This is a genomic window from Bacillus sp. K2I17 (assembly GCF_002209985.1).
Taxonomy (GTDB): domain Bacteria; phylum Bacillota; class Bacilli; order Bacillales; family Bacillaceae_G; genus Bacillus_A; species Bacillus_A wiedmannii.
The window spans coordinates 115,343-166,987 of record NZ_NJGF01000011.1 but is presented as its reverse complement, the minus strand read 5'-3'; the positions used below and the strand labels follow the sequence as shown (position 1 = coordinate 166,987).

General features: G+C 34.6%; 56 protein-coding genes and 1 pseudogene (1 of these 57 running past the window's edge). 23 read left to right on the top strand and 34 right to left on the bottom strand.

Annotated elements, in window-relative coordinates; genetic code table 11:
* On the top strand, positions 1-574 hold a 574-nt coding region (locus tag CER22_RS15485), incomplete at its 5' end, for a BclA C-terminal domain-containing protein (RefSeq protein WP_441296825.1).
* A gap of 403 nt (positions 575-977) precedes the next feature.
* Here the strand turns inward: CER22_RS15485 and CER22_RS15480 are convergent.
* From CER22_RS15480 to CER22_RS15435, 10 genes are all read right to left on the bottom strand, one after another.
* Positions 978-1,376 carry a hypothetical protein gene (locus CER22_RS15480; protein ID WP_088609058.1) on the bottom strand — a complete coding sequence of 133 codons (399 nt, stop codon included), beginning with the start codon at positions 1,374-1,376 and terminating at the stop codon, positions 978-980.
* Positions 1,377-1,405: 29 nt separating this feature from the next.
* Positions 1,406-1,816, bottom strand: a complete 411-nt coding sequence (locus tag CER22_RS15475; protein ID WP_142293487.1) for a hypothetical protein — start codon at positions 1,814-1,816, stop codon at positions 1,406-1,408.
* 534 nt (positions 1,817-2,350) lie between these two features.
* Positions 2,351-2,542, bottom strand: coding sequence for a DUF3954 domain-containing protein (locus tag CER22_RS15470; RefSeq protein WP_000511363.1), 192 nt, complete (start codon positions 2,540-2,542; stop codon positions 2,351-2,353).
* A 71-nt stretch (positions 2,543-2,613) separates the two neighbouring features.
* Positions 2,614-2,976 carry a cell division protein SepF gene (locus tag CER22_RS15465; protein ID WP_088609056.1) on the bottom strand — a complete coding sequence of 121 codons (363 nt, stop codon included), beginning with the start codon at positions 2,974-2,976 and terminating at the stop codon, positions 2,614-2,616.
* Positions 2,977-2,986: 10 nt separating this feature from the next.
* Positions 2,987-3,964: a DnaD domain-containing protein gene (locus CER22_RS15460; RefSeq protein ID WP_088609055.1), complete on the bottom strand. Its 978-nt coding sequence runs from the start codon at positions 3,962-3,964 to the stop codon at positions 2,987-2,989.
* Positions 3,965-4,080: 116 nt separating this feature from the next.
* Positions 4,081-4,365, bottom strand: a complete 285-nt coding sequence (locus CER22_RS15455) for a hypothetical protein (protein ID WP_088609054.1) — start codon at positions 4,363-4,365, stop codon at positions 4,081-4,083.
* Positions 4,366-4,540: 175 nt separating this feature from the next.
* Positions 4,541-4,762: an RNA polymerase subunit sigma gene (locus tag CER22_RS15450; protein WP_088609053.1), complete on the bottom strand. Its 222-nt coding sequence runs from the start codon at positions 4,760-4,762 to the stop codon at positions 4,541-4,543.
* A gap of 30 nt (positions 4,763-4,792) precedes the next feature.
* The gene (locus tag CER22_RS15445; protein WP_000022026.1) at positions 4,793-5,308 is read right to left on the bottom strand and encodes a helix-turn-helix domain-containing protein; all 516 of its coding nucleotides are present in this window, start codon (positions 5,306-5,308) and stop codon (positions 4,793-4,795) included.
* Positions 5,309-5,375: 67 nt separating this feature from the next.
* Positions 5,376-5,675: a DNA-binding protein gene (locus CER22_RS15440; RefSeq protein WP_088609052.1), complete on the bottom strand. Its 300-nt coding sequence runs from the start codon at positions 5,673-5,675 to the stop codon at positions 5,376-5,378.
* Positions 5,676-5,688: 13 nt separating this feature from the next.
* Entirely contained in the window at positions 5,689-5,907 is a 219-nt protein-coding gene (locus CER22_RS15435) for a helix-turn-helix transcriptional regulator (RefSeq protein WP_088609051.1), read from the bottom strand.
* Positions 5,908-6,078: 171 nt separating this feature from the next.
* Here CER22_RS15435 and CER22_RS15430 point away from each other — a divergent pair, with 171 nt between their 5' ends.
* Positions 6,079-6,465, top strand: coding sequence for a helix-turn-helix domain-containing protein (locus CER22_RS15430; RefSeq protein ID WP_063263965.1), 387 nt, complete (start codon positions 6,079-6,081; stop codon positions 6,463-6,465).
* 250 nt (positions 6,466-6,715) lie between these two features.
* On the opposite strand, the gene CER22_RS15425 is transcribed toward CER22_RS15430, so the two are convergent.
* From CER22_RS15425 to CER22_RS15405, 5 genes are read right to left on the bottom strand one after another with little or no spacing between them, the layout of a single operon-like run.
* The gene (locus CER22_RS15425; protein WP_088609050.1) at positions 6,716-7,132 is read right to left on the bottom strand and encodes a hypothetical protein; all 417 of its coding nucleotides are present in this window, start codon (positions 7,130-7,132) and stop codon (positions 6,716-6,718) included.
* 35 nt (positions 7,133-7,167) lie between these two features.
* On the bottom strand, positions 7,168-8,004 hold the full coding sequence (locus CER22_RS15420) for a hypothetical protein (RefSeq protein ID WP_088609049.1): 837 nt from the start codon (positions 8,002-8,004) through the stop codon (positions 7,168-7,170).
* A complete protein-coding gene (locus CER22_RS15415; RefSeq protein ID WP_088609048.1) occupies positions 7,988-9,859 on the bottom strand; it encodes a DUF2326 domain-containing protein in 1,872 nt (623 codons plus the stop codon). The genes CER22_RS15420 and CER22_RS15415 overlap by 17 nt, the downstream gene beginning before the upstream one ends.
* Positions 9,859-10,347, bottom strand: coding sequence for a hypothetical protein (locus tag CER22_RS15410; RefSeq protein ID WP_088609047.1), 489 nt, complete (start codon positions 10,345-10,347; stop codon positions 9,859-9,861). The genes CER22_RS15415 and CER22_RS15410 overlap by 1 nt, the downstream gene beginning before the upstream one ends.
* An 8-nt stretch (positions 10,348-10,355) precedes the next feature.
* A complete protein-coding gene (locus CER22_RS15405) occupies positions 10,356-11,111 on the bottom strand; it encodes a hypothetical protein (RefSeq protein ID WP_088609046.1) in 756 nt (251 codons plus the stop codon).
* Positions 11,112-11,471: 360 nt separating this feature from the next.
* Here CER22_RS15405 and CER22_RS15400 point away from each other — a divergent pair, with 360 nt between their 5' ends.
* Both CER22_RS15400 and CER22_RS15395 read left to right on the top strand, forming a co-directional pair.
* Entirely contained in the window at positions 11,472-11,984 is a 513-nt protein-coding gene (locus CER22_RS15400; RefSeq protein ID WP_088609045.1) for an ImmA/IrrE family metallo-endopeptidase, read from the top strand.
* A gap of 26 nt (positions 11,985-12,010) precedes the next feature.
* The gene (locus tag CER22_RS15395) at positions 12,011-13,147 is read left to right on the top strand and encodes a site-specific integrase (protein WP_088609044.1); all 1,137 of its coding nucleotides are present in this window, start codon (positions 12,011-12,013) and stop codon (positions 13,145-13,147) included.
* A gap of 240 nt (positions 13,148-13,387) precedes the next feature.
* Here CER22_RS15395 and spoVS read toward each other — a convergent pair whose 3' ends face one another.
* Positions 13,388-13,660, bottom strand: a complete 273-nt coding sequence (spoVS, locus tag CER22_RS15390) for a stage V sporulation protein SpoVS (protein ID WP_000427790.1) — start codon at positions 13,658-13,660, stop codon at positions 13,388-13,390.
* A 474-nt stretch (positions 13,661-14,134) separates the two neighbouring features.
* On the opposite strand from spoVS, the gene CER22_RS15385 reads away from it, so the two are divergent.
* Positions 14,135-14,719, top strand: a complete 585-nt coding sequence (locus CER22_RS15385) for a preprotein translocase (protein ID WP_088063174.1) — start codon at positions 14,135-14,137, stop codon at positions 14,717-14,719.
* A gap of 185 nt (positions 14,720-14,904) precedes the next feature.
* Here the strand turns inward: CER22_RS15385 and CER22_RS15380 are convergent, their stop codons facing one another.
* Complete coding sequence (locus tag CER22_RS15380) at positions 14,905-16,506, bottom strand: esterase/lipase family protein (RefSeq protein WP_088609043.1); 1,602 nt, start codon at positions 16,504-16,506, stop codon at positions 14,905-14,907.
* Positions 16,507-17,056: 550 nt separating this feature from the next.
* On the opposite strand from CER22_RS15380, the gene CER22_RS15375 reads away from it, so the two are divergent.
* Entirely contained in the window at positions 17,057-17,896 is an 840-nt protein-coding gene (locus CER22_RS15375; RefSeq protein ID WP_088063172.1) for an arylamine N-acetyltransferase family protein, read from the top strand.
* Between the two features lie 93 nt (positions 17,897-17,989).
* Here the strand turns inward: CER22_RS15375 and CER22_RS15370 are convergent, their stop codons facing one another.
* Positions 17,990-18,199 carry a hypothetical protein gene (locus CER22_RS15370; RefSeq protein ID WP_088609042.1) on the bottom strand — a complete coding sequence of 70 codons (210 nt, stop codon included), beginning with the start codon at positions 18,197-18,199 and terminating at the stop codon, positions 17,990-17,992.
* A 216-nt stretch (positions 18,200-18,415) separates the two neighbouring features.
* Complete coding sequence (gene exsG, locus CER22_RS15365; RefSeq protein WP_000395678.1) at positions 18,416-18,568, bottom strand: exosporium protein ExsG; 153 nt, start codon at positions 18,566-18,568, stop codon at positions 18,416-18,418.
* Between the two features lie 208 nt (positions 18,569-18,776).
* On the opposite strand from exsG, the gene CER22_RS15360 reads away from it, so the two are divergent.
* The 7 genes from CER22_RS15360 (at position 18,777) to CER22_RS15330 (ending at position 26,242) form a co-directional block, all read left to right on the top strand.
* Complete coding sequence (locus CER22_RS15360) at positions 18,777-19,733, top strand: excalibur calcium-binding domain-containing protein (RefSeq protein WP_088609041.1); 957 nt, start codon at positions 18,777-18,779, stop codon at positions 19,731-19,733.
* A gap of 201 nt (positions 19,734-19,934) precedes the next feature.
* Positions 19,935-20,642 (top strand): iron-sulfur cluster repair di-iron protein, encoded by a 708-nt coding sequence (gene ric, locus CER22_RS15355; RefSeq protein WP_088609040.1) that lies wholly within the window; start codon positions 19,935-19,937, stop codon positions 20,640-20,642.
* Positions 20,643-20,850: 208 nt separating this feature from the next.
* Positions 20,851-23,256 (top strand): NADPH-nitrite reductase large subunit, encoded by a 2,406-nt coding sequence (nirB, locus tag CER22_RS15350; RefSeq protein WP_088609039.1) that lies wholly within the window; start codon positions 20,851-20,853, stop codon positions 23,254-23,256.
* 15 nt (positions 23,257-23,271) lie between these two features.
* A complete protein-coding gene (gene nirD, locus CER22_RS15345) occupies positions 23,272-23,589 on the top strand; it encodes a nitrite reductase small subunit NirD (RefSeq protein WP_088063167.1) in 318 nt (105 codons plus the stop codon).
* A 58-nt stretch (positions 23,590-23,647) separates the two neighbouring features.
* Positions 23,648-25,072, top strand: coding sequence for a uroporphyrin-III C-methyltransferase (locus CER22_RS15340; RefSeq protein ID WP_088063166.1), 1,425 nt, complete (start codon positions 23,648-23,650; stop codon positions 25,070-25,072).
* The gene (locus tag CER22_RS15335; RefSeq protein WP_088609038.1) at positions 25,069-25,779 is read left to right on the top strand and encodes a sirohydrochlorin chelatase; all 711 of its coding nucleotides are present in this window, start codon (positions 25,069-25,071) and stop codon (positions 25,777-25,779) included. The genes CER22_RS15340 and CER22_RS15335 overlap by 4 nt, the downstream gene beginning before the upstream one ends.
* Positions 25,772-26,242 (top strand): precorrin-2 dehydrogenase, encoded by a 471-nt coding sequence (locus tag CER22_RS15330; protein WP_088063164.1) that lies wholly within the window; start codon positions 25,772-25,774, stop codon positions 26,240-26,242. Before CER22_RS15335 ends, CER22_RS15330 begins: the two co-directional genes overlap by 8 nt.
* 223 nt (positions 26,243-26,465) lie before the next feature.
* On the opposite strand, the gene CER22_RS15325 is transcribed toward CER22_RS15330, so the two are convergent.
* The 9 genes from CER22_RS15325 to moaA all read right to left on the bottom strand — a co-directional run bounded on the left by CER22_RS15325 (position 26,466) and on the right by moaA (position 34,543).
* Positions 26,466-27,383: an AEC family transporter gene (locus tag CER22_RS15325; RefSeq protein WP_088609037.1), complete on the bottom strand. Its 918-nt coding sequence runs from the start codon at positions 27,381-27,383 to the stop codon at positions 26,466-26,468.
* Positions 27,384-27,468: 85 nt separating this feature from the next.
* Complete coding sequence (locus CER22_RS15320; RefSeq protein ID WP_088609036.1) at positions 27,469-28,212, bottom strand: amidohydrolase family protein; 744 nt, start codon at positions 28,210-28,212, stop codon at positions 27,469-27,471.
* Between the two features lie 488 nt (positions 28,213-28,700).
* The gene (locus CER22_RS15315) at positions 28,701-28,898 is read right to left on the bottom strand and encodes a PspC domain-containing protein (protein ID WP_000737851.1); all 198 of its coding nucleotides are present in this window, start codon (positions 28,896-28,898) and stop codon (positions 28,701-28,703) included.
* A 271-nt stretch (positions 28,899-29,169) separates the two neighbouring features.
* Complete coding sequence (gene narK / locus CER22_RS15310; protein WP_000841864.1) at positions 29,170-30,339, bottom strand: nitrate transporter NarK; 1,170 nt, start codon at positions 30,337-30,339, stop codon at positions 29,170-29,172.
* A gap of 80 nt (positions 30,340-30,419) precedes the next feature.
* Positions 30,420-30,653 (bottom strand): molybdopterin converting factor subunit 1, encoded by a 234-nt coding sequence (gene moaD, locus CER22_RS15305; RefSeq protein WP_046953625.1) that lies wholly within the window; start codon positions 30,651-30,653, stop codon positions 30,420-30,422.
* Positions 30,650-31,120 (bottom strand): molybdenum cofactor biosynthesis protein MoaE, encoded by a 471-nt coding sequence (locus CER22_RS15300; protein WP_046953626.1) that lies wholly within the window; start codon positions 31,118-31,120, stop codon positions 30,650-30,652. Before CER22_RS15300 ends, moaD begins: the two co-directional genes overlap by 4 nt.
* Before the next feature lie 44 nt (positions 31,121-31,164).
* Complete coding sequence (locus CER22_RS15295; RefSeq protein ID WP_088609035.1) at positions 31,165-32,454, bottom strand: molybdopterin molybdotransferase MoeA; 1,290 nt, start codon at positions 32,452-32,454, stop codon at positions 31,165-31,167.
* Positions 32,455-32,498: 44 nt separating this feature from the next.
* Positions 32,499-33,512, bottom strand: a complete 1,014-nt coding sequence (locus CER22_RS15290) for a molybdopterin-synthase adenylyltransferase MoeB (RefSeq protein ID WP_088609034.1) — start codon at positions 33,510-33,512, stop codon at positions 32,499-32,501.
* A gap of 17 nt (positions 33,513-33,529) precedes the next feature.
* On the bottom strand, positions 33,530-34,543 hold the full coding sequence (gene moaA / locus CER22_RS15285) for a GTP 3',8-cyclase MoaA (RefSeq protein WP_088609033.1): 1,014 nt from the start codon (positions 34,541-34,543) through the stop codon (positions 33,530-33,532).
* Between the two features lie 279 nt (positions 34,544-34,822).
* Between moaA and CER22_RS15280 the strand changes: the two genes are divergently transcribed.
* Positions 34,823-35,515 (top strand): Crp/Fnr family transcriptional regulator, encoded by a 693-nt coding sequence (locus CER22_RS15280; RefSeq protein WP_000185186.1) that lies wholly within the window; start codon positions 34,823-34,825, stop codon positions 35,513-35,515.
* Positions 35,516-35,608: 93 nt separating this feature from the next.
* Here the strand turns inward: CER22_RS15280 and narI are convergent, their stop codons facing one another.
* From narI to CER22_RS15260, 4 genes are read right to left on the bottom strand one after another with little or no spacing between them, the layout of a single operon-like run.
* Positions 35,609-36,298 (bottom strand): respiratory nitrate reductase subunit gamma, encoded by a 690-nt coding sequence (gene narI / locus CER22_RS15275; RefSeq protein WP_000969212.1) that lies wholly within the window; start codon positions 36,296-36,298, stop codon positions 35,609-35,611.
* Positions 36,299-36,315: 17 nt separating this feature from the next.
* On the bottom strand, positions 36,316-36,846 hold the full coding sequence (gene narJ, locus CER22_RS15270) for a nitrate reductase molybdenum cofactor assembly chaperone (protein ID WP_000814221.1): 531 nt from the start codon (positions 36,844-36,846) through the stop codon (positions 36,316-36,318).
* A gap of 19 nt (positions 36,847-36,865) precedes the next feature.
* Positions 36,866-38,341, bottom strand: coding sequence for a nitrate reductase subunit beta (gene narH, locus CER22_RS15265; RefSeq protein WP_088063156.1), 1,476 nt, complete (start codon positions 38,339-38,341; stop codon positions 36,866-36,868).
* The gene (locus CER22_RS15260; protein ID WP_088609032.1) at positions 38,331-42,014 is read right to left on the bottom strand and encodes a nitrate reductase subunit alpha; all 3,684 of its coding nucleotides are present in this window, start codon (positions 42,012-42,014) and stop codon (positions 38,331-38,333) included. Before CER22_RS15260 ends, narH begins: the two co-directional genes overlap by 11 nt.
* A 476-nt stretch (positions 42,015-42,490) precedes the next feature.
* On the opposite strand from CER22_RS15260, the gene CER22_RS15255 reads away from it, so the two are divergent.
* The 5 genes and pseudogenes from CER22_RS15255 (at position 42,491) to CER22_RS15235 (ending at position 48,238) form a co-directional block, all read left to right on the top strand.
* The gene (locus tag CER22_RS15255; protein ID WP_088609031.1) at positions 42,491-42,991 is read left to right on the top strand and encodes a hypothetical protein; all 501 of its coding nucleotides are present in this window, start codon (positions 42,491-42,493) and stop codon (positions 42,989-42,991) included.
* A gap of 99 nt (positions 42,992-43,090) precedes the next feature.
* Positions 43,091-43,431, top strand: a pseudogene (locus CER22_RS15250) (hypothetical protein).
* 405 nt (positions 43,432-43,836) lie between these two features.
* Positions 43,837-44,799, top strand: a complete 963-nt coding sequence (locus CER22_RS15245) for an AAA family ATPase (protein ID WP_046953636.1) — start codon at positions 43,837-43,839, stop codon at positions 44,797-44,799.
* Positions 44,799-46,013, top strand: coding sequence for a DUF58 domain-containing protein (locus tag CER22_RS15240; protein WP_088609030.1), 1,215 nt, complete (start codon positions 44,799-44,801; stop codon positions 46,011-46,013). Before CER22_RS15245 ends, CER22_RS15240 begins: the two co-directional genes overlap by 1 nt.
* On the top strand, positions 46,010-48,238 hold the full coding sequence (locus tag CER22_RS15235; protein ID WP_088609029.1) for a transglutaminase TgpA family protein: 2,229 nt from the start codon (positions 46,010-46,012) through the stop codon (positions 48,236-48,238). Before CER22_RS15240 ends, CER22_RS15235 begins: the two co-directional genes overlap by 4 nt.
* 82 nt (positions 48,239-48,320) lie before the next feature.
* Here the strand turns inward: CER22_RS15235 and bsaA are convergent, their stop codons facing one another.
* Complete coding sequence (gene bsaA, locus CER22_RS15230; protein WP_088609028.1) at positions 48,321-48,803, bottom strand: glutathione peroxidase; 483 nt, start codon at positions 48,801-48,803, stop codon at positions 48,321-48,323.
* Between the two features lie 224 nt (positions 48,804-49,027).
* Here bsaA and CER22_RS15225 point away from each other — a divergent pair, with 224 nt between their 5' ends.
* The 4 genes from CER22_RS15225 (at position 49,028) to CER22_RS15210 (ending at position 51,221) form a co-directional block, all read left to right on the top strand.
* The gene (locus tag CER22_RS15225) at positions 49,028-49,237 is read left to right on the top strand and encodes a DUF3925 family protein (RefSeq protein ID WP_088609027.1); all 210 of its coding nucleotides are present in this window, start codon (positions 49,028-49,030) and stop codon (positions 49,235-49,237) included.
* A 96-nt stretch (positions 49,238-49,333) separates the two neighbouring features.
* Positions 49,334-50,305, top strand: coding sequence for an MBL fold metallo-hydrolase (locus CER22_RS15220; RefSeq protein WP_088609026.1), 972 nt, complete (start codon positions 49,334-49,336; stop codon positions 50,303-50,305).
* Positions 50,306-50,390: 85 nt separating this feature from the next.
* Positions 50,391-50,825: a hypothetical protein gene (locus tag CER22_RS15215; RefSeq protein WP_087982676.1), complete on the top strand. Its 435-nt coding sequence runs from the start codon at positions 50,391-50,393 to the stop codon at positions 50,823-50,825.
* Positions 50,826-50,975: 150 nt separating this feature from the next.
* Complete coding sequence (locus CER22_RS15210) at positions 50,976-51,221, top strand: hypothetical protein (RefSeq protein ID WP_088609025.1); 246 nt, start codon at positions 50,976-50,978, stop codon at positions 51,219-51,221.
* A 52-nt stretch (positions 51,222-51,273) separates the two neighbouring features.
* Here the strand turns inward: CER22_RS15210 and CER22_RS15205 are convergent, their stop codons facing one another.
* Positions 51,274-51,645: the 3' portion of a DUF3600 domain-containing protein gene (locus tag CER22_RS15205; RefSeq protein ID WP_088609024.1), read on the bottom strand. It continues 309 nt past the right edge of the window; the window shows 372 of its 681 coding nt (coding positions 310-681); the start codon falls outside the window, past its right edge — the gene reads right to left on this strand; the stop codon is at positions 51,274-51,276.

Below are 51,645 nucleotides of genomic sequence, written 5' to 3'. Positions count from 1 at the left end.
TACCGGACCTTCAGGTGGACCTCCGGGGCCTACTGGGCCTACCGGTGCTACCGGACCTTCAGGTGGTGGACCTCCGGGACCTACCGGGCCTACTGGTGCTACCGGACCTACTGGATTACCAGGAACTGCTGGAGCTACTGGGCCTACCGGTCTTACAGTATCTGGATTATCTCAATACGCTTATATTTTCAATACAGCAGCTCAAGTTGTTGCCTTAGAAGCACCTATTCTTTTTAATTCAAATGGTTTAATGACACCTGGTTTTACTCATACTCCTGGAACTTCTCAGATTATGGTTATTAATGCAGGAGATTATAAGATTTCTTTTTCTGTATCAGGAGTTGAACCGAATCAATTTACGCTCTTTTTAAATGGTGCTCCAGTTACCAACGCAGTTTATGGATCAGGTGCAGGAACTCAGCCAAACAAAGGGCAAACACTCCTCACTTTAGCCGCAGGTGATGTTCTTACCCTTCACAATCATACTTCCGCTGCTGCGGTTACTTTGCAGACTTTGGCAGGTGGAACACAAACAAATGTAAATGCTTCAATTGTAATTGAAAAGTTAAATTAATTTAATCATTTGTTTCTTGAAACTCTGCCAGTAAATAACCTGGGGTGGATTCTTTTTTCAACAAGCAGTTAGCTTTTGCTAGCTGCTCTTTTAATTAAAATAACGATTTTTTTTAAAAGTTGCACAGCCATAAAAAACATACATACAGTATCATGTTCACCTTTTTTCTATTTGAATCTTGGTCATAGAGCGCCTTACAAAGCGCTCTTTTTTATTTAAATAAGGATTTTTGTTTGAAATTCATTAACCTTATTGGTTCCTTTGCATACAGTATTATCACAAGGAATTCCACAGGTTACTCTGGTCAAGTTACCTTGAATTTCTTGCAGACCTTGAGAGAAGAATCCGTTTATAAAAGACGGGTTCTTTTATTTTTTCTCATACAATAAGAATTTTGTATTACTTAATGAGTCACATCACTGATCTCAGCTGTTATCCAATCCGTATCAACATCTTCAATCGGCGGCATTTCCCCTAAACGCTCGAATGCTACCTTTTTCTGTTTTGTAAGTAATTCATTGAAATTGCTTTGTTTCTCAATAATTCGCTTTAAACCTTCACCGGCTTTTTCTAAAAACTTCATTGTATCTTCCTTAGTGCTTGTTGCCATCCAAATCCCCAAATCAATCGGAATGGTTATGGCATGTACACCGGATGTTACTTCCGAAATATTAATAGATTTACTTAATGGAATTGCACAAAAGCGATATTTCCCTATCTTAATTTCATGACCAACTACCGCTTCCCATTTTTCAAACGCTAGATAAAAGCGTTGAGTTTGCTCATTCACTTTGATTTCCATTCCGTTCCCCTCCAAAATAACTATTTTGTTTAGTTTCCTTGGTATTCAAGTTTGCTAGCATCTATCGTTTCAATATTTTCAATTGACCCAAAGCTTGGATACTCATTTATTCCTTTTAGCCATTCTGCAACTACATTATTAACTTGCTCTTGAAGTTTTTCGCCTTCATCTATCGGTACACCTGAAAGCCAGGATTCTGCAATCACTCCACATTCATCGGTTGCTCGTTCATACAATTTATCCAACAATACATCCGCATTAATCCATGGCGCATACTGTTTGAATTGTCCAATTTGGAATTCATTATCAACTGACGCTCTATCTGCGACCATTCTATCTGTCCAATCCTTTAAAGCTGCTTGAGTAGCTTCTTCTTTTGTTTCATATTTATCACTTGTCCAAATCTCGCTATTGCTATTAAGGTTATACATCCATTTCATATCTCTCATATTCCCCTTTACGAATAATCTTTTTTTGTATTACACATACTACATCTGAGCCGCCCTCTCCCCGGCTTTACTCTTTCAAATCGGAGATCGCTCCTCCGTATTGTCTAAGAACACGGCGGGTAACCTAGTCAATTACCTGCCGTTTTTACGTATAATTGTAAAAATTCTTGTCCAAACTGTTTAGAGAAAACATCTTAAGCCATGTGATGAGACCTCCAGCACAGGTTACTTGTACGGCCGTTCCCATAAAAGGAACGGTCTTATTTATCTCCGCATTACTTTTCTACTAAATAACGCTTTTGTTTATCTAAAATAAATTAACTATTATTTGAAAAATCGGAAACAATTATCTGATGTTTTTTCTGAATACTCGTGATATTATTTTGTTACTGGTGTTCATCAACCCGAGCATTCAGTAACACCATCCACAGACTCTACTCTCATCCTTCCCTTTTGAGAGTAGAGCTTCTATTTATAGAGCTATCCTTAATACTCTCTGTATATTTGTACAAAATTCAAATTTGATTAAAGTAACTGTGTTTTTCGTTCTTCCATACGAATTACTTTTCCACTTTGATATACAAATGATTGTTCACCAAATCCACCTTGGGGTGGTTCTATTAGTTGGACCTGACCATTTTTAACAACATATATTCCGTTTATTTTCAAATCTATTTCAGCTTTCATTTCTACAAGATTTTCTTTAATAATTCCCATTAAGACCACTCCCGTATGTTATGATTATTTTGTCGAAGCGAGTCGGGAGCAATCTCGACTTTTTTATTTTGTTATAGATATTCCACAACATTATCGGGAATAAATGATTGTTCTAATGATAAATAAAGTCGTATTGAAATCGGTTCTTTATTATCTCTCGCAGACTTGCAAAGCTCCTCCGCTTCTTCCCAATCAAACTGCTTCTCTTCTACTCGCTTAAATCTCCAAATTCCAATCGTATATTCCTCAAATAATTCATACTGATCATCTGGCGCTGTTGTTGGTTTTAATTCATCAGTAGCTCTTACTTGCTTTGGTACTTGAACAACTACATCCGTAAAACGAACTTTAGAATTTAATCGATGAATGTGTGCTTTCTCAGTATCGAATGCTACTACAGGCTCAACATCAAATATTGTTAACTGCTTTGGCATTACAATCCTCCTAAGCCTCTTTTTTATATTTAGCTAATACTTGTTCTAAACGTTTACGTTCACCCTCTAAATCCGTTTCATCGTGCTTTACAGCCTGAGATTGCACTTCTGTATCTTGTGTATGTAACCAATCAGGAACAATTTCTTTTCGAGCATTACTTCTGCCACCACGAGACTGGTATTTCTTACGGAATTGAGTTTGTGCAGCTTCAACATCAGTAATACTCTTATACCCCTTAGCATGCCAATCTCTTAAAATACCTTGTACATAAGACATATTAGGCGCATTCTTTTCTAAAGCTATTTTCATTGCTTTAATAACAAGCTGTGCATTCAAATCTTCAATCCATGCATTAATACCTTCAGCCACAAATGGTTTAAGAACTCCAAAGTTTTGCTCATAAAATGCTATTGGATTTTCTTCTGCAACTTTTTTATCTCTCGAGCAGCTTGCTGCTTCTTCTTTTGTTTTTGTTTCTTCTTTTTCTTTTGTTTCTGTTTTTGTTTCTTCTTTTTCCTTCATAGGGTCTTCGAAGCCCCTTATAAGCCACTCAAAACGAGCTTGGAAGTATTCCTTAATACGAGGAATTTTAAAATCTTGCTGCTGTTCTAAATCTAAACATGTCTCATAAAAATCAATTAAAAAATCTTCACACTTAATATTCTGGATTTCTTTTAACACACATTTTTCAATATTCATATTTGTAATAGCATTGAATTTAAGCCAATTAATCAACATAATTTCTTTCGTCTTTTTGTTGTAATGAATTTTCCCGTAATCAGCAAACCGCTCTAGCAGCTTTTCAACCGTTTCACGGTTATACCCTGTATCCATTTCTATCACTCGTAGTGGAAGCTCATAGATACCACTCTGAGAAGTTTTGCTATTAGTCATCAAATACAAGTAGAAGTATTTCTCCTCCGGTGTAAGATCTAAAACGAAAGCATCTTGCCAATATGAAACTTGAACAGGTCTATAAACTGCCATATTATTCATCCTCCATTGTTTTACTTGATTTGCTTTGATATACTTAATCCAATTCTATTTTTAGAAAGACTCTCTATAAGAGTCTAAAATCTATCACTCTGCCAAGTGATAGATTTTTATTTTTTACGACTAACTAATGATGCGTTAATCCCCTTTTCTTGAAACCTTTTAATAACTACACGATAACTCTTAGATATTTCATGTTCCTCTCTTGTATCACGAAGGCTCTTGAATTCTTTTGCGCATCTATTTAATTCCTTCTCCCAATGATTTGCTTCATCTAATGAACCAGCATTGAACATGTTATGAATACATGTCACCATGCAGTTATGTAATTCATTCGCAAAAGCAAAATCACCTGGTAGAACTAAGTCGAACAGACGATTACATTCTGCTTTCATAATTTGCTCCCCATTTTTAATAATTTGATACTGTACGCATCATTATGACCAGAAAGTAATGTATAAAAGATTTTGGGTAACAAATCTTTCTGGTCATAACGACAAGCACAATTGCTTGTCGTTATAAATTGTAATATGCTATAATTTATCTACTGTCATGATTGGCTATCGCAGGCTACGCGGTGGCCTTTCCTTTTTTCTTTTTGTTTTTCAAAACAAATGCTGCTTCTATAATTCGAATTCTTATCTCCATTAATTTCTTCTCTTGTTTTAAACCCCTAGCTTTCATATAGTCCCCACAAACTGATGCAATTCGAATATCACCATATAAATTTGCTTCCTTACGAATTAGAGCTTTATATTGATTTAAAGTTGGACTTGCATAATCAATCGTCATAACTTAAACCTCCCCAATAAAATAATTAAATTAAGCTTTTATATACTTCCTAGCTCGTAATGATACTTTCCAGTACTTAAAGACTTCTTTCATTGAAATACCATATTGATCACATAGGACCGCTACGAGGCTCATCATTGAACCTGTAGCATCCAAGATTTCATGCATTACCTTTTTCAAATCCTCTTTCTCACTTTCGGACCAAGCTTGTGAAGGTTTAAACCAACATACTGTATCGAGTTGTTCCAAAGCTTCATTTGTCTCTTGATAAACCATATATCTCATACTTGTAGGATGAAGATCTATTTGCTCTCCATTAAAGAACGGGATACTTACATATCCTGCTGCTTCACTCCACATTTTAAAAAACAACTGTGGATCATCAATTCCTTCAGTAATGCATTTTCGCAAATCTTCTGGTAAGCGTCGTTGTTCAGTTTCATATTTTGCTAGTGACTCACGACTCACGGGGATTTCTAAGGAGAGTTGTTCTTGGGTGATTCCCTTTCGTTTTCGTGCCATAGCAACTTCTTTTCCTATGGACATCGTTTACTTCCCCCATTCGTACCTAAAGCAATATTTATTTGTGACAACTTACTATGGTAATTTACTATTAGACGGATTCTTTAAATGGATTGTAATACTCTGTATTGTTTTCTACCCAGTCAGTATGATTTTCCATCCACTTAAAAAGAAGGTGTGTAGGAATAAGAACTCCCGCTTCACGACATACTGGAAAATCAGAACGGTTTAATAACTCAGATGCTTTAGTGCGTTTAATATGTAATAGTGCCATTAATTCCGTAATAGTTAAAAATGGTGGTAATTCTTTCATTGGTTGAAGATGTTCAGTTGCTCTTTGTACTTCTTCTCTGATTATTTTGCGAAATGATTCGATGTCGAAGTTAATCATAAATATCACCTCTTCAAATAATTTTTTGTTCCTTTAAGGAACATTGACTTCCAAAAAAAATTGTCCAATCAAAATTCAGACTCCCCCCTATTTTTTTAGCGATTTCAACGGAAGGTGTTTTTGTTCCATTTTCAATGTGGGTATAATAACTTCTAGATATTTTGCATTTATTCGCAATATTTTCATGGGTATAGCCTTTTACACATCTAAATTCTTTTAACCATTCTCTCAATATTATGACCTCCTTGCTTCTTAAAATTTCATCTTAACAAGATTATATGTTACTTTCAGGAACAAATCAACAAAATGTTTCTAATAGGAGCATTTATTAGAGTTACTATTAGTAACACAGAAATTCGTTTATAATTAAAAATAAGATTTAAATATAATGGTGGTGACTAATTTGAATACCTTTGGTAGAAAACTGAAGTGTTTACGAGAAGAAAAAAAGAAGGAAAACTCTGAATGGACGCAAACATATGTAGCTAATCAACTAGGTGTTGCTCGTACTACATACACTGCATATGAAAATGACACTAAACAACCACCTATGGAGACTGTCTTAAAGATAGCTAACCTCTTTTCTGTTTCTACTGATTTTTTATTGGGTAGAATATCTGATTGTAAGCAAACTAAATCATCTGACATAGATATCATTATAAATGACCCAGAACTAGGTCTCTGGTTCAAAAATATTAAAGATGCTTCTCCTGAGAAACGCGAGGAATTAAAACGCTTTTGGGAATTTATAATGCAAAATGAAAAGAATAGCATGAGAGAAGATAATTAAGAACAAAACATCTGCTAACAACAAATATTCATTCAAATATGTGTATGTATCTTATTATTAAGTTCAAAAATTCTATCTATCCTGCTCCCCTTGCATGTCTACTCTAATATTATTAAAAAGGAAACCACTTGCTTTAATAAAAACAAGTGGTTTTAAATAAAATTCATATTATTTAATCCTAACCGCTCCAACTATAATTAGGTCGGTTGCTAAATCAAAGTATTTTAAGCGTTCTTTATACCCTTTACACCTAATTTATATAAACTAAGTAAACTGCTATTAATAATCCTATTAAAGCATAGAAATAGATAAGGGTTGATGAAAACATAATTTGTATTCTTGTAGGAACTTCCATTCTAAATCTATCAGTATCCATACTAAGTAAAAATAGGTCTGTTTCTACCCTTTCTTTAATAACCCATTCATATAATTTTCGATATAATCTTTCTTGGCGCAAAAAGTATGCATCTAAAAACCAAAACATTATTAATGGTATAAAAGATATGAAAAATTGAATCTTCTCTCCTTTAAACAACAATGAACCTACAACTAAGGTTATTGTCCACCCCTTAATAATAAAAGAATTCGAAGACATTCTTTTTATTATATCTTGTATTATTTTCACTTCTTCTATCATAATTTTTTCAAGATAGTCCTGATTTTTCATTGCTTAAACATCCTTTACACATCTAAAATATAAATTTATCTCCAGGGATATAGATCGTTTAATGATTCTGATTTTTCTTTTATAAACTGCTCTACCCATTTAACCGCCTCTTCTAATTTCCCTTTTACATTTTTGTCTTTATATTTAAATAATTGGATACTCCTTTGGTCTATATGATAATCGCCCTGCATCCATGTGTCCCCCATCCCTTCCTTTTGAAGCCAAATTGTAGGGAACCTATTTATTGCACATATCTTCGCCTCATCGATTTGACCTGCTGGATACGATTTTTCAATTATAACAAACCTTGAGATGCTCGCATATGCCAACATTTTTTCTTCATTAGTTATGGTTTCAATTTCATCCTGCTTTTTTATTAGAATTGGAGTATATCCCATTTTTTCAACACACTCACAAATATCCTCTAGTTCCTTCATATACTCCTGTGGACTATCCTTTCCCAATACTAATACCATTTTTTCTTTACATGCCTTTACCCACTGCATAGAATTTTGAGAGGAATCCGAAGTTTCGTTGTTTATTGTATAAACTTTTTCAACTAATCTTCTTAACTCTTCGAATTCTATAGGTGATTGCAAATCTAGGTCAGGAAAAGTCTCTATTAGTCTTCTTCTATAAAACTTCTCAGATTGTAAAAGTTGGAAAAGTTCACTCATTAAATCTTTTTGTTGAATAGTTTCAACAAGATTTTCACAATTTTGTTTCTTAGGCAAATACTTTGAAAAAACATCATTCTTATCTATCTCTAGTTGTCTGCATAAACTATATAACTCTGGGTCAGAATATGACTGCTTTAAATAATCGACTAGATCATCTTCCTTTACACTTGTTAACCTAAAATGAGAATCCAAATAACTTACCTTCCTCTCCATTATTATTCAATTTTAATTTTATATACTCAGAGTTCTCCTTAATATCTTCTGGAAGAAGTAAAGTTGTAATTATATATTGAAAATCTATATCAACTATCTCTCTCTCTAATTCTAATATATAACTCATAATTCTCTTATAAACTTCTGGATCAACATCCCTAACATTAGGCGAATCATGTATTAAAAATTTAGGATGCATAACCTCACTAGATTCCGCAAGTTTTAATAGCGCTAAGTCAAAAGCAACTACTTTCATTATTTTGGTTGCATCTCCAGTGTCTTCTTCACCTACACCGTCATTATTAATTATCTTTACCTGTATATTTTTTGCCCGTGGACTTAAATCTAATATCCCTTTTTTAGTCTCATTATAAAGAAATTGCACAATTTCATCATAATATGTACTCAGAGATTGTAATCTTACTTGCATTCCTTCTTGATAGCTTTTTAATTCCTTTCTTAAAATCTCAAGTGTATCTTTTTCATCACTCCATTCTTTTTGATATCTATTTACATCATTCAATGAATTCATTTGAATATTTATACTCATTAAGTCTTTTTGCAATTCTTCTTTTTTACCCTCTAGATTTGTAATATTTTCAATAACTGTATCAATTTCTTTAGCCATACGCCCATTTATTTCATTCACTAATTTTTGGACATCTGATTTTTCTTTCATTAATTGTTTTATCTGATTTTCATAAAATGATATAGATTCTTGTAGTTCTTTTTTTTCATTTTCCAATACTTGCTTAATGGTTTCTATAGCCATATCGGAAGCCCCTACCTCATGCAATAAGCATTTCTCATTATCATCATATTTTAAAGGCCTTAAACATGTAGGGCATTTTTTATGAGGATACCTTTTAAACCATTCCATAGATCTTATTGTAAAATCTATTGATTCAGATTCATTTTCAATTTCATTACAGGTAGTGGTATAATTTAGAGTCCTTAATTTATAAGCACTTATCTTTTCTTGAATTTCATTTATAATTTTTATATTCTTTTGTTTCTCCTTTTTCAATTCATCTTGTCTTTCATAGATTTTTACTAATTCGTACCTCTCATCTTCTAAATTTTGTTCTATATTTCCTATCTGAAACTCTAACTGACTTAACTCTTCTTTTAATTCAAACTCATATTTGATTGTTTTGTGTCTGATGTACTCCTCGATTATTTGATATTGTTTTTTTAGATCTTTTTCTCTCTCTTCGGCCTGCTCTATCTCATGATTTAGATGTTTTTCTTCTTCAGATAATAAACCCGTCAAAAATTCTAATCTTTGTCTTCGTATATTAGCAGACTCATTTATTCCAAGCGGTTTATCAATTGCTTCAAATCCACTTCCTTGCACACGAATTAACTGGGATAAAATTTGCCTAACACTTAATATCTTTTTATCTTTATAATAATTTTTATTAGCAAACAGAAGAGATTCAATCCTTGATTTATAATCTCCATTATCCATTTTTTCCCCTGTATAACTAGGATTCGATAAAAGTTTATCTATTACCCATCCATCATAAACTTCACAGACGGTTCCTTTTATTAAATTCCTCTTGATTGTAGTCTTCGTATCATTTACACTAAATTCCATTAGCAAATAAGTATTCTTTAATTGTTTTTTCGCACTTTCACTCTTCAAAAAAGAGTTTGATCCTAAACCATAATCAATTAACTTTACAAATGTAGATTTCCCTACACTATTAACTGCACCTTTTCCCCCTACATCTTGTGCAAAGATGATATTCAACCCTTTTGTTAACTGAACGTCGAATTTATTAATTTTCGGTTCTGTAGTTACCCTATTGATAAAAAGAGTATTTTTCATTATCTATCACCTACAATTTTTTCTATTCTAATGTTAATTATATCAATGGTATTTTCATTTATAATTCTTTCTATGTATCTTACTTTTTTTTGGATATTACTAACATTCTTGTCATTCAGAACTACCATTCCAGCATCCACATTCTCTGTTAATCTAATCACTTGTTCATCAATTTTAATCATATCCCTTGATATTATTTCTTTTAATCCCCTAATAAACCTCGTGCTATATTTTCCAATTAAAAAAGAAGTTAAAAAAACATTATCCAGATTATTCATCTCTGTATCAGAATAAAGATTCAAGTATCCATTTTTATCATTTTCACTTAAGAAATATTTTGTTATGTTAGGAAATCGGCAAAGATATAAAGTCATTGCTAATTCCTCAACAGTACATTCACCTAATTCATGAATAATAATAACTAAATACATGCCATTTAAAATACTATTTTCTTCAATGTTATAAGCTTCCTCAATATCTATATTCATATATTCTCCTATTCGTTAAAAATTTTACATTGAAATGTTGTATCAAAAATTATCCCATTTAGATAATCTATTGCGTCGTCATCTTGAAAATTAGCAGGTAAAAATTCAAACAACTCATCAATCATAATTTCTAGTCTTTTATCTGCATTATATAAATTTGGAGGATATCTCGATAAAATTCTCTTATTATAATAGTTTCTCATTTTTTTAATTAGCTCTTCATACTTGTCAAAACCTAACTTTTTGGCTTTTCGTTTTAGTACAGTGTTTTCATTTTTACTATCTATTGCTTGTATACAATTACTCGGAGAAAACTCAGCCACATCTCTCAATTTCCTCTTAAATTCAATAATTTTATTACCATCATCTACATTATCATTTGCTCCTGAAAACTCCTCTTCCTCATACTCTTCTTCAGCCTCATTTAATTTTACTAGTAATTCTTGATATAATTCACCTAATTTTATAGCTAATTGTGTATCTAGCTTACTAAATGTTGTTCTATTGCTATTTGACTGTTCATCAACAATAACAGCAGCACAGCTTAGGTCCTTCGCTATATTAATTAAATTCTCTTCCTTATCAAATTGCATAGCTCTTTCTACTAAGGCATCTGCTTTCTGGGGATTATTGTAATTCTCACCAAACACCTCTAATGGATTTATACCACTTCGTCTTGCAAGGGCCTTCCATTGTTCCGCATTTAATGCTAGTGTTAATAATTCTTCTATTATTTCTTGACTACGTATTATCCTGTGATCCAAGTACAACACTCCATTCGTAGAAAAAACTACAAATTTATTTAAATCTATTCTTTTTTAACTCAACATGATTATTTTTTCATAGCAACCAAAGTATTTCTAGATAAATTGAAATGTTCCAGGATGTGTTTTTGTGTTACCATTCTTTTTCATTTCCAACTACTCTCAACCCTCTTTGCCATATATTTCTTTCATTTATTACCGTATCTTAACATTTAATTCCTGGCAAGATATAAATTATTAATTTCATATAATTTATATATATATATTTTAATATACAAAAATAAAACTTCAAACTCTTTCTCTTTTATTATAAAATTAGAACAAATGTTCTTATTTTATAAATTAAATGGAGTGAAAATCATGTTTAAATCGCAACCCTACTACACTACACAACTTGAAGACTATATCCAGCACTTGTACCAATCCTTATCTATTCTTGTTCCCGAGCAAATTGATATGATGGAGATTGCGAAAAAGCTAAACATTTGGCTGTACTTTGCTCCTTTTGAAAGTCATGCAATGGAAAGAAATCAAAAAGCTAACCTAGTTATTGATAATCGTATCTCTCAGCAAGAACAATGGGAGGATTTTGGCCATGAGACTTGTCACATCCTATTTCATTCTGGTAATCAATTATTAATGCATCAAATGTTTCTAGATTACCAAGAAGCAAAGGCTAAAAACTTCGCACAACAATTTTGTGTACCTACTTTTATGTTACGAAGGCTACCTCCCCTACAGTTAAAAGCATATATAATCTCAGAAAAATTCAATGTAACAACAAAATTTGCTGAAAAAAGGCTTTTACATTTCGAAAATCAATTATTAGCAAGTAAATTACAGAATCGAATATCACAATACTGTAATTTTTAAAACTAACGATACAGGAGGTGTTGAATATGAAAGGAAGTTTTCGTAAACGTGGAAATGCGTGGTCTTTTACAATAGATATCGGTATAGATCCGACCACAGGAAAACGACAGCAAAAAAGTAAGAGTGGATTTAGAACAAAAAAAGAAGCCCAAAATGCTGCTGCAATGATGATTACAGAGATAGAGAAAGGAATATATTTTGATGACAAACAATTAACTGTTTTAGATGTATGGGAAAAGTTAAAGCCTCTTCGTAAAGCTGAATTAAAAATTACATCTTATGAAAAAGACATGAGCTTAGTTAAGCTCTATATCCTTCCCCCATTTAGTTATAAAAAAATTAAAAGTATTAAGTCCGTAATGATTCAAAGCTACTATGCTGAACTTAAAGAAAAAGGCCTATCAAATGGTACAATCAGCAATATCCATCGCTGCTTCAGATGCATATTCAAACATGCAGTAGAATGGGAAATCATACATGATAATATAATGAATAAAGTAAAAAAACCACGTGAAGAGCAAGGTGAGATGAAAACATGGTCTAACGAAGAATGTAATCGATTCCTCCAGTATTTAAAAGAAAAAAATACCAAGTACCATATGTTCTTCTTACTCGCAATCTATACAGGTATGAGGCGCGGAGAATTACTTGCACTAACGTGGAAAGACATTGACTTTGATAATAAACGTATCCTGGTTAATAAATCACTTGTAAAAACAGAAAAAGGACTATTTAAAGCTGCCACAAAAACTAAGTCTTCAAATAGAAGCATTAGCATTTCTTCTTTTGTTATAGGGAATTTGCAATCCTACTATTTCTATAAAAAGAAAGAATTTTTCCGCTGGGGTATACACTTGAATGATGAGGCGTTTATTTTCACCGGCAATACGATACATTCGCCCTTACATATAGATGCTCCCCATCGCTTTTTGAATGATCACTATAAAAAAGCTGGTGTTCCTCGAATTCGTATACACGACTTACGACATACTCACGCTACACTTATGCTTCAGGCTGGAGAACACCCTAAAATCGTACAAGATCGCTTAGGGCATTCCTCTATTCAAATGACTTTAGACAAATATAGTCATATCACACAGAACATGCAGCAACAAGCAGCGGAAAACTTCGAGAACATAATCAAATCTAATGAAAACACCTGATAAAAAATGAAAAGATTTAATGTGAGCAAAATGTGAGCATCGAGGGAAAACACCACTTAAAAACCTTGATATAATAAGGTTTTCCATACTATATCGTTGAATCTTGGGAGAAGAATGAGCAGTTTTAGAGGTTTTTATTCTCACAAAACTATAAAAGTGTCACAAATGCCTATTTCATAAGCATTTGTGACACTTTTTGTTTGTTATGTTAAATGTCATTTCAATACTGAATTACTGCAGTTACCTTTTCCTTCTAGGACCTACAATTAATTTAATCGCCGTTCTTTCTTGATCATTAATAGTAACCTCTTGAAATGCTGGAACAAAGGCCAAATCAATACCACTTGGAGCAACAAATCCTCTTGCAATTGCAATTGCTTTAATCGCTTGATTTATAGAACCTGCCCCAATCGCTTGAATTTCCACATTGCCACTTGTTCTTAGTACACCAGCTATTGCACCTGCTACTGAATTTGGTTTTGATTTTGAAGATACCTTTAATATATTTTCCATGTAAGTTGCTCCCTCTATTATTTAATCGCTCTTTTGTTACGGTTTAAAATATTTCAACGTATCTTTTATTACTATTCACACCAAAAGCAAACAATGCTACATATGTACATTCATTCGATACTTTTCGTCTTCTTCCTGCCCCACTACGTAAATAAAAGATAATAACCATAAACTCTAATATACAAACACGACAAAATAGACATTCACTTAAACGATCACATCATTACAACTGAGGATAATGGTTTTACTTTCACATGTAAAATATGCGTGCCCGCTTTACTTCAATCTTTCAAGATATTCCACTGATATTTCCACCAAAACATCAACCTTTTCTTCTTCAAAATCGTTACAGCTACTATTCTATTACTATATTTCATCGTATTAGCACTTTATACTCCAAATCTATCACCTTTTATATAAGACAAGCATAAAATACTATGAGTATACACTTCATTCATAATAGGAGGTAATATATTGGGTTCATACTATCATTCTTCAAATTCAAATAAAAAATGTTCATGTAACTCTTCTTCCAGTTCATATAAAAAATGTTCATGCAACTCCTCTTCTAGTTCCTATAAAAAATGTTCATACGACCATTCACATAAAAAAAGCTGTCCAGCATACGGCACTTTTTGGCAAACTGAGTTTATAACTGTTCCTTTTGGAAATCCTTTTCCATTTAATCACGTTGGCCCTATAGCAGGAGGAGTTTCCTTACTAAATCCTACTACTATACAATTTAGTCAAGCTGGTGATTATAGAGTTTCTTTCATTTCAACGATTAACACTACTTCAAATCCTGTATTTCCACATATTCCAGTCATGACTATATTTTTAAATAATAATCCACTTGCTAATAGTCAAGGTGATTTCGCTTTCCAAATGAATACTTCATCAAATAACGAATGTCTTCAACTAGCTGGCGAAACGATTGTTACAGTGACAGCTAATTCCACTCTTCAACTGAAAAATAATAGTGGTTTTAATCGTCAAAGTATTGCAACTTGTGATAATGGTATTAATTCAGTTGAATTAACAGTTATAAAACTAAGTTAATAATCCTCTTCACATTCAGATGCTATTTCAGCATCTTTTTTTATTAAATAATGCTCTTTTGATTCCTATAATCAAACATAAATTCCATTGTACGTTTCTGTTAATCTAATAAACATGAAAAAAGTACCGAACTCTTCTACTACAAAAGTTCGGTACTTTTTATATTAAAAACTTCTCATTCTTTCTTACTTCTCCACATAAACCGACTTAACAATTGTACGATTATACGGTTGTCCTTCTTTATTCGTCCCTTTTATATCCATCGTAACGTTATATACTCCTGGTTGCTTTATGTCCTTCAAAGCACCAGTAAACGTATTGTTATTACCCTTTTGTAATTCATTGTATTCAGAGACTAGTTTCCCTTCTTTATTAACTACTCTTACTGTTATAGAAAGATCCCCTTTCATTTCAGGTGCCACAGGTGATTTTTTCAGTTTATACTCAGATTTATTCACTTTAACTTTTGTAGGCATTTGGAGAACAAATGGTGCACCACTATTGTAATCGCTTACAATTAAAAATGCATCTTTCGACTGCTTCGCCATCATTTTAACTTTCCATTCTCCTACATCCATTTTATCAAATTTAAATGTTCTAATTGTCGCACCACCAAAGAAAGATTCACCTTCACCAGTAGTAATAACGCTATCCTTATTTGTATACATTTTTCCTTTTGGAGACATCATTTGTACTTCTACATCAGAAGACGCTGTTAAGATAGAAACTATTCCTTCAGCTTTTTTATCAACCATAACAGTTTGCTCTATCCATTGATTTTGTGGCAATTCTCCTCCTAAAATGTTTTGATTTGAAGTTGTATTTAGTTGTTCTATATTTTCATTTGAACTAGTGCTGGATGCTACTAAAGCTGGTACAGCTACATTTGATGTACATAAATATGGTTCAATTCGAGAGAAAACAGCAGATCCTTTTCGTATATTATCATGATCAAATCTGGAATCTGTAAATAAATGCGTTCCATACGGTAACTTAGCACTCCACTCATTTACTAGTCCATCATTTGAACCGTATGATGACAAATAGAACCCGCCCATAGATAGCGCAGAAAATACTGGTCCCCAGCTAGTCCCAGTAGCCGTATAGTAACGGTTTAATTTAGCTGCTGGATTATTATCAATCGTTGAACGAAATTTTGCCATTTCGCCCATTTGTAATGAGTACGTACCATCATCTTTTTGACCTAAAATAGAAGCAAGCCATCCTGCCCACCAACTATATGATAAGTCCGCTAAATTTGAGCCATGATGTGGCGTCGCAAGCGTAATAACATTTCCTACAAATCGATTTGCACCATATCCTACTAATGCAGCCTGTGTATCGATACCGCCTTTACTATGTGCTACAATATTAACTTTTTTACCGAAATGATTATATATTTCTTCTAACTTTTGTGCTAACAATTTTCCGTTGTCCCACTGACTAGCTGACCCTTTCCCAGCAGCATCATATAATTGTATAAATACTGTTTGATAGCCTGCTTTCAAAGCATAGTCATACATATCATTTATATCGTGATACACTGTCTTTCCATACCAACTATCAGCATTCCCATTCCTTCCTTGTACAAAAAGAATTGGAGGCTTATTCTCATCATAATTAGCAGGTTTTTGACCTAAAAACCATTCTCCAGGTGTAAATACTTCTGTATCAGGAAATCCCTTTCCAAGCTCTTTTACAACTTCTGCCCGTACATTTGTGCTAATCATTGGAGCCATAATTAAAAAGACAATCAGTAAGGCAACACATCTTCTCATCAATCGCATGTTACTCCCCCCACTTTTTTTGAAAGAAGGTGCTCTTTGTAATATTTTTTTATCTTCTCTCTTAATACTAGATAATCTTTTTACTTAAACAAAATCTTGTCCCTATTTGCAAGAGATTACTAGTACACCTTCTTTCTTAACTCACGTTATTCTCTTTGTTTCTATCTCTTCCTTTTGAGAGAACACTATAAAAAAGTTTCTCAATAATTGTTAACCGTACTAAATCCAAATATCTCTAAATCATTATTGTCTATATAAAGTATACAAATCTTGAAAAAACTTTAGGAAAAAAACACTTTATTACCACCTAGTTATAAAAAAGATTAATGAAGATATGTACTTTTATTTAATTTTATACAAAACAAACGAATAGAGGCTTATACTGTAAGACTTTCCTACCATTAAATTTTAAACTGAAATTTCCGAATAGAAAATAATATTTCGAGAAACATATATTATGATAATTTTCGCAGACTTGAATTAAACTTTTATAAGTACTAACCTATCGGTGAGCAGAAGAAAATTCTGTAAAAAGAAAGGAGAATGCTTTATGATGACCAATTTACAAAAGGAGTTTTTTAAACGACTAAAAATTCCTGCAAAAGAAATAACATTTAATGATTTAGATGAAATTCTCTTGAAAATGGGCTTGATTCTCCCCTATGAAAATCTCGATATTATGGCTGGTACTATTAAAAACATCTCAAAAAATAACTTAGTAGAAAAGTTACTAATTCAAAAACGAGGCGGTCTTTGTTATGAATTAAACTCCTTATTGTATTACTTTTTAATGGATTGTGGGTTTCAAGTATATAAAGTAGCTGGTACTGTTTATGATCTTTACGATAATAAATGGAAACCCGATGATGGTCATGTCATTATCATATTAAATCATAATTTTAAAGATTATGTTATAGACGCAGGTTTTGCATCTCATCTACCTCTACATCCCGTCCCTTTTAACGGAGAAGTGATTTCTTCTCAAACGGGAGAATATCGAATTCGCAAACAAACTACCCGAAAAGGTACACACATTTTAGAAATGAGAAAAGGAGCTAACGGGGAATCTACAAATTTCTTGCAATCTGAACCTTCACACGAATGGAAAATAGGCTATGCTTTCACTTTACATCCAATAGATGAGAAAAAAGTGAATAACATTCAAAAAGTGATTGTAGAGCATAAAGAATCGCCTTTTAATAAAGGGGCTATTACTTGTAAATTAACTGATTATGGTCACGTATCATTAACAAATAAAAATTATACAGAAACCTTTAAAGGCACAAAAAATAAACGACCAATAGAATCAAAAGATTATGCTCGCATTCTTCGTGAATCTTTTGGAATAACACAAGAAAAATATGTAGGAAAAACACTAGAAAGAGGATAGTTGACTAGAAGTATTTCATAATAAAGCAGATTCCATATTTAGAATCTGCTTTATTTTATATTTTGTTATAAAGAATTTTTTTGCTGGTATCCTTTAATTTTCAATGATATACTCATCATCATATTTATCATATTGGAGGCCTGATCCTATTTTTGATTCCGTAACTTGATCTCTTAAAAACGGTGCAGCTTCCATTTTGCTAGTTGCAATTTCAATTCCATATTTTTTCGTTAAATGGGCTAATTCTATTAAAAACCACTCTCTTCGCAATATAACTGGAATATCCAATGTTCTTCTTTTCATATATAATAGCACCTCTTTGATTTCATAACTTAATGAACATCACTACATGCACGTGTGAAAACTACCTTTCATCACTAACATCCAATGAAACATTATAGTATATGCATGTCCATTTTAAACGTGCTATTACAAAACAATATTTCAGTTTACATAATCATATTATGTAAGAGTAGAAGAGAAAGGTATATCCCTTCCCTTTTACTCTAGAAACTTAAATTAAGAACATCTTGGTACACCTAAAGCTAAGAATAAACCTGCTACTCCCGCAGTAATCGGTACTTTTAACGTAATAACATCGTCTACTTTCGTTACTAAAAAGAAAGCATTACCTTCTTGTAATATACAAGTTACCAATAATTGGAATTCCATTTAAACCCCCTCCTTTCAATCGTCATATTACACTTTATGAATTCTCTCCGAAAATGTAATAGGGAATGTATCCGTTTTTCCTTATATACGAAATAAATGTTTATAAGTCTATTAAAAATACTAATTTTCTAAATTTATATAAATCGTGTAATATCCAATAAGTTCCTATATAATCAATAGTGAAAATCTTACAAATGGAGGTATAAAAATGGCAATTTTGAGTAATATTGGTGCAGCTTTATTTTTTATTGCTTTTATTCTTTTAATACTATGTATCATTTCATTCTTTAAGAAAAATGGAAAAGCAAAACAATATGGTCGTCCTACTGTTATTCTTTTTATGATTTCAATTCTCTTAACAGGAATGGGCACTACAAAATCTGAACACCCAGTCATCGATTTTTTTGCTACTTTAAGTTTAATTTTATTTATTTTTTTCCTTGTTCTAGCAATCTTATCCGTAATTAAAAAGACAGGTGTAGCAAAAAAACAATTTATAATCACTGCTATTTTATTTGTCATTTTTGGTGCGTTATCAAGTATTTCAAACCCTTCTTCTGAAAAGACGGCAGCTACTAGTAAAAAAGTTGCATCTAACAATGCAGAACAAAAAGATAGCGACAAAAAAGATGAAGCAGCAAAGAAAGAAGCAGATGAAAAAACTCAAAAGCAAGAAGATGAGAAGCGTCAAGCGGAAGAACAAGCTCGTAAGCAAGAGGATGAAAAACGCCAAGCCGAAGAGCAAGCTCGCAAGCAACAAGAAGAGCAAAAACGTCTCGCTGATGAACAAGCTCGTAAACAACAAGAAGAGCAAAAACGCCAGGCTGATGAGCAAGCTCGTAAACAACAAGAGGAACAAAAACGCCAGGCTGATGAGCAAGCTCGTAAACAACAAGAAGAGCAAAAACGTCTCGCTGATGAACAAGCTCGTAAGCAACAAGAAGAGCAAAAACGCATAGCTGATGAGCAAGCTCGTAAACAACAAGAGGAACAGAAAAAAGCACAGCAAGCTCAAACACAACCTGCTGCAAGTAACAATAGTAATGTAACTTACGCAAATTGTGCCGCAGTTAGAAGTGCTGGGAAAGCTCCTTTATATAGAGACCAACCAGGTTATAGCTCTAAACTTGATCGTGATGGTGATGGAGTTGCATGTGAAAAATAGTATAAAAAAAGAAGCTTCTAGTAAGCTTCTTTTTTTATCAAATAGTATTGCGATTAATTACCTTCTCTCTCTCTTCCATTTATAACACTCCTATTATTCTCAAATCAGACACATAATAAGTGATTTCAATCACCACATTGTTTTTCATTTATCGCTATTCTTAATTTAGATATTACATTTAAACTTTATGGAGGCATTCATATGGAACATACATTTACTGAAACTTCAATTGTTGGTGAGATTGTTACGCAATTTCCGAAAGCTAGTAATCTTTTTAAATCGTATAGAATAGATTTTTGTTGTGGTGGTAATAAGCCGCTTATTGATGCAATTCATGAAAGAAATTTACCGGCTTCTGAAGTAATTACAAAGTTAAATACACTTTATCATAATACGAAACGATTAAATGAATCTGAAATTGATTGGAAAAATGCTTCTTATCGTGAATTGATTGATTATGTAATTAATAAGCATCATCGTTATTTAAATGAAGAATTACCGCAGTTAAGTCCATATGTGACGAAAGTATTACGTGTTCATGGAGTAAATCAGCCTCATTTAGCTCAAATTCATAAGCTATTTCATGAACTTAAAATGGAATTAGAACAGCATTTAATTAAAGAAGAAACGGAAGATTTTCCCTTAATTTTAGAATTTGAACAAAATCCAACTGATGAAAACTATGAAAAGTTAAGCAAGGTAGTAGATGAGTTGGAAAATGAACATAGCCACGCCGGAAATATTATAAAAGAACTTCGTAAAGTGACAAATGACTTTACTCCTCCAGAAGGAGCTTGCGGCACTTATCGACTTGTTTATCAACGCCTTGAAGCGCTAGAGTCTGATTTATTTGAGCATATTCATTTAGAAAATAATATTTTATTTCCGCGTGCCATTACAAGAGCATAAATCAAGTGCAGGACATGAGTGTAAATACTTATGTCCTGCTTTTTCATTTTGCGAAAAATATCCACGCCCCCCTCAAACAAATCCGAATTTTAACAATTTGTGAATCATTATATAAGTGTGATAAATATCACATCTCCCCCTTTTTTAATTTTCTATAATAAAAATATAATCCTTTGTTCAATATTTCACATAAAAAGGGGAAACAAAAATGAAAAAACGTTTAGTTATGATCGGAAATGGTATGGCTGGCATACGCTGTATGGAAGAAATATTAAAACATGATAGTGATTCCTATGAGATTACTATTTTTGGAGATGAACCGCATCCAAACTACAACCGTATTATGCTCTCTCATGTTTTACAAGGCAAAACAAATATGCAAGATATCATTATGAATGAATATAGTTGGTACGATGAAAACGAAATAACTTTGTATACAAACGAAAGAGTTCAAAGTATTAACCGAGAAGAAAAAATTATTATTACAGAAAAGAATCGTACTCTTACATATGACAAGCTCATTATTGCAACAGGTTCTAGTGCTTTTATTTTACCTGTTGAAGGTTCCACACTTCCCGGTGTAACAGGATTTCGAACTATTGAAGATACACAATTTATGATAGATACCGCTAAAGAAAAGAAAAAGGCCGTTGTCATTGGTGGCGGGTTACTCGGTTTAGAAGCCGCAAGAGGTCTAATTGACTTAGGAATGGACGTACATGTTGTTCATTTAATGCCTAACTTAATGGAGCAACAACTAGATACGAAAGCAGCTTCTCTTCTGCGTGAAGATTTAGAAGCACAAGGCATGAAGTTTTTAATGGAAAAGAAAACTGTAAAAATTCTTGGTACAGACTATGTTGAGGGCATTCAATTTGAAGATGGTGAAGTTGTAGATTGTGATTTAATCGTAATGGCTGTCGGAATACGACCAAATACGAAAATAGCAAGAGATGCTGGTCTCATTGTCAATCGCGGCATTGTAGTCAATGACTATATGCTAACAAATGATGAATCCATTTATGCAGTTGGCGAATGTGCAGAGCATGACGGTATCGCTTATGGACTTGTTGCTCCTCTTTATGAACAAGGGGCAATATTAGCGAAACATATAACGAATTTACAAACGAATGGATATACGGGCAGTATCGTCGGTACACAATTAAAAGTTGCTGGTTGTGATTTATTCTCTGCTGGTCAAATATATGAAGATGATCAGACGAAAGCAATATCGATCTTTGATGAATGTAAACGTTCCTATAAAAAAGTATTAATTCGCGACAATAAAGTCGTTGGTATCGTTTTATATGGTGACACAGCTGATGGTACACGCCTCTTTAGCATGTTAAAGAAAGAAGAAGATATACAAGAATATACACCAGCTTCCATTCTTCACAAAGCTGGTGAAGAAAGTGAACTTGACATTGCTACAATGAGTGCGGATGACACGATTTGTGGATGTAATGGTGTTACGAAAGGTACAATCGTTCATGCCATTTTAGAACAAGAGTTAACTACTTTTGAAGAAGTAAAAGGCTGCACGAAAGCAGCAGGATCTTGTGGTAAATGTCGTCCGCTTGTGGAACAAGTTTTATCTCATACACTCGGAGATGCTTTTGATGCTTCTGCGCAGTCTGCTGGTATGTGCGGATGTACAACTTTATCACGTGATGAAGTCGTAGCAGCCATTCACGAGAAAGGTTTAAAATCTCCAAAAGAAGTACGAAATGTTCTTGGTTTTGTACATGAAGATGGCTGTTCGAAATGTCGTCCTGCTTTGAACTACTATTTACGTATGGCGATTCCAGAAGAATATGAAGATGATAAAGCGTCCCGCTTCGTTAATGAAAGAATGAACGGTAACATTCAGCACGATGGTACATTCTCTGTTATTCCACGTATGTACGGAGGCGTTACAACAGCAGATGATTTAATGAAAATTGCTGAAGTTGCGAAAAAATATGATGTTCCTCTTGTGAAAATTACAGGTGCGAGCCGAATTGGCTTATACGGTGTTAAGAAACAAGATTTACCTAACGTATGGGCTGACTTACATATGACTTCGGGGTATGCGTATTCAAAATCGCTTCGTAATGTAAAATCATGTGTTGGTTCTCGCTTCTGCCGTTTCGGTACGAAAGATTCATTAGGACTTGGTATGCTCCTTGAACAATCATTAGAAATGGTAGATACACCCCATAAAATGAAGATGGGTGTAACGGGTTGTCCGCGTAACTGTGCGGAATTACTGACGAAAGATTTTGGAGTTGTTTGTGTCGAAAATGGATACCAACTTTATATTGGCGGAAATGGTGGTACAGAAGTACGTGAAGCTGATTTTGTAATGATTGTCTCTACTGAAGATGATGTCCTTCGCATCGCTACAGCTTACATGCAATATTATCGTGAAACTGGTATTTACGGAGAGCGTACTGCCTACTGGACAGAACGATTAGGCTTCGATCACATAAAAGAAATACTGCAAGATGTAAATATGGTCACTAAGTTAAATGAACGTTTCCAAACAGCTCGTGGCACATATAAAGAAGCTTGGGGACAAGCACTGGAAACGAAATCATTAAAAGCGATGTATGAAGTAGAAACTGTGAAATAAGGAGCTGTGATCTATATGATACAAACGAAAGAAAAAATAAAAGTTATGCGTGCAGAAGATCTTCCTATTCAAATCGGTAAAGAGGTACAAATGAAAGGTATGTCTATCGCCCTATTCCGCCTTTCAAATGGCGATATTCAAGCTGTAGAAAATCATTGTCCTCATAAAAACGGACCATTAGCCGAAGGAATTGTATCTGGTGAATTCGTTTTTTGTCCACTGCATGATTGGAAAATTTCATTACTAACAGGTGAAGTTCAAAAACCTGATGACGGCTGTATTCAAACATACGAAGTAGAAGTTATTGATGGTGACATTTATTTATACATGTAATTTTCGAAAGGAAGCCTCCTCTGGCTTCCTTTTAAATAAAAATTGATGAGGTGCGATGATGAACGGATATGTATATTTAGTTGGTGCAGGACCAGGTGATGAAGGGCTTATTACAAAGAAAGCAATAGATTGTTTAAAGCGTGCAGATATCGTTTTATATGACCGTTTATTAAACCCTTTCTTTCTTAGTTATACAAAAGAAACATGTGAACTTATTTATTGCGGAAAAATACCAAAGAATCATACTATGCGACAAGAAATGATTAACGCCCACCTCCTTCAATTTGCGAAAGAAGGAAAAATCGTTGTCCGCTTAAAGGGCGGAGATCCATCTATTTTCGGCCGTGTTGGTGAAGAAGCAGAAACTTTAGCAGCAGCGAACGTTCCATATGAAATCGTACCAGGTATTACATCTAGCATCGCCGCTAGTAGCTATGCAGGTATCCCCCTCACCCACCGTAACTACAGTAATAGCGTCACTTTACTAACTGGGCATGCGAAAGGCCCTTTAACCGATCATGGAAAATATAATTCATCCCACAATAGCGACACAATTGCCTACTACATGGGTATAAAAAACTTACCTACAATTTGTGAAAACTTACTACAAGCAGGAAAGAAAAAAGATACGCCAGTAGCCGTCATTGAATGGGGTACAACCGGAAAGCAGCGCGTTGTCACAGGAACACTTTCAACCATTGTTCCTATCGTCAAAAACGAGAATATTTCAAATCCATCCATGACAATTGTTGGTGATGTCGTTTCCTTACGTAATCAAATCGCTTGGAAAGAACGTAAACCATTACATGGTAAAAAAGTTTTATTTGCATCCGCAACGAATAAAACAAGTTCAATGAAGCAAAAGTTACAAGAAGCCGGTGCAGAAATATATCAAATTCCTACTTTCAAAAAAGCAGAATACACATTAAAACTTGAACAAATCAATGAAATTTTTAACGTTGATCGCCTTGTATTTTGTTCAGCTGAAAGTGTAGAAATATTGATGCGATCATGTAGTAAACACCAAAAAGATATTCGTTCTTTACAGGCGCAACTACAACATATGAACGTTGCCACTCAAGAAAAACTTATACAATATGGACTACTAAGTAAACAAGCAGAGTTCTCTTCCGATACAACTGTTTATTTAGGACGAAATATTAACCGAATTGCTTTTATTCAAGAGACAATTGGTGCTGGGTCATATATGATGACTCATGAATATACAATTGATCATCGCTTCGATGAAGTCCATTCTCGTATGCTTTCTGAATTCTCATGGGATAGTATTGTATTTGAAGGGCGTGCCTCAATTGATACATTTCTATCAGAAATAAAACGCCTTGGCTTTAGCGATATTCTTACTCTTCCCTTCTCATATACCGACGTTCCAACTTTACACTATGCGAATAAAGTCGGACTTCATCATGTAGATGAGCAATTACAAGACATGGTTATGAAGAAAGATTTGGTGGTACGATGAAAGGAATTGTATATGTTGGACACGGGAGTCGCCTGCAAGAAGGTAATGAGCAATTCATTCACTTTATTCAATCTGTTATGAAAGAACGTAACGAAAGAATTCAAAAAATGGCTTTTCTAGAACTAACAACACCTACCATTTCGGATGCAGTTACAGAAACGATACTAGAGGGCGCAACTGAAATAATGATTGTACCTGTTTTATTATTTGCAGCAGCTCACTATAAACTTGATATTCCTTTTGAAATAGAGCAACTACAAAAGAAATATCCACAAATAACATTTTCAGTTGTACCACCCTTTAGTACGCATCCACATATGGTGGAACTTGTAGTGAAAAGAATACGTGAAACTATGCCAATGCAAGATAGTAGTATTTTACTCGTAGGAAGAGGTAGCAGTAATCCACAGCCGATACATGAGTTACAACAAATCGGAGCAGCTGTCGAACGAAAACTCGGTATGCCAGTATCGTGCTCCTTTTTAACGAAAGGAGCACCCTCTTTTACTGCTGAGCTCAAGGCTATAACATCGACTGCCTCCCATGTATATGTCATGCCCTATCTTCTCTTTACCGGACTGTTGCTTCAAAAAATTAAGTTGCATACAAAAAAACATGCTCACATCACGACTTGTAACTGTCTTCAGTTTGATACATATATGAAATTGACATTATTAGAACGAATGGAGGAATGTGTGTATGTATAACATGTACCCTCTTATGCTTAATCTAAATAAAAAAGTAGTTGTTATAGTTGGTGGAGGTAAAATTGCATATCGAAAAGCGTCTGGATTAAAAGATACAGGCGCTTTTGTCACCATTATCAGCCCAGAAATTTGCGAGGAAATGAAGGAACTACCTTATATTACTTGGAAGCAAAAAACTTTTAGTAATGATGATATTAAAGATGCTCATCTTATTTATGCAGCTACAAATCAACATGCTGTAAATATGATGGTCAAACAGGCCGCCCATGATTTCCAGTGGGTTAATGTTGTAAGTGATGGTACAAAATCATCGTTTCACACACCTGGTGTCATCCGACATGATGAATATGTTGTCACTATTTCAACTTCAGGTAAAAATCCATCATATACAAAGCGTTTGAAGCAGGCACTAACATCTATATTTCCTAAACTTATAAAAAAGCTTTCTCGTACTCACAAATAATAATCTATTTCTTAGCTAAAATAGTAATTACCTTTGGACAAACGTTTTTTAGAAGCGTTTGTTCTTTTTGTTTTGGTTCCTTTTTTGAATTAAGCCGCTTGATTATTAGGCATGGTACAATTGTAAACGACACCTAATATATCAAAGACTGTTTTCTTCTCATATTGATGGGATTTCTGTCCATCATTTACCGCCTCAAATCTAATCGTTTTTGCATGTATATTCAAAACAAAATATATGACAAATAAATAACGACAGTTACTGTAATAATGCTGAAAAGTGTTGAAAATAGAACGATTTGTGCATGTAATTCAGGCTCTATTTGATACTCCATAGCAATCGTTGATGTATTTCTTGAAGTAGGAAAAGAACTTGCAATAAATAATGATTGTGCAACAATACCATCAATGTTTAGTAGGTAGATCATGGCAAGTGCTAATAATGGTCCCATCAATAATCTTCCAATTAAAGCCCATGTTATGACTCGATGGAAAAAATTAAGCTTAATGTTGGATAATTGCGCTCCTAGCAATATGAGTGCTATTGCAACAAAACTATTCGCAAGCTGATTAAGAGGTAGAAAGATAGAATTAGGTATTTGAATTGTAAAAGATTGAAAGAGAACCCCTAATATGAGTGCATGAAATACAGGCAATCTTAGAAATGATTGAATAATACTTCCGATTGTTTTTGTTGCTGATAGTAAGTTATATATCCCATATGAATAAGTTAAAATATTCTGAAAAATAACAATGAAAATCTGAATGGAAACCCCCACTGGATTGTGACTGAAAATCAATTGACTTACTGGTAATCCATAATTACCGGAATTCATTAACGAAATGCTATTTTTTAGAGCTGCACTTTCTCCTTTTTCTAACTTTAATGTTTTTGAAATGAAATGACTTACTATCATCACACTCAGACTGTAAAGCATTAAATAGTATATTATCTGGAGCAACAAACCTGTTTCTATACTAATATCATATATATTCACAAATACAGCCGCTGGCATCAAGCAATAATTAATAAGTGTTGATAGCTGCTTTAAGTTAAATTGGAACTTCCTTTGTAAGGTTGCACCAATTAGCATCAATATTAATATTGGTAATATTACGTCTAATATAATAAAAACAAACATTTAAAACCTCATTCTACATATATTTTAGTTTGATTAAACGCTTTACTAAATTTGGACACATTTAATTCAAATGTAGACCATGACGCTACCCAAAATACCATTTAAAAGCATTCGTATACAGGATGTTACCGGTAGCTTGTTCATCAAATAGCTGTTGAATCAATTTGATATCTCCATACTCAAAAGGTCTTTTTGCTCTTGTAGATGGTAAATCTGTTCCAAACATAAGTGCATATGGGTTAACTTCATAAATCGACTTTAAGGCATTCTCAACATCTAATTCGACACGACCAAAACCAGTAGCTTTCACATGTACCCCTTTATCAACTAGTTTTAATAAATGTGGTAAACCTTCTTCTGATAACCCTAAATGGTCAATTGATATAGCTGGTAATTTTTCTATAGTGGATGCAATTTCGGGCAACTCTTTTGCATCCATATAAAGCTCACTATGCCATCCTACTAAATCATGAACTCTTCTAGCAAAGTAATCCAGCTTCGATAAATCTTCTGAACCACCTCTTTTAATATTAAAGCGTAATGCTTTTACCCCATTTTCATTTAAATTTAGTATTTCTTCATCCGTCACTGTAAAAGGTAATTGTGTTACGCCACAAAATGTTGAACCCAACTGTTTTAGTGCCTTTAATAAATATTCTTGATCAAACCCTTGGAAAGAACCAGATACGATCGCTCCACCAATTACATTCAAATTAGGAGATTCATTCTGATAATCTTCTACAACAAAGTTGGGTGGAAAATACCCTTGGTTCTCAATAATCGGAAAATTAAAATCAATAATATGAAAATGTGCATCAAAAATTCTCATTTCATTTCCCTCCCCTCTCTTTTCTTTAACATATCAAATATGACTCATAAAGAAAATTATGGATTATTTATACAAATTCATAATTTTATCTTATCGACCTAAACTTTATTTTAAGTGTACTTTTTCATAATATCCATTAGCCTTACCAAAAAATCTGGCCCTAAAAAATATGAAGTTTTTTCTTGTTATAAATACCGTCATATATTTTTAAATTTTCGGGATATTCCTATACATTTATATTAATTTTTATATATTAATATATAGTTTTTAGAAAGGAGCGACTATTTATCGATTCGTTAGCGATCAATAGTCATCGTTTCATTCAAAAGTTATTATTTTCGTTCTCGATATATTCCGAATGTTTTATGAGGATTTTTCGTTTGTTCATTTCAGTCTTATAACAATCGTACTGTAGCTTTTACTTTGGAAACTTTCAATAGACAAAAAACAGCGTTCTCGATTGTAGAATTAGATTTAAGTTCATACATTTATCTCTTAATATCTTTATCTGTAGGCAAAACAATTGCAGCTATTATATAAAGTAACACTGTAAATCCGCTAGAAAAAAAAGCGGATAATGCAGTTACTATGCGAAGGATACTTACATCAATTCCATACTTATCACTTAAGCCACCTAGTACACCTGAAACTTGTTTATCTTGAGTAGACTTATATAATTTTTTCATCTAAACACCCCGATCCGATTAAATATTTGTATTCTAAAAATTAGCTCAATCTTTGGAATAGATTTAACATCCCTTTAACTAACTTGCCCTTTAATTGAATAACATCTGATATCTATATTTTAACATAAAATTCCATAAAACTTCTGTTTTTCATTTTTAAACCACATTATTTTAGAATACAAGTGTTTGTTAAGCTAGCAATAAAAAACATATCGAAGCCTATTACTAAAAGAACCATCCTAGATTACTTTAGGATGGTTCTTTTTCTTTATTAATGATTTTTTAACATCACTAACAGCTTTTCTTGACTATACATCCACACTGTAATGATTAAACAAGCAAGTGCGACTTCTGATAATGCCATAAATCCAATTGCATAATGGCCTGTTAGTTGGAATAGTAAAGTTAAAATTAGGGGCGGGAAGAACCCTCCTAGTCCGCCTAAAGCTGAAACGAGTCCATTTACAATACCAGCTTGTTCTGAGAAGTACATGGGAACAAGTTTGAAGATTGTACCATTACCAATCCCTGCACAAAATGCGACTAGTAGGCAACCAAATGTATACACGTTCATACTAGGCATAAATGATAAAATAATACCTGAAAGTGTTAAACCGATAAATACGAAGATTAATATTTTAAACGGGTTAAACTTATCACCAAGCCAACCACCAATCGGACGCATAATTGTTGCTAATACGATGAATCCAGCTGTCCGCATACCTGCATCCACTTTCTCTAATCCGAAGTGAGATACTAAGAAGTTTGGTAAGTATACGGTAAATGCAACAAACGATCCGAATGTTAAAAAATAAAAGATACATAGAAACCAAAGTTTTTCATTTTTATATACACCTTTTATTTGTTCCATTAGTGGCGTATTCACCTTTTTCTCCTTACGATCGCCTAATAAAAAGTTCATAAGTGCAAACGCTGCAAGTAAAACTAAATAACACTGTACTGTCGTTCGCCAGCCAACTGAAGTTGCAATGACAGGTGCTAAAAACGAAGTAATTGCTGTTCCGGCGTTACCGACACCGTAAATACCATTTACAAAACCGTGACTCTCTTTCGGAAAGTATTTCGGTAAAGAAGTTACGCCTACGGAGAATACAGCTCCACCGATCCCTACAAATAATCCACCAATAATTAAATCCATCATTGAATTGGCAACACTAATATAAAAGACAGGAAATAATAATAGAATAAAACTAATAAAGAATAATTTTCTTGCGCCGAAACGATTTGTCCAATAACCAATCGGAATGCGAAGAACAGAACCTAAAATAACCGGTACTGCCGTTACCATAGAAATTTGTCCCGCAGTTAATGGAATATCCGCTTTAATATAAGGCATTAATGATGATAAAATGACCCATACCATAAAACCGATAACTAGATTAGAAGTTTGTAAACTTAATTGAAAATTAGGACTTTTCATCCTGTTCCCTCCTATGTATGCATAGTTATATTCATTCCCTCCAGCCTAATCACGTCCTTACATGATTAGGCTGAAAAGAATCAACCACCACTTACTGGCGGAATTATCGCTATGACATCGCCAGTTTGAATGATGTCATCCTCATTTGCATACTCTTCATTTATAGCGACCATTATCTCATTTGAAATTGCTACGTTGTATTTCGTGATAAGGACTTCCTTTAGTTCAGCAACTGTAATATTTTCATAATCTATGTGTAATGCTGGCTTGCTTACTTCTTCTTGTAAATGTGCAAATAATAGTACTTCAATCATATTCTCATCCCCTTTCCAGGCTCATCATTCTCATATGCTACCTTTTCTAACTGATCACCTATCCATGATTCACCATCTTCCCAAAATTCTTTCTTCCAAATTGGAACGATTTGTTTTATACGCTCCATAATATATTCGTTCGCCTCATAGGCTGCTTTCCGGTGTGGTGTAGAAACAGAGACGACAACAGCAAGATCAGAAATTTGTAATGTACCAATGCGATGTGTAATGGCGACATTTGTCCCAGGCCACTTCTCTCCTACTTCGGTGCCAATTTTCTTAAGCTGTTTCTCCGCCATTGACTTATATGCTACATACTCTAAATATAGCGTACGACGGCCTTTCGTAAATTCTCTAACAGTACCAATGAAAGTTGCAACTGCGCCACATTCACGAAGAATTACTTTGTTTGTAACTTCTTCAATTGAAATAGGTGTATCAATTACTTCATAATACGTATGTGTCATCTCGCACCTCTTATCTTTGTATAAGTTAGCAATCTATTTTTCTATTATTTGTATGATCGAAGTGGTTCTTCCCACGGCCACTCACTTCCGGCGCTTGATTCTAATAACAGTACCGAAACAGTTATTCCTGCTTCAAATCCTCTCGTTCCTCCCGGCAGGACGATAAATGCGTTGGCCTCTGCAAGTGAAGAAATTGCACTAGATTTGTCTAAACCAACTGGTGTAGCTTGCAATGTTCCATCTACAATTTCCACTTTCCCTCGTACAAAACGAGTAAATGGGTTTGCTTTCAGAAAGTCTTTCTGTAATATTGCCTCTGCACGATATATGTGCGAATCTTTTCTATGCAAATATGTTCCAATGACTGGCCGAACATATAATTCACAACCGACATAACAAGCAGAAGGATTACCAGATAGACCAAATAATAGTTTCCCCTCTAGCTCAGCTACAGTTGTCACACTTCCTGGTCGCATCGCTATTTTGTTAAAAAGTACATTAGCTCGTAGTCTCTCATAAATAGCAGGTAAATAGTCATAGTCTCCTACCGAAACACCACCAGTTGTAATTAAAATATTGACTTCTTTTATCGCTTTTTTCACAGTGTTATAACATGTCTCAAAATCGTCAGCAAATTGTCCATAATACTGTACAACTCCGCCCGCTCGTTCAACTTGAGCAGCTATCATATAGGAGTTACTATTTCGAATCTTCCCTGGCTTTAATTGTTCATGTACTTCAAGCAGTTCACTTCCTGTCGTTACAATTCCAATAACCGGCTGTTTTACAACGTGAACGGTACTATAACCAAACGTTGAAAGAAGCACCACTACTCCAGGGTTAATAACAGTCCCTTTTTTCACAAGGATGGTATTTTGTTTTACATCTTCACCTTTAAAAGAAATGTTATCACCAGCGGCGAAGGAGCGTTTTAATTTCATATACGTCTTTTCTTTTTCTTCAAATCCTTCCGTTAGCTCTAACATAACAACCGCATTACACCCTTTCGGAATTGCGGCTCCTGTCATAATACGGACAGCTTGAAATGCTTTCACTTCTTCTGTAAAAACAAAACCGGCTCCAATTTCACCAATCACTTCAAACAGAATGGGATTACTGCTACTTGCTTCTTTTGTATCTTCTGCTCGAATCGCAAACCCGTCATATGGAGAGCGATCAAAATGAGGGACATCATGATCTGCAATAACAGCTTCTCCAAGCGTTCTACCGTAGCTTTCTATAAGAGAAACCTTTTCTATTTCACCTTGGTAGGCATATTCCATTACACGCGCAACTGCTTCTACCACTGGAATTGGTATACGTTTTTCTAACATTCTTTTTTCACCTCTTTCCAATAAGGTGCCACTCACTTTTCTGTTCACCCTATATATGTTGCGTATAATCGTTTTGCTATTTTCACATCATTTGTCCCATGAATAAATGCCCTACCGTCTGTAAATAAAACGAAACGATATTCATCAATTAGAAATGATAGTAAGTATGGCGTTTTTTTGACATGTACACTCTTTTGTAATCGTTTTTGAATTTCGTTTAAATTAAGATTTTTCTTTATTCCTGAACGGATTTGAACTGTATTCCGTCCGCATAACACTTCCGTTTTCATTTGCGTTTCAAATGTTAAACTTGGATACGTTCGTGATTTTCCGCAAGATGGACATGTACTTTTTTTCTGTCTATTTACTTTTAATGAGAGATATTGATTGTTCCAAATATCAAATGATAACATCGTCCCTCTTAACGACTCATAATCATCCACCAATATTTTCATCGCCTCTGTTACTTGGTGAGCAACAACCATTTGTACAGCTGGCTGAATGATTCCGGCTGTATCGCATGTTGCACCGCTCATAGGATGGTCCATTAGGCAGCGAAAACATGGTGTTTTCCCAGGAAGAATTGTATACGTTACACCGTAACTCCCGATGCATCCGCCGTATATCCAAGGTATATTCTCTTTTTGTGAAATGTCATTTATAAGTAAACGCGTATCGAAATTGTCAGTCGCATCTATGATAAGGTCCACATCTTTTGTTAACTCTTCTATTTCTTGCATTGTGACATCTGTTACAACTGGTACAATTTCCACTTCAGAATTAATCTTTCTTACATGTTCTGCCGCTGCAATTGCTTTCGGTTTACAATGCTTTGCATCTTCTTCTGTATATAACTGTTGCCGCTGTAAATTACTCCATTCGACGTAGTCACGATCGGCAATTGTCAATTTCCCAATTCCCATCCTAACGAGCGCTTCCGCATTTGCAGCTCCTAGTGCACCCGCACCGATTAGGAGCACTTGCTTTTCTCTTATTTTTCTTTGACCCATTTCACCAATTCCAGAAAACAATACTTGCCTTGAATATCGCTCTTGCATAGAGAATCCTCCTTTCGCTATCCGCCAATGTATGACATTTCAACTTTTGGACGTTTATTTGTACTTTCCACCGTTCTTTCATCTGAATATCGATCTGTTCTATATCTCCATGTATGTTGTAAAATTTTTAATAGTGAGGCATCCGAAATATTTTCTCGAAGAAGCGTTCGCAAATCCGTTCCTTTTTCTCCAAATAAGCACGTAAAAAACTTACCGTCTGCCGAAATACGAGCTCTCGTACAAGAAGAACAAAATGACTCTGATACTGAAGTAATAAACCCAACTTCTGCATTGCTCCCTACATATCGATACAATTTCGCAACTTCTCCAAAGTAACGAGGTGTAACAGGCTCAACTGGATATACGCGATTAATCTTCTCTATTAATTGTTCCTTCGTAATCACTTGTTCAAAGTTCCATCCGTTCGTACTGCCCACATCCATAAACTCAATAAAACGAAGCTGAATTTCTTGTTCTTTAAAATAACGAGCCATATGTAGGATTTGGCTATCATTCATTCCTTTTTTTACGGCCATATTTACCTTTACTTCTAATCCTGCAGCCTTTGCTGCTTCAATTCCTTTTAATACAGGTTTTGTGCTTACATTTCGGCCATTTATATTTTTGAAGACGTGATCCTCTATCGCATCTAAACTAATATTTACACGTTTTAATCCCGCGTCTTTTAACGCCTGAGCTTGTTTTGCTAAATGAATACCGTTTGTTGTGAGCCCAATATCTTTTAAGCCTTCTAGCTTTGCAAGTCTTTCAATTAATTCCGGTAAGTCTTTACGCAATAACGGTTCGCCACCAGTAAGCCTAATTTTTTCAACTCCCATACTTATAAATAACCTAGCTAGTCTCTCTATTTCATCAAAAGATAATAAAAACTCTTCCTGTAAAAAAGCGTAATGAGGTCCGAACACTTCAGCAGGCATACAATATGTGCACCTAAAATTACAACGATCAATAACTGAAATACGTAAATCTTGAAGTGGACGTTCTAAAGAATCTTTCATTTTCTCGTACATCTATATCCCTTCTTTTCTGCTGCAATCCTTAGTAAGTTTTCAATTTTTCATTTGCCTTTATTATAAAAAAGAAGCTACATATTCAATGTGACTTTTCTCACATCACTTTCCCCATTCAAAAATTCTTCACAAATCCGTTCGAATTTTGTTCACATCTTCAGTGCCTACTCCTTACGGTCATTGAAATTTCACTTATATTTTTAAAATAGCTCTTGCATTTCCAGCATACTTACACTCAAAATAGGAAATGGATTGCTTATAAGAAGAAAGGTGATTGCTGTGACAAACAGTATGAAATTATCTCAAGATTTAAAGGAATTACTTGCATCTGTTGAATATAAAATGCAGATAAAAAAAGGTAGTTTTATTTTTCAAGAAGGTATGGAGGCAACCGAACTCTATATTATCCACTCAGGAAAAGTACAAATTAGTAAACTTAGTGCTGACGGACAAGAATTAACACTTCGAATTTGTTCGGCATATGACATTATTGGAGAATTAACATTGTTCACGGACGATGCGAAGTATTTATTAAATTCAAAATGCCTTGAAGATGTTGAAGTAGGCGTTATCAAGCGTGAAGCGTTAGAAAGAGAATTACTCCAAAAGCCCGCACTTGTATTTGAATTTATGAAATGGATTAGTGAACATTTAAGAAGAATGCAAACGAAGTTCCGAGATTTAGTATTACACGGCAAAAAAGGTGCCCTTTATTCTACTCTCATTCGAATGACAAATAGTTACGGTGTATTAAAAGAAAATGGTATTCTCATCGATTTACCGTTAACGAATCAAGAACTCGCTAATTTCTGTGCAACTTCACGCGAAAGTGTAAATCGAATGTTAAATGAATTAAAAAAGCAAGGTACAATTTCTATTCATAAAGGAAAGATTACAATCCACGATTTACAATTTTTAAAACGTGAAATTGCTTGTGAAGATTGCTCTGCTTCTGTTTGTAGTATTGATTAGCGTCTTATTTAGATACTTATACCTATAAAGAAAGCCGAGGTCTCCAATTAGATCTCGGCTTTCTTTATAAGTTACTAAACATATAAAACAACATTATTTTTTCAATTCATTTGGAATACGTCTTCTGTAAATTACATAACTACGGCTTATATATTTAATTGGGGCACTAAATACATGTACTAGTCTTGTAAATGGCCATACTGCGAAAAGCCCCATTCCTGCAAGAATATGAATTTTAAACCATACAGGTACTTCCATCATATATTCAACTTTCGGTTGGAAAATGAAGAGGCTTCGGAACCACGGACCGATCGTTGTACGATAATCAAACCCTTTTGAGTCGATGTTTAAAAATGTTGAGGAAAGCCCTGCTAGCATTACGATAAGTAATAAAATAAGCGCAATATAATCTCCCTTTGTGCTCGTTGCAATGATACGTTTTACTGTTACGCGGCGGTACGTTAATATAATTAAACCGATGATAGAAGCAACACCTGCCGGAAGTCCGAAACTAATTGCTACTACATGATACATATGCTCCGAAATACCTATTGAACGGTATACAGCCTCTGGAATTAAAATCCCCATAACATGACCGCCAATTACGAACATGATCCCAAAGTGGAATAATAGACTTCCGATTCGGAGCATTTTCTTTTCTAATAGTTCACTAGATTTTGATGTCCATCCAAATTGATCATAGTTGTATCTGAAAATATGCCCACCGATAAAGATCGCAAAAATGATATAGGGAAACAATACCCATAGAAATTGATCCATCATTTTGACAACTCTCCTTTCTAATTTGTCTGTACACCCCATGTATCGATAGCGAGTAGAACAGCCGCAAGAATTGGTTCATACATACTACCTGCTTCTTTTAACTGAACGTGTAATGCTTGTATGTTCTCCTTGTATTTACTCATAATTGGTTCACTGTCTTGCTCATTTGCATTTGCAAAAAACTCGAGTAATAACGGTAAATAATCAGGTAGTTCTTTATCTGTTACTTCAAAACCAGATTTTTTATAATGCTGCTTTAACTCTAGTAATTCAATACCTCTTTCTCTTTGTTCGCCGGTGTTCATATAAGTTAAATACATATTTGTCTTTTTACCAAAATCAAATGTATATACGTAACAGTCAATTAATTGATCATCCATTTTATCCAGCGCTTGCTTTATAAATGCTGTAAGTGATGCTTTAACGTCTTCCTGTTCAATCGCTTCAATCTCTTCTTGCAATTCAGTTAAAGCTTCTCTCCACCCGAGTTCCGGATAGGAAAGAAGGAATGAAGAACATGAAAAAGCAGTTTGTAAACTTTGTTTCATATTTTTCCGCCCCCATTATTTAAGAAATTGTCGTGCAAGAGCCTGGGCCACCTGCGAAAGATAAACCACAGCTCCCTTGTTCGTTATATAAATCTGCAACTTGCTCGCGATGAGTGGCCGGAATGACGAAGCGATCTTTATATTTCGCGATAGCAAGAAGACGATACATATCTTCTACATCCTGTTTCGTTAAGCCGAGTTCTTTTAATACCGCTTCATTTGGTTCTTTATTAATTTGCAATGCTCTCATATGCGTTCGCATAACAGCCATTTTTTTCAACGTAAGACGAATATGTGATTCATCTCCTGCAGTGAGTAAATTCGCTAAATATTGAATTGGAATACGCATATTATCAATAGCAGGGAAAATCTCTTCTGCTTGCCAGTTACTACCTTTCCCCTCCACCATGTTCATAATTGGGCTAAGCGGCGGGATATACCAAACCATTGGCATTGTACGATACTCTGGATGAAGAGGTAGAGCAATTTTCCAATCGATAATCATTTTATAGATTGGCGACTGTTGTGCCGCTTTAATCCATTCTTCAGGAATCCCTTGTTTTTTCGCTTCAGCTGCTACTTCTGGATCATTTGGATCTAGGAAAACAGTAAGTTGAGATTCATATAAATCTTTTTCATCTTCAACAGACGCCGCTTCTTTTACTTTATCAGCGTCATATAGCATTACCCCAATATATCGAATACGTCCTACACATGTTTCCGAACATATTGTTGGCATACCCGCTTCAATACGTGGGAAACACATTGTGCATTTTTCAGCTTTATTCGTTTGCCAGTTAAAATACACTTTTTTATACGGACAAGAAGATACACAAAATCTCCATGCACGACATGCATTTTGATCTACAAGAACAATCCCATCTTCTTCACGTTTATACATCGCACCAGATGGACAAGAAGATACGCAAGATGGATTCATACAATGTTCGCATATGCGTGGTAAATACATCATAAAGACATTTTCAAAATCTGTTTTAATTTCTTCTTCCATTTTCTTTACGTTCGGATCTTGTAATCCTGTTATATGTCCACCAGCTAAATCATCTTCCCAGTTTGGACCCCATTCAATTTTGTCGATAAATTCACCCGTAATTGCTGATTTCGGACGAGCAACTGGCTGATGCTTACGCTGAGGACTATTTGTTAACGTTTCATAATCATAGTTCCAAGGTTCAAAGTAATCATCAATTGTTGGTTGATCTGGATTGTGGAAAATATTCATAAGGCGCTTCATTTTCGAACCAGATTTCAGCTGAATTTCACCATTTTTCAATTCCCAGCCACCTTTATATTTCTCCTGATCTTCCCATTGCTTTGGATAACCAATACCAGGTTTCGTTTCTACGTTATTGAAATACATATATTCAGCACCTGGACGATTTGTCCAGGTGTTTTTGCACGTTACACTACAAGTATGGCAGCCAATGCATTTATCTAGATTCATTACCATTCCGACTTGTGCTTTAATCTTCAAGCCAATCTACCTCCTTCAGTTTGCGAATTACAACGTTTAAGTCACGCTGGTTCCCTGTTGGACCATAATAGTTAAATCCGTAGCTTAATTGGCCATATCCACCAATCATATGTGTCGGTTTCACATGAATACGGGTTGGACTATTATGCGTTCCCCCGCGGGTGCTTGTTAATTTCGTACCAGGCACGTTAATGTGACGATCTTGCGCATGATGCATAAATGCCATTCCTCTCGGTATACGGTGCGTTACAACAGCACGCGCTACAACAACACCGTTACGGTTAAAGCACTCGATCCAATCATTATCTGCAACGCCAGCTTCTGCAGCGTCCTCTTTATTCATCCAAACAGTTGGACCACCTCTAAACAGCGTTAACATCGGTAATGAATCGAAGTACATACTATGAATCGACCACTTATTATGCGGTGTTAAATAATTCAATGTAATCTCTTTTCCTTCTACTTCAGGCCGTGATTTACGGAACGGTTTATGTTGCAGAATTGGTTTAAATGTTGCCATCGTTTCACCAAATTCTTTCATCATGTCATGATCTAAATAGAAAGATTGTCGTCCAGTGATTGTTCTCCAAGGAATGAGACGTTCCACATTTGTAGTAAATGGTGAATAACGGCGTCCACCTTTTTCTGAACCTGTAAATGCTGGAGAAGTAATTACTGTTTTCGGCTGCGCTGTAATTTGTTCGAATGTGAAGCATTCTTCTTCACGTTCTTCTGCTAAATCACGTAGTTTTAAATCCGTTTGTTTTTCAAGTGCTTCCCATGCTTTTACAGCCATATGACCGTTTGTTGTAGAAGAAAGTGTTAATACCGCTTCAGCAGCATTAATTGCTTCTTTTATGTCTGGGCAACCTTTCGCAATAGAATCCGTTCGAACGACTCCTAATCGGCTCTTTAATTGCTCATATTCTTTTTCCGCAGACCAAGAAATCCCTTTCGTACCAATTGGCTGTTTTCCAGTATTTGGTCCTAGCGCAGTCATTTTGTCATAAATCGTTTTATAATCCCTTTCGACAACATGAATTTGTGGCATCGTTTTACCTGGGATCGGTTCACACTCACCTTTGCTCCAATCTCTAATCTTGCCAAGTGGTTGCGCTAATTCTTGTGGTGTATCGTGAAGAAGTGGTGTTGCAACAACTTCTTTCATTGGTTCAAGATCGATTTTCTTCGCTAAATCAGACACAGCTTTAGAAAGAGAAGTGAAAATGTCCCAGTCAGAGCGCGCTTCCCACGGCGAACCGATTGCTGGATTAAATGGATGTACAAATGGATGCATATCTGTACTACTTAAATCATGCTTTTCATACCAAGTTGAAGCAGGTAAGACGATATCAGAATAAAGTGCTGTTCCAGCCATACGGAAATCTAAATTAATGAGTAAATCTAACTTCCCTTCTGGTGCTTCTTCATGCCACTTAATTTCTTCTGGTCGTAACGAATCACTATCGTCATTCATTAATCCGTTTGTCGTACCTAACAAATGTTTTAAGAAATATTCATGTCCTTTACCAGAACTTGAAATTAAGTTTGCACGCCATACGAATAAGTTGCGCGGGTAGTTATTTTTATTATCTGGATCTTCAATCGCAAATTTCAGTTCTTTTTCTTTTAATTTTTGTGCAACGTATTTCCCGATTTCTTCTTGCGTTGTTGCACCAGCAGCAACAGCTTCTTTATATAATTCAATCCCATTTTTCTCGAATGTCGGATACGAAGGCAACCAGCCAAGTCGTGCCGCTAATACATTGTAATCACCGTGATGTTGATAACGAGAGTTGCCTTCCACTGGTGATGCTAAATGTCCCACTGGTGTATCTTCATAGCGCCATTGATCTGTTACGAAATAGAAGAAAGATGTACCGTTTTGTAATTTTGGTGGCCCTTGCCAATCTTTTGCCATCGCGATTGTTTGCCATCCTTCCGCTGGTCGTAATTTTTCTTGACCAACGTAATGCGCCCAACCACCGCCGTTTACACCTTGCGCTCCGACGAGAAGTACAAGATTTAAAACTGCGCGATAAATCGTATCAGAGTTAAACCAATGGTTAATACCAGCTCCGACAATAATCATTGAGCGACCGTTCGTATCAACAGCATTTTGTGCGAACTCACGAGCGATTTGAATAATAAGCTCACGTTTTACTCCTGTCATTTTCTCTTGCCATGCAGGTGTAAACGGTACGTCATCATTGAAGTCTTTCGGCTCTTGTCCGCCAAGTCCTCGGTTCACACCGTAATTTGCTAACGTTAAGTCGTATACAGTTGTAACGAACACTTCACCTTCTTCTGTCATAACCTTTTTCACTGGAATTGTTCGTTCTAATACTTTGTTTCCATCATCAGAGAAGTACGGAATTTGTACAGTTTGAACACTATCCTCCATTCCAAGTAAAGAAAGACGTGGATCAATCTTTTCACCTGTTTCTTCATCTTCTAAACGTAAGTTCCATTTCTTTTCATTATCCCAACGTGACCCCATTGTGCCGTGCGGTGTTGCAAAATCATTCGTATTCTCGTTCCAAAGTACAGGTTTCCATTCCCCTAACTTCGTTTCGCGTCCAATATCAGAAGCATTTAAAAAACGATCAGCAACGAATTGATCCCCTTTTTGTTTCAATGTGACGAAGAAAGGAAAATCAGTATATTGTTTCGCATACTTTGTGAAGTATTCCACTTGATTATCTACGTAAAATTCTTGTAAGATTACGTGCCCCATTGCCATCGCAAGCGCACCATCTGTACCTTGTTTCACACTAATCCAATCATCCGCAAACTTTGTAGATTCAGCGAAGTCAGGACTGACAGAAACGACTTTCGTTCCTTTATATCGAACCTCCGCTAAAAAGTGTGCATCTGGTGTTCTCGTCATCGGTACATTTGAACCCCATGTCATAATGTAACCAGAGTTATACCAGTCACTACTTTCTGGTACATCTGTTTGATCGCCCCAAATTTGAGGAGAAGCTGGTGGTAAATCTGCATACCAATCATAGAAACTAAGCATCGGTCCACCCATAAGTTGCATAAAGCGACTACCAGCTGCATGACTTAACATCGACATAGCTGGAATTGGTGAAAAACCAACATTTCGGTCTGGACCGTATTTCATTACTGTGTATAGTAATGAAGCAGAAACGAGTTGTAACACTTCATCCCAATTCGCACGAATGAATCCCCCTTTACCACGCGCCTGCTTATACGTACGTGCCTTCTCAGAGTTTTCCACAATGCTTTTCCAAGCGTCTAGTGGTGACTCGTTATTTTGTAATTCTTCTTGCCACATATTCCAAAGAACACCACGTACATACGGATATTTCACACGAAGTGGACTGTAAATATACCAAGAAAAACTTGCTCCACGCGGACATCCTCGCGGTTCAAAATCAGGCATATCAGGACCTGTAGTCGGATAGTTAAGCTCCTGCCCTTCCCAAGTTACAATTCCATCTTTCACATAAATATTCCAACTACATGAGCCAGTACAGTTCACGCCGTGTGTAGAACGAATTACTTTATCATGCTGCCAACGCTTTCTGTACACATTCTCCCATTCACGATCTTCATATGTTTCTTGTGTATGATTATCGTTATAACGATCTATTGGTGAAAAATATTTTAAACGTCTCATTAGTGCTGAAGGTTTCTTCTTCATACTGTTCACTCCTTTAATACGTCTCTCTTCCATACCCTTACTATAAGAGAGGTTGTAAAATACAGATGTGACATTTCGCACAGTTCAAGAGATTGTCAAAAATTCCGGAACAAATATAAAAAAGTGAAAATCTAATCGTTGTGGAGGGTTCACATCCTTCACTGACTGTTAAATTACTTCCTTGCTTCTAGCAAAGTTTAAGATGTAGTACAGATTAAAATGAGCGTGCAAAAAATTTCTTATATAATAGCGGAAGTAATTTGGGAATAGTTAAATTTGATTTGCCTAAATCGTAAGATAAGTTTATAAATGAAAATACAATACTTTCAATCCACCATACTAAGGGTAAGTATCCTGAAAATAGTTGAACCAAAAACGCCAGGAAATCCATATGATTTGCCAGCAACTTGGATTGAATGAAGAGAAGAATACACCAGAATGGCAGGATATTAAGATAATAATAAAAGGAGTAGATTATGATATTAGAACCGCTTTATGCAGAAAACATTATAGTAGCCGTCATATATAAAAATGAGTTTAGGTGGTATGTAACAGATAAAGAACTATGGTTTTTAGATTATAATAAATTAGATAATGCATATAAAAATTTAGGTATAAGCATTGAAGATAATGATGAAACGGGAGAAAGAAATGGAATAAAAGTATTAGATCATGAAAATGTAGAAGTATTTTTAGTAAGGATTAATCAATATAAAACAACTAAAGAAGAATTAAATTATTTACTACTTGAAAATATTAAAAGGAAGAATGCAGGAGAAGATCTATTAGATTATAGTCCCGTCTTATTAATTAACTTTGATAATAAAATACTATATTCAATGTTTCCAGAACCGGCATCATACGAAAACTATGTACCAAAAGATTGGATAGGTACATATGAAGATTTCACTGAACTCATACCTACATCAGAGAGATATTGGATAAATAAGTTTAATAACAATCTACTTTTACTATAAATGTAAGTAAGACAAGAGTAATGATAGTATAAGAATTTATTACCTTAATAGAGAAGTAAATAGAGTCACTAAAGCCAGAAATAAAAGAGTAAAATAGTCATGAAATATCCATATAGTTTTGAAGTACTTAACAGTAGTGATTTAGTTATGAGACTTCCTCAAGAAATAAAACTTGTTGAAACTTTTTTAGGAATTGAAGTTTCAGCTTTTCGAGATTGGATTTTAGAAGAATTACATAGTGTTTTAAACGGAGAAAAAATTATGTAGTAGTAAATGGCAACATTTGCGGTTTAGAAATCCGGAACGACACAACTACTGTGTTAGACAATTTAGCCGAAGATGGTAAAGGAGAATATTGTGAGATTGAAACAATGGAATTGGTAGAATTGATTCATATTTGGTTAAATAAACGAAAAGAATATAAAAAAGATAAAAAATAAAGGAGTGTAATAATTTAAATAGATGGCCTCTTCATGTGAAGCCGACTTTATTTTATTCATATACATTTTAATCACAAGGCGTATTAATATATGTTCCAAACTTTACGCGTAGGGTTTCCTACGCTATTTATTTTGCTCATTGAGGTCAATCTTTCCCTTCCTTCCCCTCTTCTACTTTTACCGACGATACTATTCTATATCAAAACGTATTTCACATAAAACGAGAAATCATTATTTACCATATTGCCCTAAGTTACGGAAACAATTATACTAGATGTAATCGCGATAAATAATCTGAATATTCTCAGAATTAAAGATAGAATCTTTACTGCCCGCAATTAGACGGATACATTCTATTTTTCACTAAATAGATTAGAAAACGATAATAAAATTAGGAGGATTACGATGCACCAGCTTGACTCATTACATCCCATTATAGAAAAAATAATTAACAATATTGAAAAGTTAATGGTCGGAAAGCGAAAAGAAACGATCTTAGCTTTGACAGCTCTCTTAGCAGAAGGTCATGTACTATTAGAAGATGTGCCTGGCGTTGGGAAAACAATGTTAGTACGTGCACTTTCTAAATCAATTGATGCTGATTACAAGCGCATTCAATTCACACCTGATTTACTGCCGTCAGATGTTACAGGTGTTTCTATTTATAATCCGAAAGAGCTCCAATTTGAGTTCAAGCCTGGACCAATCATGGGGAATTTTATACTTGCTGATGAAATTAATCGTACATCTCCAAAAACACAATCTGCCTTACTTGAAAGTATGGAAGAAGGCAATATTACAATAGATGGCATGACAAGACCGTTACCAAAACCGTTCTTTGTAATGGCTACCCAAAATCCGGTCGAATATGAGGGAACATATCCTTTACCAGAAGCACAGCTCGATCGTTTCTTATTGAAACTAAAAATGGGATATCCTACACAAGAAGAAGAATTTGAAATTTTAAACAGGATGGAAAAAACAAATCCCCTCTCCCATTTACAAGCTATTACAACAATAGAAGAATTACTTTATTTACAACAGAGCGTACGGGAAATAAGCATGGACAAAGCAATCAAGCATTACATTGTAAAGCTTGTTAGTCAGACTCGTTCTTATAGTTCTATTCAACTAGGTGCAAGTCCACGTGGCTCGATTGCTTTAATGAAAGCTTCACAAGCTTATGCATTCATCCATGGCAGAAATTATGTTATTCCAGACGATGTTAAATTTTTAGCTCCCTACGTGTTAGCTCACAGACTCATTCTAAAAATGGAGGCAAAATTTGAAGGAATAACAGGAGAACAAGTTATCGCAAAAATCGTTGCGCGAACTACCGTACCTACTCAAAGGAAGATGAACCTTTGATGAAACGGATACTACGAGCACTCTATCATTTTACTAAGTTATCACTCATTCCGTTATGCCTAGTCTTAACATTTGTATACGCTATGCTTCAAGGAGGATTTGTAAGTTGGTTTTTGTTTTACAGTGCGATTCCTATTGGCCTTTATTCACTATTGCTTCCCTTCTTTGCTTTACGGAACGCCGAGGTAAAACGAAGAACAAATCAAGACGAATATGTAGCAGGAGAACCATTTTTAAGTACGATTACAATAAAAAGAAGTTTCCCTTTTCCCTTACTTTATTTAATTATAGAAGATGAACTGCCATCACAATTTACAAATTGTAAACAAACGAATATGAATAAAGTAATACTCTTTCCAGGATTGAAACGAAATATTTCGTTTCAATATGCAATTGACACAATCCCTAGAGGAGAGCACTCTTTTTCAAGCGTACGTGTCAAAACTGGCGATCTATTCGGTATGATGGAGAAAGAAGTAACTTTTTCAGTTCCAGATACATTTTTAGTCTACCCTCAGTATGTAGATATAACATATCGACAAATGGAAAATCATTTCGAACAAGGAGCACTTTCAGCAAATATAAATTTAGTAAAAGACTCTACCATTTCTGTCGGTGTCAGGGAATATAAACCTGGTGATCGCTTTTCGTGGATTGATTGGAAAGCAACTGCACGAACAAACAACATTATGACGAAAGAGTTTGAACAACAGCGCAGCCATAATATTATGATATTCATGGACAGAACCCCATCCCCTCTATTCGAATCAGTCGTCACATTTACTGCCTCTATTGTCAGGTCTGTCTTGAAGCAAAATTCACCGGCGTCATTCGTATCTGTCGGAAAAGAACGAACTTTTTTCCCTTTAGACAATGGAGATAGTCAGTTACATCAAATCTTTTGTCATTTAGCGAAGGTACAAGCAGATAGTGTATTCCCGCTCTCCCGGAGTGTAGAAATGGAATTAAGAAAAATTTATGAGCCCGTCACGATTATACTCGTGATAAGCGATCTTTCTCCCGATATTCAAAAGGCGGCTGACTTTGCTGCTATAAAAAACAGAAAATTAATGGTGTTTGTCGTAAAAGAAAAAGCAAATCAACTCTCACACCGAGAACTCAGTATTCTAGAAACTCTACAAAAACGACAAATATTTGTAAATGTGGTTTATGGAAACCAGTATACAAACGTGTTTTTTGAGGTGAGCAAATGATAACATTACAGGCAAAAAAACAATGGGATATGACTAGATTTTTCATGCATGCATGCGCATTTCTACTTTTACTAGAATGGCTAAGGCCCCTCGTAGGTATTACAAACGTAGGTAGATTAGATGTTTTCGTAATATTTATAGGGATTTGCTTCACTCTCTCTTTTTTTCAAATAAAATGGCAGATTCCAATAAAGATCGTCACGATTTTATTCATCATTCATTTCTTATATTATAAAAACGCTATTATAAATCCATCTTGGCTAATGAAATTTTTTACTGATATTTCTCGAAATGCCTCCTTGTTATTTCAGGGGAATTTGCTAGAGGTTTCTCCAGTTTTTCCAACACTTTTATTTTTTTTATCCTTTTGGTTTTTGAGTGCTTTCATCTCTTTTTGGATGATTCATAAAAAACGTGGGCTGTTATTTCTTATATTGACTATTATTTATATCACCGTTTTTCATAACTTACATTTATGTCATGCAAACTACGCTATTATTCGTACTGTTGTCATCGGCTTTTTTATGCTTAGTCTTCTCCGCATAGAACGAATAAAAGAGATGGAACACTTACAAAATTATGCTAGAGAAATCTCAAAATTACTTAAACCTCTTACAATATTTATTGTATTGTCAGCAACTATCGCATACTTTGCTCCAAAATTTGGCCCTCAATGGCCAAACCCAATGGATTTTTTAAAATTCAACACATCCGAAGCAAGTAAAAAACAAGATGTTTCTAAAATTGGGTATGGTTTAGATGATTCGCGATTAGGCGGTCCTTTTAAGACGGATCCTACAATTGTTTTCACAGCACAAACGCAAAACAAACAATATTGGAGAGTCGAAACGAAAGATTTTTATACAGGAAAAGGCTGGGAAGTTTCTGAAAATCAAAAAAAGGTTTCTTTTAAAAATAAAAACGACGTCGTGAGCTGGTACGAACAAAATACAAAAACGGAGGCCACTGAGGCAACAATCACCATGAAAAAAAGTTATCCACACCTTACCTATCCAGCAGGATTAGTATCAGTTGAGGCTTCTTCAGATATATCATACAGCGTTGACCCCTTTTCAGAAAAAATCTATACGATGCACGGAGACTCCTCTACTACTTTAAATTCATATAAAGTAACGTATGAGATCCCGGAGTTTTCCATAGAAAAATTGAAAGCTGTAAACACGAATGAAGGCCAAGAAACAAATCCTTATTTCATGACAAAGTACACGCAACTTCCCGAATCATTACCGCAGCGAGTAAGAGACTTAGCTGTTAATCTAACAAATGATAAAGACAACCGATATGATAAAGTATTAGCTATTGAAAATTACTTCACCGACCATTCTTTCGTATATGAAACAATGAATGTGTTGTTCCCTGCCAAAAATCAAGATTATGTTGATCAATTCCTTTTTGATACAAAAAGCGGCTACTGTAATAATTTTTCGACATCTATGATTGTGTTACTTCGTTCTGCTGGGATTCCTGCTCGATGGGTAAAAGGTTATACAGAAGGAACTCTTGATAACACACTAGTTGGTTCAGAAGGTGAGGATGTATATAAAATCGCGAACGATAACGCACACTCTTGGGTCGAAGTATATTTCCCAGGATACGGATGGATTCCATTCGAACCAACAAAAGGATTTACCAATCCCTATAATTTCACAAATAATACTCCTGCTCCTACTTTACAAAATAGCGAAGAAACTAAGTCTCAAAATGCGCAAATGCACCAAAGAAACAATGAAGCAAAGCTCAAAAGTTTAATTGAAGATACAGAAGACGCTCCTACTAAAAAGCTTACAAATTCTAAAAATGGACTTTCTTGGTGGTACGTATTCCTCTCTACGATACTAATTAGTATCATCGGATACATTCTCTTCGCTAATAGAATGAAATGGATTACATTTTTTATTATTCTTTTCTACAAATACCGAAAAGATGATGCTGTTTATAGCAAAGCTTACGATGCACTTTTAAAACAATTTGGCCGAATTGGTATACCACGTGAGGAAAGTCAAACATTCCGAGAATATGCTCTCCACATCGATACACTTTACAACTCGGCCGATATGCAACAACTTACTTTCAGTTATGAGAACGCTATGTATCAAAAGGGACAGGCCGTAGCAGAATGGAAGAAATCCGTACACTTATGGGAAATTCTTATGAAAAAAGCAGCCTCTCCGCCTAAATCAAATGACTTCCATTCAGCGATTTAATCTTGATACTGTGAATTGATAGAAAAAGCCTCAAAGAACTACATTGTTCTTTGAGGCTTTTTTAATAAAGTGAAACTTCTAGTTATTCTCCAAGTACCTTCTCAATCTCAACCTCTAAATCCACCGGCTTCGTCTGCGGCGCAAAACGCCCTACTACTTTCCCGTCTTTTCCGATTAAAAACTTAGTAAAGTTCCATTTCACTGCTTTCATACCGAGTAAACCTGGCGCTTGCTCTGTCATGTATGTATACAGAGGATGAGCTTTATCACCTTTCACATCAATCTTTGCAAACATCGGGAAATTCACACCATAGTTTAATTCACAAAAACTAGTAATATCTGCTTCTGTACCTGGTTCTTGTCCTCCAAATTGGTTACAAGGGAAACCGAGTACTTCTAGTCCTTGGTCTTTATATTTATCATATACTTCTTGTAATCCTTTATATTGTGGTGTAAAACCACATTTGCTAGCTACATTTACAATAAGAAGTGCTTTTCCTTCGTAATCTTTTAACGATTTATCTTCTCCTGTTATCGTTTTAGCTGAAAAATCATAAACTGTCATTTTCCTTACCCCTCTCTTCACTATCATTCTATGTTTATACTATACTACATTCATGAATATACAGCTCTTATTACGTACTTACACCCCAATATGATAGCGCTTTATTTCTGTTCGAAAATTCGACACAAACTACTAGACTTTTATGATGGAAAGTTTTACAATTAAATTGTGAACAAAATGTGACAGTTTATATTCCATTATAAAAGAAAAGGATGGTGTTCATTATGAAAACTGCACAACATGAAACGATTTCAAATCGCGAGTTTTATTTCGTACTATATATGATGTTATTGTATGTGATTGGCTGGGTAATCGATGTAAATGGTTTATTTTTAAGCTCCTACTTTAATTTAGCAGGAGAAATTATGCTTCCAATCGTTGGTGGCATAGTTGGACTGTTTCTTATGTCTATCAATAAAGAACAAACGAAATAATAACACTTTAAAAAGGCAGAAGACGAGCTTTCGTTTTCTGCCTTTTTTCTATTTTAGCGTATAATAGAAACATATAGTAAATAAGGAGTGGTAATGATGAAAAAAGTAGAGCAATTATCTTCTCACCTATATCTTATTGATGATTTTGATTTACAACATAATGAACGAACAGGTACGTACGTTTTAGTAGGTGACGATATTACTTTAATTGAAACTTGTGCAGCCCCTTCTATTCCGTATATTTTAGACGGCTTACAACAATTACATATTGATTTAAACGAAGTTAAAAACATTATCGTTACACATGTTCATTTAGATCACGCCGGTGCTGCTGGTTTAATGATGGAAAAATGCCCAAACGCTACTTTATATGTGCATTCTCGCGGTGCTCGTCATATGATTGATCCAACAAAACTCATTTTAGGCGCAAAAGCTGTATACAAAGAAGATTTCGATAAACTATTTGATCCAATTCTTCCTATAGAAGAAGAACGTGTTCATATTGTACAAAATGGTGATACGTTAAAAATTGCCGCAGACCGTACACTTACATTTTACGATACACCGGGACATGCTAAGCACCATACTAGCATTCACGATTCATTAACAAACGGCATTTTTACTGGCGATACAATAGGAATTTACTATAGAGAACTCGCAGACCTTGGTGTAGAACTATATTTACCATCAACGTCCCCTTCACAATTCCAACCAGATGCGATGATTGCTTCTAAAAATCATATTCAAAGTATGAATGTAGATACTATTTATTTCGGCCATTACGGTGCATCATCCAATGTTACAGAAGTATATAACCAACTGGAACATTGGCTACCTATTTTTGTTCATACTGGTAAAGAAGTCTTTGAACAGTATAATGATTTCGATGAAGCGACTAAAGCTTTACACACTGTATTAATGGATAAGATCTCTTCTCATCTTACAAAGTTAAACGTTCCATCAGATCATTCTGTTTATAACATTTTACATCTAGATATAGAAATTAGCGCGATGGGCATTATAGATTATTTCACGAAGCAAGAAAAAGCAAACTCCACTATTAAATAACCGTAAAAGAAGAGATATACAACAGTAGTTATTGTATATCTCTTCTTTTTTTGAATATATTTTGAGTAAAGGATGGTGGAATACAATGCAAAAAGTAATGCTATACCTCTGCTTTACCTTATTTATCGTCTTATTATTATTTGTCGGAGTGAAAATTCAATTTTATTTAGATACAGATGCGCAGGTGAATTTTAACGTTTATCCAAGATTATTCTACTTTACACTCTTCCCTCTTATAGTTGGCATTTTATTACGATTCCTTCAATCCATTAATCGCGAAACAAGTAAACAAAACTGGCGCTTTCAACCGGATAAATTTATCGCTATTACTGTGCCTACGCTATTCATTTCCTTTTCTCCAGCTCTACTCTTTTCACCAGTTGGTGCATACCTGCCTTATTTAACTAATATTATTCTTATAAATACTACTTTTGTTACGATAATAAGTTTAATAGCTGGCTATTCTTTTTTAGATTGTTTTATACAAAAAGATACTACAAATATGAAAAAATATAATTGATAACCATTTTTTAAGTGTTGCTAATTAGGTCAGTTTGTTTATAAATCTGATATTACTTGTAAAAGCCGATATAAACAAAAAGGGGAATTATGTTAAAATTAAATTGGTTGTATTTAGATCACAATGCATTTTATCCAGAGGAGACTTATTATGTATAAATTAGGTGCTTTCTCGTTTCTAACGTTTCTTGCAAGTATATGTTCTTTCTTTATTTTAAGAGGACCTAATGCAAATTTAACTTTAATTATTGTGATTCTAGCTATACTTTCATTACTCGGTATTATTTTTGCAATCACATCAAAGAATTGGTTATTCGGAATAGTTGGTACAGCATTAAATGCAGTAATACTAGTATTTGTATATTTCTTATCGCTAGCAAAAGGAATAGGTGGTTAATAATTTTACGTTTCAATAAAAAAGCTCTCAGCTTAGGCTTTGAGCTTTTTACTTATCTCACCTTTTCATCTACATACTCCATAAACTGCTCCGCATTAATAAATCTTTCTTTATACGCCTCAGGTACTTCTTCTACTTTCATCCCACCAGTTGATTTTGTCTTTACTTGTACGATTTCATATGTCATTAAAGCTTCCACATAACGGTCAAACTCTTCTTGTGTTAATACTTCTTTACTAGATTTATGACCATTTAATCTATCAAAGTATGGTTGAAGGCTCATACTTAAATTTTTCATTTCTTCTCTTTTTCCTGGTGATAATTGATCATAATTAATATTACCGTTCGAATCCCCGTACGCAAGCTTTGCATTTGTTAATTTCTTTAGTTCTTTTGTAAACTCTTCATATTCCTTCGCACCCAT

What these genes read in the sequence shown, in the direction of transcription:
- CER22_RS15480 (WP_088609058.1), bottom strand. Translation starts at nt 1,376, where the DNA reads ATGGAAATCAAAGTGAATGAGCAAACTCAACGCTTTTATCTAGCGTTT.
- CER22_RS15475 (WP_142293487.1), bottom strand. Translation starts at nt 1,816, where the DNA reads ATGAAATGGATGTATAACCTTAATAGCAATAGCGAGATTTGGACAAGT.
- CER22_RS15470 (WP_000511363.1), bottom strand. Translation starts at nt 2,542, where the DNA reads ATGGGAATTATTAAAGAAAATCTTGTAGAAATGAAAGCTGAAATAGAT.
- CER22_RS15465 (WP_088609056.1), bottom strand. Translation starts at nt 2,976, where the DNA reads ATGCCAAAGCAGTTAACAATATTTGATGTTGAGCCTGTAGTAGCATTC.
- CER22_RS15460 (WP_088609055.1), bottom strand. Translation starts at nt 3,964, where the DNA reads ATGGCAGTTTATAGACCTGTTCAAGTTTCATATTGGCAAGATGCTTTC.
- CER22_RS15455 (WP_088609054.1), bottom strand. Translation starts at nt 4,365, where the DNA reads ATGAAAGCAGAATGTAATCGTCTGTTCGACTTAGTTCTACCAGGTGAT.
- CER22_RS15450 (WP_088609053.1), bottom strand. Translation starts at nt 4,762, where the DNA reads ATGACGATTGATTATGCAAGTCCAACTTTAAATCAATATAAAGCTCTA.
- CER22_RS15445 (WP_000022026.1), bottom strand. Translation starts at nt 5,308, where the DNA reads ATGTCCATAGGAAAAGAAGTTGCTATGGCACGAAAACGAAAGGGAATC.
- CER22_RS15440 (WP_088609052.1), bottom strand. Translation starts at nt 5,675, where the DNA reads ATGATTAACTTCGACATCGAATCATTTCGCAAAATAATCAGAGAAGAA.
- CER22_RS15425 (WP_088609050.1), bottom strand. Translation starts at nt 7,132, where the DNA reads ATGAAAAATCAGGACTATCTTGAAAAAATTATGATAGAAGAAGTGAAA.
- CER22_RS15415 (WP_088609048.1), bottom strand. Translation starts at nt 9,859, where the DNA reads ATGAAAAATACTCTTTTTATCAATAGGGTAACTACAGAACCGAAAATT.
- CER22_RS15410 (WP_088609047.1), bottom strand. Translation starts at nt 10,347, where the DNA reads ATGAATATAGATATTGAGGAAGCTTATAACATTGAAGAAAATAGTATT.
- CER22_RS15400 (WP_088609045.1), top strand. Translation starts at nt 11,472, where the DNA reads ATGTTTAAATCGCAACCCTACTACACTACACAACTTGAAGACTATATC.
- CER22_RS15395 (WP_088609044.1), top strand. Translation starts at nt 12,011, where the DNA reads ATGAAAGGAAGTTTTCGTAAACGTGGAAATGCGTGGTCTTTTACAATA.
- spoVS (WP_000427790.1), bottom strand. Translation starts at nt 13,660, where the DNA reads ATGGAAAATATATTAAAGGTATCTTCAAAATCAAAACCAAATTCAGTA.
- CER22_RS15380 (WP_088609043.1), bottom strand. Translation starts at nt 16,506, where the DNA reads ATGCGATTGATGAGAAGATGTGTTGCCTTACTGATTGTCTTTTTAATT.
- CER22_RS15375 (WP_088063172.1), top strand. Translation starts at nt 17,057, where the DNA reads ATGATGACCAATTTACAAAAGGAGTTTTTTAAACGACTAAAAATTCCT.
- CER22_RS15370 (WP_088609042.1), bottom strand. Translation starts at nt 18,199, where the DNA reads ATGAAAAGAAGAACATTGGATATTCCAGTTATATTGCGAAGAGAGTGG.
- exsG (WP_000395678.1), bottom strand. Translation starts at nt 18,568, where the DNA reads ATGGAATTCCAATTATTGGTAACTTGTATATTACAAGAAGGTAATGCT.
- CER22_RS15360 (WP_088609041.1), top strand. Translation starts at nt 18,777, where the DNA reads ATGGCAATTTTGAGTAATATTGGTGCAGCTTTATTTTTTATTGCTTTT.
- ric (WP_088609040.1), top strand. Translation starts at nt 19,935, where the DNA reads ATGGAACATACATTTACTGAAACTTCAATTGTTGGTGAGATTGTTACG.
- nirB (WP_088609039.1), top strand. Translation starts at nt 20,851, where the DNA reads ATGAAAAAACGTTTAGTTATGATCGGAAATGGTATGGCTGGCATACGC.
- nirD (WP_088063167.1), top strand. Translation starts at nt 23,272, where the DNA reads ATGATACAAACGAAAGAAAAAATAAAAGTTATGCGTGCAGAAGATCTT.
- CER22_RS15340 (WP_088063166.1), top strand. Translation starts at nt 23,648, where the DNA reads ATGAACGGATATGTATATTTAGTTGGTGCAGGACCAGGTGATGAAGGG.
- CER22_RS15335 (WP_088609038.1), top strand. Translation starts at nt 25,069, where the DNA reads ATGAAAGGAATTGTATATGTTGGACACGGGAGTCGCCTGCAAGAAGGT.
- CER22_RS15330 (WP_088063164.1), top strand. Translation starts at nt 25,772, where the DNA reads ATGTATAACATGTACCCTCTTATGCTTAATCTAAATAAAAAAGTAGTT.
- CER22_RS15325 (WP_088609037.1), bottom strand. Translation starts at nt 27,383, where the DNA reads ATGTTTGTTTTTATTATATTAGACGTAATATTACCAATATTAATATTG.
- CER22_RS15320 (WP_088609036.1), bottom strand. Translation starts at nt 28,212, where the DNA reads ATGAGAATTTTTGATGCACATTTTCATATTATTGATTTTAATTTTCCG.
- CER22_RS15315 (WP_000737851.1), bottom strand. Translation starts at nt 28,898, where the DNA reads ATGAAAAAATTATATAAGTCTACTCAAGATAAACAAGTTTCAGGTGTA.
- narK (WP_000841864.1), bottom strand. Translation starts at nt 30,339, where the DNA reads ATGAAAAGTCCTAATTTTCAATTAAGTTTACAAACTTCTAATCTAGTT.
- moaD (WP_046953625.1), bottom strand. Translation starts at nt 30,653, where the DNA reads ATGATTGAAGTACTATTATTTGCACATTTACAAGAAGAAGTAAGCAAG.
- CER22_RS15300 (WP_046953626.1), bottom strand. Translation starts at nt 31,120, where the DNA reads ATGACACATACGTATTATGAAGTAATTGATACACCTATTTCAATTGAA.
- CER22_RS15295 (WP_088609035.1), bottom strand. Translation starts at nt 32,454, where the DNA reads ATGTTAGAAAAACGTATACCAATTCCAGTGGTAGAAGCAGTTGCGCGT.
- CER22_RS15290 (WP_088609034.1), bottom strand. Translation starts at nt 33,512, where the DNA reads ATGCAAGAGCGATATTCAAGGCAAGTATTGTTTTCTGGAATTGGTGAA.
- moaA (WP_088609033.1), bottom strand. Translation starts at nt 34,543, where the DNA reads ATGTACGAGAAAATGAAAGATTCTTTAGAACGTCCACTTCAAGATTTA.
- narI (WP_000969212.1), bottom strand. Translation starts at nt 36,298, where the DNA reads ATGATGGATCAATTTCTATGGGTATTGTTTCCCTATATCATTTTTGCG.
- narJ (WP_000814221.1), bottom strand. Translation starts at nt 36,846, where the DNA reads ATGAAACAAAGTTTACAAACTGCTTTTTCATGTTCTTCATTCCTTCTT.
- CER22_RS15260 (WP_088609032.1), bottom strand. Translation starts at nt 42,014, where the DNA reads ATGAAGAAGAAACCTTCAGCACTAATGAGACGTTTAAAATATTTTTCA.
- CER22_RS15255 (WP_088609031.1), top strand. Translation starts at nt 42,491, where the DNA reads ATGATATTAGAACCGCTTTATGCAGAAAACATTATAGTAGCCGTCATA.
- CER22_RS15245 (WP_046953636.1), top strand. Translation starts at nt 43,837, where the DNA reads ATGCACCAGCTTGACTCATTACATCCCATTATAGAAAAAATAATTAAC.
- CER22_RS15240 (WP_088609030.1), top strand. Translation starts at nt 44,799, where the DNA reads ATGAAACGGATACTACGAGCACTCTATCATTTTACTAAGTTATCACTC.
- CER22_RS15235 (WP_088609029.1), top strand. Translation starts at nt 46,010, where the DNA reads ATGATAACATTACAGGCAAAAAAACAATGGGATATGACTAGATTTTTC.
- bsaA (WP_088609028.1), bottom strand. Translation starts at nt 48,803, where the DNA reads ATGACAGTTTATGATTTTTCAGCTAAAACGATAACAGGAGAAGATAAA.
- CER22_RS15225 (WP_088609027.1), top strand. Translation starts at nt 49,028, where the DNA reads ATGAAAACTGCACAACATGAAACGATTTCAAATCGCGAGTTTTATTTC.
- CER22_RS15220 (WP_088609026.1), top strand. Translation starts at nt 49,334, where the DNA reads ATGAAAAAAGTAGAGCAATTATCTTCTCACCTATATCTTATTGATGAT.
- CER22_RS15215 (WP_087982676.1), top strand. Translation starts at nt 50,391, where the DNA reads ATGCAAAAAGTAATGCTATACCTCTGCTTTACCTTATTTATCGTCTTA.
- CER22_RS15210 (WP_088609025.1), top strand. Translation starts at nt 50,976, where the DNA reads ATGTATAAATTAGGTGCTTTCTCGTTTCTAACGTTTCTTGCAAGTATA.